This is a genomic window from Ruegeria sp. HKCCD6157, from assembly GCF_013110685.1.
Taxonomy (GTDB): Bacteria; Pseudomonadota; Alphaproteobacteria; order Rhodobacterales; family Rhodobacteraceae; genus Ruegeria.
The window spans coordinates 225767-282596 of sequence record NZ_WVRB01000002.1 but is presented as its reverse complement, the minus strand read 5'-3'; the positions used below and the strand labels follow the sequence as shown (position 1 = coordinate 282596).

General features: G+C 58.3%; 55 protein-coding genes and 1 riboswitch (2 of these 56 cut by a window edge). Of the genes, 39 read left to right on the top strand and 16 right to left on the bottom strand.

Features of this window, described 5'->3' with window-relative positions:
- Nucleotides 1-113, bottom strand: partial view of an argininosuccinate synthase gene (locus GS612_RS11445; RefSeq protein WP_171640426.1) — the start only. The gene continues 1114 nt to the left of window position 1, outside the view; only the first 113 of its 1227 coding nucleotides appear in the window; its start codon is at nucleotides 111-113; the stop codon falls past the left edge of the window.
- A gap of 261 nt (nucleotides 114-374) precedes the next feature.
- Between GS612_RS11445 and GS612_RS11440 the strand changes: the two genes are divergently transcribed.
- Nucleotides 375-1022 (top strand): hypothetical protein, encoded by a 648-nt coding sequence (locus tag GS612_RS11440; RefSeq protein WP_253286153.1) that lies wholly within the window; start codon nucleotides 375-377, stop codon nucleotides 1020-1022.
- Between the two features lie 58 nt (nucleotides 1023-1080).
- Nucleotides 1081-2307, top strand: a complete 1227-nt coding sequence (gene ilvA, locus GS612_RS11435) for a threonine ammonia-lyase IlvA (protein ID WP_170345826.1) — start codon at nucleotides 1081-1083, stop codon at nucleotides 2305-2307.
- Here ilvA and GS612_RS11430 read toward each other — a convergent pair.
- Entirely contained in the window at nucleotides 2304-2633 is a 330-nt protein-coding gene (locus tag GS612_RS11430) for an Hpt domain-containing protein (protein ID WP_171640422.1), read from the bottom strand. The two genes, ilvA and GS612_RS11430, sit on opposite strands and share 4 nt — an antisense overlap.
- A 163-nt stretch (nucleotides 2634-2796) precedes the next feature.
- Between GS612_RS11430 and GS612_RS11425 the strand changes: the two genes are divergently transcribed.
- On the top strand, nucleotides 2797-4071 hold the full coding sequence (locus GS612_RS11425; protein ID WP_171640420.1) for a PP2C family protein-serine/threonine phosphatase: 1275 nt from the start codon (nucleotides 2797-2799) through the stop codon (nucleotides 4069-4071).
- Here the strand turns inward: GS612_RS11425 and GS612_RS11420 are convergent.
- Nucleotides 4068-4511, bottom strand: coding sequence for an NUDIX hydrolase (locus GS612_RS11420; RefSeq protein WP_152459593.1), 444 nt, complete (start codon nucleotides 4509-4511; stop codon nucleotides 4068-4070). The genes GS612_RS11425 and GS612_RS11420 overlap by 4 nt on opposite strands.
- A gap of 76 nt (nucleotides 4512-4587) precedes the next feature.
- On the opposite strand from GS612_RS11420, the gene GS612_RS11415 reads away from it, so the two are divergent.
- From GS612_RS11415 to GS612_RS11380, 8 genes are all read left to right on the top strand, one after another.
- Nucleotides 4588-5574, top strand: a complete 987-nt coding sequence (locus GS612_RS11415; protein WP_152459592.1) for an Hsp33 family molecular chaperone HslO — start codon at nucleotides 4588-4590, stop codon at nucleotides 5572-5574.
- Nucleotides 5549-6163, top strand: a complete 615-nt coding sequence (locus GS612_RS11410; protein WP_152459591.1) for a CoA pyrophosphatase — start codon at nucleotides 5549-5551, stop codon at nucleotides 6161-6163. The genes GS612_RS11415 and GS612_RS11410 overlap by 26 nt, the downstream gene beginning before the upstream one ends.
- Complete coding sequence (locus tag GS612_RS11405) at nucleotides 6160-7314, top strand: CCA tRNA nucleotidyltransferase (protein ID WP_171640419.1); 1155 nt, start codon at nucleotides 6160-6162, stop codon at nucleotides 7312-7314. Before GS612_RS11410 ends, GS612_RS11405 begins: the two co-directional genes overlap by 4 nt.
- Nucleotides 7315-7505: 191 nt before the next feature.
- Nucleotides 7506-9344 carry an ABC transporter ATP-binding protein gene (locus GS612_RS11400; protein ID WP_171640417.1) on the top strand — a complete coding sequence of 613 codons (1839 nt, stop codon included), beginning with the start codon at nucleotides 7506-7508 and terminating at the stop codon, nucleotides 9342-9344.
- Entirely contained in the window at nucleotides 9341-11173 is a 1833-nt protein-coding gene (locus GS612_RS11395; RefSeq protein ID WP_171640414.1) for an ABC transporter ATP-binding protein, read from the top strand. Before GS612_RS11400 ends, GS612_RS11395 begins: the two co-directional genes overlap by 4 nt.
- 39 nt (nucleotides 11174-11212) lie before the next feature.
- The gene (locus GS612_RS11390) at nucleotides 11213-12442 is read left to right on the top strand and encodes a class I SAM-dependent RNA methyltransferase (RefSeq protein WP_171640412.1); all 1230 of its coding nucleotides are present in this window, start codon (nucleotides 11213-11215) and stop codon (nucleotides 12440-12442) included.
- Nucleotides 12443-12463: 21 nt separating this feature from the next.
- Nucleotides 12464-13249: an ion transporter gene (locus GS612_RS11385; protein WP_171230126.1), complete on the top strand. Its 786-nt coding sequence runs from the start codon at nucleotides 12464-12466 to the stop codon at nucleotides 13247-13249.
- Between the two features lie 59 nt (nucleotides 13250-13308).
- Nucleotides 13309-13827, top strand: a complete 519-nt coding sequence (locus GS612_RS11380; protein ID WP_171116742.1) for a murein L,D-transpeptidase family protein — start codon at nucleotides 13309-13311, stop codon at nucleotides 13825-13827.
- Nucleotides 13828-13834: 7 nt separating this feature from the next.
- On the opposite strand, the gene GS612_RS11375 is transcribed toward GS612_RS11380, so the two are convergent.
- The 7 genes from GS612_RS11375 to cysQ form a co-directional block, all read right to left on the bottom strand.
- Nucleotides 13835-15262 carry a nodulation protein NodH gene (locus GS612_RS11375; RefSeq protein WP_171640410.1) on the bottom strand — a complete coding sequence of 476 codons (1428 nt, stop codon included), beginning with the start codon at nucleotides 15260-15262 and terminating at the stop codon, nucleotides 13835-13837.
- 6 nt (nucleotides 15263-15268) lie between these two features.
- Entirely contained in the window at nucleotides 15269-16969 is a 1701-nt protein-coding gene (locus GS612_RS11370; protein WP_171640409.1) for a beta-1,6-N-acetylglucosaminyltransferase, read from the bottom strand.
- Complete coding sequence (locus GS612_RS11365; RefSeq protein WP_171640407.1) at nucleotides 16966-17952, bottom strand: glycosyltransferase family 2 protein; 987 nt, start codon at nucleotides 17950-17952, stop codon at nucleotides 16966-16968. The genes GS612_RS11370 and GS612_RS11365 overlap by 4 nt, the downstream gene beginning before the upstream one ends.
- 184 nt (nucleotides 17953-18136) lie before the next feature.
- Nucleotides 18137-19180 (bottom strand): glycosyltransferase family 2 protein, encoded by a 1044-nt coding sequence (locus GS612_RS11360; RefSeq protein ID WP_371809334.1) that lies wholly within the window; start codon nucleotides 19178-19180, stop codon nucleotides 18137-18139.
- A 7-nt stretch (nucleotides 19181-19187) separates the two neighbouring features.
- A complete protein-coding gene (galE, locus tag GS612_RS11355; protein ID WP_171640403.1) occupies nucleotides 19188-20171 on the bottom strand; it encodes a UDP-glucose 4-epimerase GalE in 984 nt (327 codons plus the stop codon).
- A gap of 70 nt (nucleotides 20172-20241) precedes the next feature.
- Nucleotides 20242-21042, bottom strand: coding sequence for a 3-deoxy-manno-octulosonate cytidylyltransferase (locus GS612_RS11350; protein ID WP_171640401.1), 801 nt, complete (start codon nucleotides 21040-21042; stop codon nucleotides 20242-20244).
- A complete protein-coding gene (gene cysQ / locus GS612_RS11345) occupies nucleotides 21042-21839 on the bottom strand; it encodes a 3'(2'),5'-bisphosphate nucleotidase CysQ (protein ID WP_171233551.1) in 798 nt (265 codons plus the stop codon). Before cysQ ends, GS612_RS11350 begins: the two co-directional genes overlap by 1 nt.
- Before the next feature lie 122 nt (nucleotides 21840-21961).
- Here cysQ and GS612_RS11340 point away from each other — a divergent pair, with 122 nt between their 5' ends.
- Nucleotides 21962-22786 (top strand): ABC transporter permease, encoded by an 825-nt coding sequence (locus tag GS612_RS11340; RefSeq protein WP_152459578.1) that lies wholly within the window; start codon nucleotides 21962-21964, stop codon nucleotides 22784-22786.
- Here GS612_RS11340 and GS612_RS11335 read toward each other — a convergent pair.
- Nucleotides 22783-23385, bottom strand: a complete 603-nt coding sequence (locus tag GS612_RS11335; RefSeq protein WP_171171469.1) for an alpha-ketoglutarate-dependent dioxygenase AlkB — start codon at nucleotides 23383-23385, stop codon at nucleotides 22783-22785. The genes GS612_RS11340 and GS612_RS11335 overlap by 4 nt on opposite strands.
- Nucleotides 23386-23597: 212 nt before the next feature.
- Between GS612_RS11335 and dnaK the strand changes: the two genes are divergently transcribed.
- The 14 genes from dnaK (at nucleotide 23598) to radC (ending at nucleotide 36103) form a co-directional block, all read left to right on the top strand.
- A complete protein-coding gene (dnaK, locus tag GS612_RS11330; RefSeq protein ID WP_152459576.1) occupies nucleotides 23598-25505 on the top strand; it encodes a molecular chaperone DnaK in 1908 nt (635 codons plus the stop codon).
- 180 nt (nucleotides 25506-25685) lie between these two features.
- Complete coding sequence (locus GS612_RS11325) at nucleotides 25686-26411, top strand: FkbM family methyltransferase (RefSeq protein WP_171640399.1); 726 nt, start codon at nucleotides 25686-25688, stop codon at nucleotides 26409-26411.
- A gap of 3 nt (nucleotides 26412-26414) precedes the next feature.
- Entirely contained in the window at nucleotides 26415-27563 is a 1149-nt protein-coding gene (dnaJ, locus tag GS612_RS11320) for a molecular chaperone DnaJ (RefSeq protein ID WP_152459574.1), read from the top strand.
- Between the two features lie 238 nt (nucleotides 27564-27801).
- Nucleotides 27802-27907: riboswitch (TPP riboswitch) on the top strand.
- A 44-nt stretch (nucleotides 27908-27951) separates the two neighbouring features.
- A complete protein-coding gene (thiD, locus tag GS612_RS11315) occupies nucleotides 27952-28755 on the top strand; it encodes a bifunctional hydroxymethylpyrimidine kinase/phosphomethylpyrimidine kinase (protein WP_171640397.1) in 804 nt (267 codons plus the stop codon).
- Nucleotides 28752-29729, top strand: a complete 978-nt coding sequence (locus GS612_RS11310; RefSeq protein WP_171640369.1) for an FAD-dependent oxidoreductase — start codon at nucleotides 28752-28754, stop codon at nucleotides 29727-29729. Before thiD ends, GS612_RS11310 begins: the two co-directional genes overlap by 4 nt.
- Complete coding sequence (gene thiS, locus GS612_RS11305; protein WP_152459571.1) at nucleotides 29713-29907, top strand: sulfur carrier protein ThiS; 195 nt, start codon at nucleotides 29713-29715, stop codon at nucleotides 29905-29907. Before GS612_RS11310 ends, thiS begins: the two co-directional genes overlap by 17 nt.
- Nucleotides 29908-29909: 2 nt before the next feature.
- Nucleotides 29910-30674: a thiazole synthase gene (locus GS612_RS11300; RefSeq protein WP_171640367.1), complete on the top strand. Its 765-nt coding sequence runs from the start codon at nucleotides 29910-29912 to the stop codon at nucleotides 30672-30674.
- Nucleotides 30671-31267 carry a thiamine phosphate synthase gene (locus GS612_RS11295; RefSeq protein ID WP_171640365.1) on the top strand — a complete coding sequence of 199 codons (597 nt, stop codon included), beginning with the start codon at nucleotides 30671-30673 and terminating at the stop codon, nucleotides 31265-31267. Before GS612_RS11300 ends, GS612_RS11295 begins: the two co-directional genes overlap by 4 nt.
- Nucleotides 31264-32229 carry a HesA/MoeB/ThiF family protein gene (locus GS612_RS11290; RefSeq protein WP_171640363.1) on the top strand — a complete coding sequence of 322 codons (966 nt, stop codon included), beginning with the start codon at nucleotides 31264-31266 and terminating at the stop codon, nucleotides 32227-32229. The genes GS612_RS11295 and GS612_RS11290 overlap by 4 nt, the downstream gene beginning before the upstream one ends.
- Before the next feature lie 20 nt (nucleotides 32230-32249).
- Nucleotides 32250-33185 carry an ABC transporter substrate-binding protein gene (locus GS612_RS11285; protein ID WP_171116773.1) on the top strand — a complete coding sequence of 312 codons (936 nt, stop codon included), beginning with the start codon at nucleotides 32250-32252 and terminating at the stop codon, nucleotides 33183-33185.
- Nucleotides 33182-33856 carry a thiaminase II gene (gene tenA / locus GS612_RS11280; protein ID WP_171640361.1) on the top strand — a complete coding sequence of 225 codons (675 nt, stop codon included), beginning with the start codon at nucleotides 33182-33184 and terminating at the stop codon, nucleotides 33854-33856. The genes GS612_RS11285 and tenA overlap by 4 nt, the downstream gene beginning before the upstream one ends.
- Nucleotides 33853-34581, top strand: a complete 729-nt coding sequence (locus tag GS612_RS11275; RefSeq protein ID WP_171640359.1) for an ABC transporter ATP-binding protein — start codon at nucleotides 33853-33855, stop codon at nucleotides 34579-34581. The genes tenA and GS612_RS11275 overlap by 4 nt, the downstream gene beginning before the upstream one ends.
- Nucleotides 34578-35312: an ABC transporter permease gene (locus tag GS612_RS11270; RefSeq protein ID WP_171640357.1), complete on the top strand. Its 735-nt coding sequence runs from the start codon at nucleotides 34578-34580 to the stop codon at nucleotides 35310-35312. The genes GS612_RS11275 and GS612_RS11270 overlap by 4 nt, the downstream gene beginning before the upstream one ends.
- Before the next feature lie 35 nt (nucleotides 35313-35347).
- Nucleotides 35348-36103: a DNA repair protein RadC gene (gene radC / locus GS612_RS11265; protein WP_171640355.1), complete on the top strand. Its 756-nt coding sequence runs from the start codon at nucleotides 35348-35350 to the stop codon at nucleotides 36101-36103.
- A 3-nt stretch (nucleotides 36104-36106) separates the two neighbouring features.
- On the opposite strand, the gene GS612_RS11260 is transcribed toward radC, so the two are convergent.
- The 3 genes from GS612_RS11260 to secA form a co-directional block, all read right to left on the bottom strand.
- Nucleotides 36107-37663, bottom strand: a complete 1557-nt coding sequence (locus tag GS612_RS11260; protein WP_171640353.1) for a phosphate ABC transporter substrate-binding/OmpA family protein — start codon at nucleotides 37661-37663, stop codon at nucleotides 36107-36109.
- A gap of 24 nt (nucleotides 37664-37687) precedes the next feature.
- Complete coding sequence (locus GS612_RS11255; protein ID WP_171640351.1) at nucleotides 37688-38605, bottom strand: hypothetical protein; 918 nt, start codon at nucleotides 38603-38605, stop codon at nucleotides 37688-37690.
- A 99-nt stretch (nucleotides 38606-38704) separates the two neighbouring features.
- Nucleotides 38705-41422 (bottom strand): preprotein translocase subunit SecA, encoded by a 2718-nt coding sequence (gene secA / locus GS612_RS11250; protein WP_171640349.1) that lies wholly within the window; start codon nucleotides 41420-41422, stop codon nucleotides 38705-38707.
- Nucleotides 41423-41598: 176 nt separating this feature from the next.
- On the opposite strand from secA, the gene GS612_RS11245 reads away from it, so the two are divergent.
- From GS612_RS11245 to GS612_RS11185, 13 genes are all read left to right on the top strand, one after another.
- Nucleotides 41599-42447 (top strand): peptidylprolyl isomerase, encoded by an 849-nt coding sequence (locus GS612_RS11245; protein WP_171640347.1) that lies wholly within the window; start codon nucleotides 41599-41601, stop codon nucleotides 42445-42447.
- 6 nt (nucleotides 42448-42453) lie between these two features.
- A complete protein-coding gene (gene argJ / locus GS612_RS11240; protein ID WP_171640345.1) occupies nucleotides 42454-43680 on the top strand; it encodes a bifunctional glutamate N-acetyltransferase/amino-acid acetyltransferase ArgJ in 1227 nt (408 codons plus the stop codon).
- A complete protein-coding gene (mutT, locus tag GS612_RS11235) occupies nucleotides 43677-44075 on the top strand; it encodes an 8-oxo-dGTP diphosphatase MutT (protein WP_171640343.1) in 399 nt (132 codons plus the stop codon). Before argJ ends, mutT begins: the two co-directional genes overlap by 4 nt.
- A 173-nt stretch (nucleotides 44076-44248) precedes the next feature.
- Nucleotides 44249-46192: an AMP-binding protein gene (locus tag GS612_RS11230; RefSeq protein ID WP_171640555.1), complete on the top strand. Its 1944-nt coding sequence runs from the start codon at nucleotides 44249-44251 to the stop codon at nucleotides 46190-46192.
- Between the two features lie 78 nt (nucleotides 46193-46270).
- Nucleotides 46271-47089, top strand: a complete 819-nt coding sequence (locus GS612_RS11225) for an ABC transporter ATP-binding protein (RefSeq protein WP_171116793.1) — start codon at nucleotides 46271-46273, stop codon at nucleotides 47087-47089.
- Between the two features lie 29 nt (nucleotides 47090-47118).
- The gene (locus tag GS612_RS11220) at nucleotides 47119-48105 is read left to right on the top strand and encodes a branched-chain amino acid ABC transporter permease (RefSeq protein WP_152459553.1); all 987 of its coding nucleotides are present in this window, start codon (nucleotides 47119-47121) and stop codon (nucleotides 48103-48105) included.
- A 3-nt stretch (nucleotides 48106-48108) separates the two neighbouring features.
- Nucleotides 48109-48366, top strand: a complete 258-nt coding sequence (locus GS612_RS11215; protein WP_171230095.1) for a hypothetical protein — start codon at nucleotides 48109-48111, stop codon at nucleotides 48364-48366.
- A 3-nt stretch (nucleotides 48367-48369) separates the two neighbouring features.
- On the top strand, nucleotides 48370-49446 hold the full coding sequence (locus GS612_RS11210; RefSeq protein WP_171640341.1) for a branched-chain amino acid ABC transporter permease: 1077 nt from the start codon (nucleotides 48370-48372) through the stop codon (nucleotides 49444-49446).
- A gap of 74 nt (nucleotides 49447-49520) precedes the next feature.
- Entirely contained in the window at nucleotides 49521-50807 is a 1287-nt protein-coding gene (locus tag GS612_RS11205; protein WP_171640339.1) for an ABC transporter substrate-binding protein, read from the top strand.
- Between the two features lie 68 nt (nucleotides 50808-50875).
- Nucleotides 50876-51709, top strand: coding sequence for an ABC transporter ATP-binding protein (locus tag GS612_RS11200; protein ID WP_171640337.1), 834 nt, complete (start codon nucleotides 50876-50878; stop codon nucleotides 51707-51709).
- A gap of 19 nt (nucleotides 51710-51728) precedes the next feature.
- Nucleotides 51729-52946, top strand: a complete 1218-nt coding sequence (locus tag GS612_RS11195) for a phenylacetate--CoA ligase family protein (RefSeq protein ID WP_171640335.1) — start codon at nucleotides 51729-51731, stop codon at nucleotides 52944-52946.
- Between the two features lie 122 nt (nucleotides 52947-53068).
- Nucleotides 53069-54733: an iron ABC transporter permease gene (locus GS612_RS11190; RefSeq protein ID WP_171640333.1), complete on the top strand. Its 1665-nt coding sequence runs from the start codon at nucleotides 53069-53071 to the stop codon at nucleotides 54731-54733.
- A gap of 73 nt (nucleotides 54734-54806) precedes the next feature.
- On the top strand, nucleotides 54807-55157 hold the full coding sequence (locus tag GS612_RS11185; RefSeq protein ID WP_117871396.1) for a DUF2794 domain-containing protein: 351 nt from the start codon (nucleotides 54807-54809) through the stop codon (nucleotides 55155-55157).
- Here the strand turns inward: GS612_RS11185 and GS612_RS11180 are convergent.
- Both GS612_RS11180 and GS612_RS11175 read right to left on the bottom strand, forming a co-directional pair.
- Nucleotides 55154-55891 carry an NlpC/P60 family protein gene (locus tag GS612_RS11180; RefSeq protein ID WP_171640331.1) on the bottom strand — a complete coding sequence of 246 codons (738 nt, stop codon included), beginning with the start codon at nucleotides 55889-55891 and terminating at the stop codon, nucleotides 55154-55156. The two genes, GS612_RS11185 and GS612_RS11180, sit on opposite strands and share 4 nt — an antisense overlap.
- Nucleotides 55888-56830 carry the 3' portion of a M17 family metallopeptidase gene (locus GS612_RS11175; protein WP_171640329.1) on the bottom strand. It continues 440 nt past the right edge of the window, so 943 of the gene's 1383 nt are visible here — the last part of the coding sequence; the start codon falls outside the window, past its right edge; the stop codon is at nucleotides 55888-55890. The genes GS612_RS11180 and GS612_RS11175 overlap by 4 nt, the downstream gene beginning before the upstream one ends.

The following is a 56830-nucleotide window of genomic DNA, read 5'->3' as shown; positions in this document are numbered from 1 at the left end:
TCGGCGGTGAAGGTCACGACCTCACAGCCATATTCGGTCTGCAACCATTTCAGGATGATCGAGGTATCAAGGCCACCGGAATAGGCCAGAACAACTTTCTTGGGCGCGGACATCTGACTTCCCTTTATTCGTAGAACGATTGGCCCCTAGCGGGTTTTGCACGCGGGGGCAAGTTGTGAGGATTGACGCAGTGCCTGAATTGGGGTGAAACGGTTGCAGAGAATAACAAGCATTGGTTGAAGGGGCGGTTTCAAATGTTGGGATGGCAAATATTCGTGCATTCGGTGCGGATGGTATTTGGAAACATCAAGCAGGTGCTACAGATTACGGTTGGCCCTGCCCTGATTGCGACGATCATCATCGTGGGCGTGTTCATGGCGCTTGGTATTCCGCTTGAGGCGCTGGATGAAAGCGCAGTTGATCTGCCACCGGGTGTAACCGCAGGTTCAGCCTTTGTTTTTGTGGTCGTTTTGCTGGCGGTAATGTTCGTCACCATGTTCTGGATTGCGGTGTCATGGCACCGCTTTATCCTGATGGAAGAGTACCCCACGGGAATACTGCCGACCTTCCGTTTCGACAGGATTCTTGCCTATTTCGGTCGTTTTCTGATGTTGGGGATTTTGATGGTTATCGCTTATATCCCCATGGGTCTGGTCGCTGCTGCATTAGGCGAAGGTCTTGCAGGGCTTTCGATCATTCTGATGATTGCATACTCCGTTTTTCTGGTCGTATGCTTCTATCGCCTGTCAATTATTCTGCCCGCGGCGGCGATAGGAAATCCCATATCGCTCGGTGAGGCTTGGAACAACACATCCGGGGTCAGCGGTGCAATCTTGTTGCTGCTCCTCGTTGCATTCCTGTTCCAGGTGTTGGTGCAGCTGGCTTTCGCCGCCTTGGCAATAATACCGGTGCTGGGCGTTTTGCTGACAGTGTTCTTCGGCACGCTCATCCTTCCGATGATCAACGTCAGTATCTTTACTACAATGTACGGCGTCTTCATCGAAAAGCGCGAACTGTCATAAGCGGCGTACACATATGTATTCCTTGCCCTTATCGCGACGATGGGGCAGGGAAACGGGCATGACTGATTTCATGACCCGCGCCCGCGCCGCCGAACAGGCGATGCGCTCTGTGTTTCCGGCGACGCCATTGCAGCGGAATGCCCATCTGTCTGACCGCTACGGCGCCGATATCTGGCTCAAGCGCGAGGACCTCAGCCCGGTGCGGTCCTACAAGATCCGCGGTGCGTTCAACGCGATGCGCAAGCAGCAGGGGCAGGACCTGTTCGTCTGTGCCAGCGCGGGCAACCACGCGCAGGGCGTGGCGTTCATGTGCAAGCATCTGGACGTCAAAGGCGTGATCTTCATGCCGGTGACGACCCCGCAGCAGAAAATTCAAAAGACCAGAATCTTCGGCGGCGACAATATCGAGATTCACCTGACCGGCGACTATTTCGATGACACGCTGGCCGCCGCGCAAGCGTGGTGCACACAGCAGGGCGGGTATTTTCTGTCTCCGTTTGACGACGTGGATGTAATCGAAGGACAGGCATCATTGGCGGTCGAGATCGAAGAGCAAATGGGCGGTGTGCCGGATCACGTCGTTCTGCCGGTTGGCGGCGGCGGCATGTCCTCGGGCGTGGCCACGTGGTTCGGGGATCGCAGCCATTGTCTGTTTGTCGAACCGGCCGGAGGTGCCTGTTTGCGCGCTGCGCTGGCTGCGGGGCACCCTGTGTCGCTGGATCATGTGGATACCTTCGTCGATGGCGCTGCGGTTGGACGGATCGGTGAGAAACCGTTCGAACTGCTGAAATCACGCCATCTGTCGGACGTACTGGTTCTGTCCGAGGACCGAATCTGCACCACCATGATCGAGATGCTGAATGTCGAAGGCATTGTTCTTGAGCCCGCTGGCGCGCTGGCGATCGAAGCGGTGGGTGATATCCAAAGTTTTGTACGGGGCAAAACCGTGGTCTGTGTAACGTCGGGCGGCAATTTCGATTTCGAGCGCCTGCCCGAGGTCAAAGAACGCGCCCAACGCTATTCCGGGGTGAAGAAGTATTTCATCCTGCGCCTGCCGCAACGCCCCGGCGCGCTGAAAGAATTTCTGGGTATTCTGGGCCCCGAGGACGATATCGCCCGTTTTGAATACATGAAAAAATCGGCACGCAATTTCGGCTCGGTCCTGATCGGGATCGAAACCCGCAAGCCTGAAAACTTCATGCGTCTGTTTGCGCATCTGGATGAGGCAGGGTTCACCTACACCGATATAACCGAAGACGAAACGCTGGCGCAGTTCGTGATTTAATCCAGATTCTGGCGCAGCTCAGCCTCGAATATCTGTTTCGAGCTGTCAAATACGGCCAGAATAGCGGGCAGATCGACATCCTCGCCCTGACCCGCGGCCGCCTGCCGTTCGCCGTCCTGACAGAGTTTCGAGAACTGATCGAATCCAAGACTGAGCGCGCTGCCTTTCAGGAAGTGCAGGTTCTGTTCCAGTTCGGACCGGCTTGTATCCTGATGCAGGCGGGCGATGACCTCCTGCACTTCTTCCAGAAAGATGTCGACCACTTCATCAAACTCATCCGGGCCAACCTCGTCCCGCAATTGTCGGACTCTGCCCCAGTGGATCATACTGCGTCACCTGCCGTTGAACATGCGTTTTCAGGAATAGGCAACACCAGTAAAAACCGGGTTAACAGCCCAGCGGGATTGCGGCCTTCGGTCTTCACCGGATGTTAAAACCGTCGCTACTAGGATCGCCCTGTGTGAATGAACGCATCAGGTCAGAGGGTAAATGGTACCAAGGGCGAGTCTTAAGGAAACCAGATCAGATCTGGATTTCGGCGCGATCCGTAAGGTGCTGGTGGTTGATGACAGCCGTCTGCAGCGGCGCATCCTGGTCGCATCGCTCAGAAAATGGGGCTTTGAGGTGGTTGAGGCCGATACGGGCGATGCCGCCCTGGCGCATTGTCTGGACGATCCGCCCGATCTTGTTCTCAGCGATTGGGTCATGCCGGGGATGAGCGGGCTTGAGTTCTGCAATGCGTTTCGCGCCCTGGATACCGATCAATATTGTTATTTCATCCTTCTGACTTCCAAAAGTGAAAAGCAGGAGGTTGCGCGCGGACTGGATGCCGGGGCAGACGATTTTCTGATCAAACCCCTTGAGGCGGATGAATTGCGGGCGCGCATATCCGCAGGCGCGCGCATTCTGGACATGCAGCGCGAGCTATCACAGAAAAACCGCCTGATCGAATCCGCGCTGGAAGAACTCAGGCTGGCGCATGACGCGATCGACAAGGACCTCATTCAGGCCCGAAAAATCCAGGAATCGCTGGTCCCGGAATTTACGCGGAGCTTTGGAAAATCCCGGGTCAGCCTGTTGTTGAAACCCTGTGGCCATATCGGAGGAGACCTTGTTGGCATGTTTTCGCCCGGGGTCAATCGGCTGGGGTTCTACAGCATCGATGTATCCGGACATGGAATCACCTCGGCCATGATGACGGCGCGTCTGGGCGGTTATCTTTCCAGCAAGCATTTCGATCAAAATGTCGCAATGGAGAAGAGGTTCAACAAATTCTATGCACTGCTGCCTCCGGAAGACGTCGCAAGCATGCTCAATTCCCGATTAATGGCGGATGAAGGGATCGAGGAATATTTCACGATGGTCTACGCCATTGTGGATCTTCGAAACGGGCATCTCAAGATGGTGCAGGCCGGGCACCCGTATCCGCTTCTGCTGCGGCAGGATGGCAGCACTGAATTTCTGGGCGATGGCGGGTTGCCGATCGGGCTGATCGAAGATGCGAGTTTTCAGCAAATCGAGATTCACATGAAACCCGGCGACAAACTGTTGGTGTATTCGGACGGATTTACCGAATGTCAGCTTGCCGAAGGCGGTTTGCTGGAGGAAGACGGTTTGCGACAGATGGCCCAGCAGTGCATTTCTGAAAAGGGCGGGTCGGAGTTTCTGGACGACATGTTCTGGCGATTGACCCAGGAGATTTCGCCCAAAGATGGCATTGGGGATGACGTATCCGCCGTTTTCTTTGAATATAACGGGTCTTAAAGCGAACTGAGATGCATTTCCGCAAAGTGCCGGTCACCGTCATTGCCCAGCAATTCAACGGCATCGGCGGCTTCCATCCACAGTGCTTCGTGGAATGCCTCACTCGGCGGGCCTTTGCGGCGTACGGGACGGGCGCGGTAGATCAGGCAGACCTTTTCGGCCCACAGATCGTATTCGGGCATATAGGTGAACCGGCGAAAAGCGCCGATGCGACGCGGGTTGGCAACATGCCACCCGGTTTCTTCATAGACTTCGCGATGCAAGGCCGAAATTGGTGATTCGCCCGGATCGATGCCTCCACCCGGCAATTGCAGATCCGGGCCCGGTTCGGTCTGACAGGTCAACAGCAATTGGCCGCCACGTGGCAAAAGGGCATATACGCCCACCCTTCGGGTGTATTTCCGCCCCGTCTCGGGGGTTTCACCGAACCGCCTGATCATGTATGGCCCCTTTCAACCCGATCTGTACGACCTATATGGTGCCGGTATGCCAACCCGTGGCGTGTAAGGAAACCCCATGTCTCTTGGAACAAAAATCGCGTGGGACGATACCGTCCTGCCCTTTCAACTTGATGCATCCGACATGCGCGGCCGCGTGGCCCGTCTGGATGGCGTGCTGGATGGTATCCTGAAACAGCATGACTATCCCGAGCAGGTCGAGGCGCTTGTGGCCGAGATGGCCTTGCTGACCGCGTTGATCGGCCAAACGGTTGCGTTGCGCTGGAAACTGTCGTTGCAGGTACAGTCCAAAGGGGCGGTGCGCATGATCGCAACCGACTATTATGCGCCGCAGGAAGAGGGCCAGCCCGCCCAGATACGGGCTTATGCCAGCTTTGACCGGGACCGGCTTTCCAATTCTGCGCCTTTCGATCAGGTGGGCGAAGGGTATTTTGCCATCATGATCGATCAGGGAGAGGGCACGCAGCCGTATCAGGGCATCACTCCGCTGGCCGGTGGATCGCTGAGCGCCTGCGCCGAGTCGTATTTTGCGCAATCCGAACAGCTGCCGACGCGGTTTTCGCTGAGCTTCGGCAAATCGACCGAGCCGGGTGTGGGCGAGCATTGGCGTGCAGGCGGCATCATGCTGCAACACATGCCCAAAGCGTCGCCCTTTGCCGCGTCGGGTGAAGGAACCGGTGACATCCTGACCGCTGCCGATCTGGTCGATGGCGAAGAAGGTGAAAACTGGGGTCGCGTCAATATCCTGCTGGATACCGTCGAGGATTTGGAGATGATCGGCCCCTCTGTTGCGCCGACCGACCTTCTGGTTCGCCTGTTTCACGAGGAACAGCCGCGTGTCTATGATGCGCAGTCCGTGCAATTTGGCTGCACCTGTTCCGAGGATCGTGTGCGACAGAGCCTGTCGATCTATTCGGCCAAGGATATCGAAAAGATGACCACGCCCGAGGGCGAAGTCACCGCGGATTGTCAGTTCTGCGGGGCTCATTATGTGTTGGACCCGGCAACTGTCGGATTCGATGCCGAAGACCCCAAAGGTGCATGACCCGGTTGAAAAGATCCGGGCGGCCCTGCGCCGCCCCGGTCACGGGTCCAGCGACTTTGACTTGAACCCGGATACCGTTCTGCCGCCCGGACGACGGTTGCGACCCGCCGGTGTTCTGGTGGCCATTTCCCTGGCTGATGACACACCGCAGGTCATCCTGACCAAACGCTCATCCGCGTTGAAGCATCACCCGGGCCAGATCGCCTTTCCCGGTGGCAAACAGGACGAAACCGATGCTGATGTTACGGCTGCGGCTCTGCGGGAAGCTGAGGAAGAGATCGGCCTGCCCCCTGAAATGCCCGAGATCCTGGGATTTCTGCCGACGCATGAGACCGTGACCTCGTTCACAGTAACACCGGTTGTCGCAGTTTTGCGGGACAGGTTCCAACCCGTGCCTGAACCCGGCGAAGTGGACGAAGTTTTCTCGACCCCCCTTGCCCATCTTTTGAATCCTGAGAATTATCTGGTCGAGTCGCGCCGATGGCGCGGCCAGAGACGCAGATACTACGCAGTTCCGTACGGCCCCTATTACATTTGGGGCGCGACCGCCCGCATATTGCGCGGGCTTGCTGCACGGGTGAATGAATGATGCTGATTGACGAAGCTTGGATCAGTGAACCAGCGACGCAAAAGGTCTGTTCGGCCCTGACCTCATCCGGGGCTCAGGCGCTTTTCGTGGGTGGATGCGTGCGCAACGCGCTGCTTGGTGCTCCAGTGTCGGATATCGACATCGCCACCGATGCAAGGCCCGGGCAGATCGTCGAGCTGGCGCAGGCCGCCGGGCTCAGGGCCATTCCGACCGGCATCGAGCATGGTACGATCACGGTGGTCAGCGCGGGCATCCCGCACGAGGTCACCACCTTCCGCCGTGACGTGGAAACCGATGGCCGTCGCGCGGTGGTGGCATTTGCCGATCATGTCGAAGAAGACGCGGCGCGACGGGATTTCACCATGAACGCGCTCTATGCCCAACCCGATGGCACCGTGCTGGACCCTCTGGGTGGTCTTCCCGACCTCGAGGCCCGGTTGGTGCGGTTCATTGGAACCGCCGAGAACCGCATTCGCGAAGACTATCTCCGCTCGCTTCGCTACTTCCGTTTTCACGCCTGGTACGGGGATCCGGATGGCGGTTTCGACCCCGATGCCCTGGCCGCCATCGGCGCCAATCTTGACGGGCTGGAGTCGTTGTCGCGCGAGCGGATCGGGGCAGAGCTGCTGAAATTTCTGGCATCGCCTGATCCGGCCCCCGCCGTTGCGACCATGCGCAGTACCGGTGTCTTGGCCCGGGTGCTGCCGCGGGCGGACGATCGATCATTGGCCCCTTTGATCGCGCTGGAACAGGCGGCTGGCGCCGATCCCGATCCGGTGCGTCGTCTGGCAGCCATTGCCTCGCCCGATGATGCCGCGACATTGCGGTTGAGCCGTTCGCAGTTGCAACGCCTGATCAGGATGCGTGAAGAAGCACAGTCCACAACCAGTATTGCTGAACTGGGATACCGCTATGGCGATGAAGGGGGATTGCACGAGACGCTTTTGCGCTGCGCTTTTCTGGAACAACCCTGGTCCGAAGATTTGCGGCGCGATCTGCATGCAGGCGCAGCAGCGCGTTTCCCTGTCCAGGCCAGAGATCTGATCCCCAACTTCACCGGCCCGGCGCTGGGCAAGAAGCTGGCCGAGCTGGAAAAACGCTGGATCGCGTCCGGTTTTGCGCTGTCACGCGAAGAGTTGCTGGCACATTAGCGCGAAGTCTCAAAAGGGGATGACATCTCGGATCCTTTGTGCTTAGGTGCGCCTGTTACATGGATGGAGGACTGCGAATGTATTACGGGATCTGGTTCGGCTAAAGCCGGGACACCTGCCCCGTAAAGGGTGGTGTTCCGGCGCCATCTTTCTTCGCACGTCTATATTCCTGCTCAATCGGAGCACTTTCCATGTTTCGCTATTTCGAAAACCTTGTTGACCCTTTTGTTGCCTACCGTGAGGTTGACGCACCGCCGACGCGGTTGTGGCCCTTCATGCTGGATTATTCGCGGCCCTTTTTTCGGGTATTTTTCTGGGCGGCGCTGGTTTCCATAATCGTCGCGGGTGTTGAAATCGGGCTGATCTACTACATGGGTCGCGTAGTGGATCTGTTGGGCGGCACGCCGGCAGAGGTCTGGCAAAATCACGGAACGGAATTGCTGCTGATGGCAGCCTTTGTATTGCTGTTGCGTCCGCTTCTGCATTTGGTCGACGTACTTCTGCTGAACAATACAATATTGCCGAATTTTGGTACGCTGATCCGTTGGCGTGCGCACAAACACGTGTTGCGTCAGTCGGTTGGCTGGTTCGAAAACGACTTTGCCGGGCGGATTGCAAACCGGATCATGCAGACACCTCCTGCGGCGGGTGAAGTGGTCTTTCAGGTTTTTGACGCGATTTCCTTTTCGCTGGCCTATTTGATCGGTGCGGCGATCCTGCTGTATGCGGCGGATCCGCGTTTGTTGATCCCGCTGCTGATCTGGTTCGGATTCTACGCCATGCTGGTGCGCTGGACCGTTCAGCGTGTTGGTCCGGCGTCAAAAGCGGCCTCGGATGCGCGTTCGACGGTCACGGGGCGGGTGGTGGACAGCTATACCAACATCCATTCGGTCAAAATGTTTGCCCATGGCCCGCAAGAGCTGGACTATGCCCGCGAGGCGATCGAGGAAACCCGTCGGACATTTCAGATCGAAATGCGGATTTTCACTATTATGGATGCCGTTCTGGTCACGTTGAACGGTATGCTGATCGTGGGTGTTGTGGGCTGGGCGATTGCCTTGTGGATGCAAGGCAGCGCTTCGGTCGGTGTTGTTGCGGCGGCTACGGCCTTGACCCTGCGCCTGAATGCCATGACCGGATGGATCATGTGGGCCCTGACCAGCTTTTTCCGCCAACTTGGTATCGTGGCCGAGGGGATGGAGACCATTGCCCAGCCCATCGATTTGCTTGATGCGCCTGACGCGAAACCCTTGCGGCTTACCAAAGGTGAGATCCAGATCCGCGACCTCTCGCATCACTATGGTCGCGAGGCCGGCGGTTTGGACCATATCGACCTGACCGTCCGGCCCGGTGAAAAGATTGGTTTGATCGGTCGCTCGGGTGCTGGCAAATCGACACTGGTAAAGCTGCTGTTGCGGTTCTACGACGTCGAACGCGGTGCGATTTATATTGACGGTCAGAACATTGCGCATGTCACCCAGGACAGTCTGCGCAGCCATATCGGTATGGTTCAACAAGACAGCGCCTTGCTGCATCGCTCGGTCCGCGACAACATCCTTTATGGCCGGCCAGATGCGTCCGAGGCGCAGATGATCGCCGCCGCCAAACAGGCCGAAGCACATGAGTTCATCCTCGATTTGCAAGATCCGCAGGGTCGGACCGGGTACGACGCGCATGTCGGTGAACGGGGGGTGAAGCTGTCAGGTGGCCAGCGGCAGCGTGTGACGCTGGCGCGGGTGATCCTGAAGGATGCGCCGATCTTGTTGTTGGATGAGGCGACATCCGCCCTAGATTCCGAGGTCGAAGCGTCAATTCAGGAAACCCTATACGGCATGATGCAAGGAAAAACCGTGATCGCCATTGCCCACAGGCTCAGTACCATCGCGCAGATGGATCGCATTCTGGTGATGGATGCAGGCCGTATCGTCGAGGAAGGCACGCATTCCGATCTTCTGGCGCAAGGTGGCCTTTACGCCCAATTCTGGGCGCGGCAATCTGGTGGTTTCATGAACCCGGAGGCTGCTGAATGAGGATTGCCGACCTCATCTATCCGTTCAGGAACATCGAAACGCCCCCACCGCAGACGTTGGGGGCGTTCATCCGCTGGAGCCTGTCCGGGGCGTGGCCAATGCTGTTTGTTGCGGCGTTCTTCTCGGCCATTGCAGGCGCGATGGAGGCGGTCACGGCTTGGATACTGGGCCGCGTGATTGATGTGGCGACCGCCAGCGGGCCCGAGAATTTTCTGACCGCTGCCAATATGTGGATGATCCTCGGTGCGGTCGCCTTCTTCATGTTGCTTCGCCCGATCCTGTTTGGCCTGTCATCCTTGTCGAACAACTACATTGTCATGCCAAACATCACACCTTTGGTTCTGGCCAAGCTGAACCGTTGGACCCTGGGTCAGTCGGTGACCTATTTCGACGATGATTTTGCCGGTCGGATCGCGCAAAAGCAGATGCAGACATCGAACGCCATGGCTTCGGTCGTGTCGGAAACGATCAGCGCGATTGTGTTTGCCCTGGCGTCTCTGGTGGGGTCATTGCTTTTGTTAGGGTCTATTCACCCTTTGGTGATGCTGCCCTTCGCGGCATGGCTGGCGGTGTATTTCATGCTGGTGCGCTGGTATCTGCCGCGCATCCGCAAACGTTCCGCCGCGCGGGCCGGGGCGCGGGCGATGGTGTCCGGGCAGGTGGTCGATACGATCACCAACATCAAAACCGTGAAGCTGTTCGCCCACTCGGAGTTCGAAGATCAGGCGGCGCGTGAATCGATGGTGGATCTGCGTGAAAAATCGCTGGATTTCGGCAAGTTGTCGGCAAGTTTCCGGTTCATCCTCATGACGCTGGCCGGTGTCCTGCCTGTCTTGCTGCTGGGCGCGACCTTGTGGCTGTGGCAGGGCGGCATGGCGACCGCCGGGGATATCGTGGCTGCCGGGGCCGTTTCGATCCGTATTGCTCAGATGACCGGTTGGGTCAGTTTCACCTTGATGGGGCTGTATGCCAATGTCGGTGAAATCGAAAACGGGATGAAAACGCTTGCCAAGCGCGACCGGGTCGAAGATATGCGCGGGGCGAAGGACCTTGACGTGACCGAAGGGTCGATTTCTTTCGAAGGCGTCAGCTTTGCTTACGGTCGCGATATCGGTGGCGTTACGGATTTGAGCCTAACCGTCAACCCGAGCGAAAAACTGGGCATTGTCGGAGCATCCGGGGCGGGGAAATCCACGCTCGTCTCACTGTTGCTCAGGCTCTATGACAGGGAAAGTGGCGCCATTTGTATCGACGGCCAGGACGTGTCACAGGTAACGCAAGACAGCCTGCGCCGACAGATAGGTATGGTCACGCAGGAAACGGCGATGTTCAACCGGTCTGCTCGTGAGAACATTCTGTATGGCCGGCCGGACGCCTCAGAGGCCGAGATGATCGAGGCCGCAAAAAAGGCCGAAGCGCATGATTTCATCCTGAGTCTTGAAGATGCTCATGGTCGTAAAGGCTATGATGCTCATCTGGGTGAACGGGGCGTGAAACTCAGCGGCGGGCAACGACAAAGGATCGCTCTGGCGCGCGCCATTTTGAAAGATGCGCCGATTCTGGTTCTCGACGAAGCGACATCGGCGCTGGATTCCGAGGTTGAAGCTTCGATTCAGACCGCGCTGCATCGGGTGATGCAGGGCAAAACGGTTCTGGCCATTGCGCACCGGCTGTCTACACTCAGCGAAATGGACCGGATTGTTGTTTTGGACGAGGGCAGGATCGCTGAAACCGGAACGCATGAGGCGCTGCTGGACCTGGGTGGGCTGTATGCGCGGTTCTGGCACCGCCAGTCGGGCGGGTTCATTCAGGCGGAAGCTGCGGAATAAGGGTTTTTTTGCTGCGAAAGCCCGGCTATCAGGCCTCTCATGACGCAGCAATTCACAATCACAAGGCTTGGACATCAGGGCGACGGTATTGCCGATGGCCCTGTTTACGCCCCTCGTACACTTCCCGGCGAAATCGTCAGCGGCACCCTTGTCGGTCAGCAATTGACCGATATCCGGGTCGAGACACCGTCCGAACACCGTGTCAAAGCGCCTTGCCGCCACTACAAAGCGTGCGGTGGCTGCCAGTTGCAGCACGCATCCGATGCATTTGTGACCGACTGGAAATTGCAAGTCGTCCGCAAGGCGCTGATGGCGCAGGATCTCAAAGCTCCACTGCGCCCGATACACACATCGCCCGAACAGTCACGTCGGCGGGCTACGATTGCCGTAAGGCGCACGAAAAAGGGCACGTTGGCGGGGTTTCACGGTCGTGCATCCGACACGATCACCGAGATACCCGATTGCCGGTTGCTTGACCCGGCCTTGATCGCGGCCATTCCGGTGGCCGAGGCGCTGGCCACCCTGGGCGCAAGCCGCAAGGGCGTTCTGGCTGTCACGCTCACACTGTCCGAAGCTGGTCTGGATGTGGCCGTAACAGGTGGCAAACCGCTGGACGGCCCCTTGGAACTGGCGTTGGCGCAGGCGACCGAGAAACATGGGCTGGCCCGGCTCAGCTGGGATGATGAGGTTATTGCCATGCGGCATGCGCCGGTTCAGCGCTTTGGGGCAGCCGGAGTCACTCCACCCCCCGGGGCTTTCTTGCAAGCAACAAAGGACGGAGAAATGGCTCTGTCAAAGGCAGTTTCCGAGGCTACACGGGGTGCGAAACGTATCGTAGACCTGTTTGCAGGCAGCGGAACGTTCTCTCTGCCGTTGGCGGAAAGCGCCGAAGTTCACGCGGTTGAAGGCGAAGCCGCCATGATCGAGGCGCTGGATCAGGGCTGGCGCAAGGCACAGGGGCTGAAACGCGTAACAACCGAGGCCCGCGACCTGTTCCACCGCCCGCTGATGCCGGACGAGCTGAAGTCTTTCGACGCCATTGTCCTGGATCCGCCTCGTGCCGGTGCCGAAGCGCAGGTAGACGAGATTGCACAGGCGCAACGCCCGGTGATCGCCTATGTCTCGTGCAATCCCGTCACCTTTGCGCGCGATGCGAAAACGCTGGTTAACGCGGGTTACACCCTTGAATGGGTACAGGTCGTTGACCAATTTCGATGGTCAACACACACGGAACTTGCTGCGCGGTTTGTTCTGAACGCAGCATCTTGATCTTACCGGGGAAACTGACACATGGGGTCCAAACAGCGTTTGCTGAATATTATCGAAGCGCCCGTTTTCGGGCGGTTCATTACGGCCGTGATCATCTTCAATGCCATTCTTTTAGGGATGGAGACATCGCCGACCCTGATGGAACTGGCCGGCCCCTTGATCGTGGTGCTCGACAGGCTTTGCCTGGCGATCTTTGTGGCTGAAATTTCCATGAAGTTGATTGCCACCGGGCGCAGGTTCTTCACAAATGGCTGGAACATATTCGATTTCCTGATCGTCGGAATTGCCCTGGTTCCCAGCGCCGGAGGTCTGTCGGTGCTGCGCGCCCTGCGAATTCTGCGGGTGCTGCGCGTGATTTCCGTGGCGCCTCGTCTGCGTCGCGTGGTCGAAGGGTTCATCTCGGCCCTTCCGGGCATGGCCAGCGTGTTTCTGCTGATGGCAATTCTGTTCTATATCGGGGCGGTTATCTCGACCAAGCTGTTTTCGGCATCGTTCCCGGATTGGTTCGGCGATCTGGGCCTGTCTGCTTATACGCTGTTCCAGATCATGACGTTGGAAAGCTGGTCGATGGGCATCGTGCGCCCGGTGATGGAGGTCTATCCCTATGCCTGGGTCTTTTTTGTTCCCTTCATCATGGTCACGACCTTTGCGGTGGTGAACCTGTTGGTGGGTCTGATTGTCAATTCGATGCAGGATGCCCATCATGCCGAGGATGAGGTTAAAACCGATGCCTATCGCGATGAGGTTCTGGAACGGCTGGAAAGCATCGAACGTCGACTGGCCGAGCAGTCGAACATCAAAAAGTGATTTCAGTTTTTCCCACTTTTGGCATAATGATCGAAAAAAAGCAGAGCAGGCAGTGAAACATGGATCGTCGAGTATTCGGTTTAGGCGCGTTGGCAACGCTGAGCCTTTCGGCTTGTGCCTCTAGCGGCCCAAGATTTCTGACTTATAACGGACCCGAGGTGACCTCTTTGGTGGTCAACAAGGGCACGCGCAAACTTTACTTGTTGCACAACGAAAAGATCCTCAGGGAATATGACGTCGATTTGGGGTTTGCCCCGAATGGAACAAAGAACCAGCGCGGTGACGGTAGAACGCCCGAGGGCACCTATCTGATTGACCGTCGCAACCCCAGAAGCCGGTATCACCTATCCCTGGGCATTTCTTATCCCAACTCGCAGGATGTCGCCAAAGCCAAGGCTGCGGGCGTTGATCCGGGTGGGGATATCTTCATCCACGGTGAACCCAATCTGCGTTCTGAGCGGAGACGCGCAAAAAAGAAGCGGGATTGGACAGCTGGATGCATCGCGGTCAAGAATGACGAAATCGAAGAGATTTATGCGATGGTTAACAAAGGTACGCTGATAACCCTGCGCCCTTAGGACGTTTTTAGCGCCAGTCACTGAATCCGAATGCTTCATAGTCGCGCTGATAGGCGTCAACCGCCAGCGCTTTGAGGTTTTCGTCGTAGATCTGGTCCAAAGCGTATGGTTCATCCGGTGCGCAGGAGCCAGGCTGAGGCGGGTTTGAATGCCCCATGCTGCGCGCCAGATCCGGCAAGGCCGTCATCAGATCCTCTTCTCTCAGAATCAGATCTGGCATAGTGAAGGATGCGATTCCCTCCAACGTCCTGGACTGGCTGCACCACGTGCCGTCCACACGGACCGGTGTCTGCCCGTTGAGGTTGAGGCGCAGAAAGTCCAGAAAGCCCGAAAAAGCTTCGCGGTGTTGTTCGACAGAATAATTGTTGTCCCGCACTTGCCCCGGGATCGGCAGCTTGAGCCGGTTGCGAAGGTAATTCCGCACCATCTTATAGCTGCCCGGCCCCGTATTCAGAATATGACTGCAAAACGCCGTATGTGCCCGGGCCAGAGGGTGACGCAGAACAGTGAATTGCCGATGTCCGGGATGGCCCTGTTTCCATGAGCGGACCTGTTTGCGGTTTCGATCCGTGATCAGCTTGTCGGTCTGACATCCGTCCAGATCAGCGAGCCATTGCACGATAACAGGCTCTATTCCGCCGCGAATGGGCAAATACATCAAAGGAGACCTTGCAGCGGCAACATAAAGCGGTACAGCCGCGCCGCGCTGCGGCTCAAAGCTTGTTGACCGATGCAATCCGAACCGATCCTGATCGCACAGGGCTTGTTTCATTTCATCAGGATTGGTGACCTTCGACAAAGCCGGCGCCGGGTTTTGCGGTTTCAGGGTATCATCCAGTCGGGTCAGCCGACCCTCAACCCCCAGCCATGCAGCCAGCCCGTTTATGACCTCCAGCTCGGTCAGGTCGTTATAGTGAATGAAGAACCCGGTTTGGCCTGTCTTTTGCAGGTGCCGTTGCACCATAAGCTGATGGTCTTGCAGCTGGTTCAGGTAATCCGAAAATTCGTCGGCGTCGAAGTCAACCTGCGCGTCGACGCGGCGTTTCACATTCTTCAGCAGCCACTGCTGCGTTTTCCGCGCTATTTTCAGCGACAGGTAACTGTCCAATGGGTTGCGGGTCAGAATGATCTTGGCACAGCGCGGATCGTTCAGCATGGGTTTCAGGATACGTGGGTCATGGTCTTCGAAATATCGGAAGCCATTGATGTCACCCGGTGCTGATTTGATCGCCTTGAGCATTCGCATGGGGTCCGCATCCCGGTCTTCCAGCGAAAGGCCAAGCAGATGATCGGATTTCAGGCTGCCCGCAAAATGCGGATTGAACGCCTCTCCGTGACAGGTGACCCCGTCCAGCGCGTTCAGGTTGGCCTCAAGCAGGTTCGAACCTGTGCGCATGGCGGCCAGAATCACGAAGTAGTCAAATTGGGCTGACATGGGCAATCACTGCACCAGATACGGTTTTCGGTATGGCTTTTCCTGGCGACCGAACACATCGTCCGCCGGGAAATCGCCCATCAGATATGGGTGCATTCCCTGATTCTTGAGGTTTTGCAGGAACTTCCCGAATCCGGACAGATCGACCATGGTTGGCACTTCGGTCAGATGGCTGGTCTGCTGCATGCCGATTTCTTCCAGAATACCCTGCAAGGCATCCATCGGAGATTCAATGAAGTCGGCCAGCGTCCAACTGCGCATCCGCGCCTTGGTCCAGACCGATGTCAGCACTTCCAGCTGCTTGGTTTCAATTTGTTGCAGGCGCGCCGCCTCGCTCCGGATTTCCGAGAAGTTCATATTGGACCGGAACAATGGGATCGCCCAAGCGCCGGTGATGACCGAAATCTGAGCGTTTTTGTCCCGCGCCAGAAACCAGTTGATTTCCTGAGTGTCCCGCGGGCTGAACTGAAAACACTGGCGTTCACCGCGCGTATTCCAGATCAGGTTCGACAAAAAGGCGGTCGGGTTGTAATCCCGCAGCGCCGCACTGTCGCTGAGGGCGCCATGTGTTATGGCTTCTCCTTGCGAAAACTCGGCGCGTTCCGGCCCGAATAGATGCCCGTGGACTCTGGCCCCGGTGGTTGCGGCCAACCAAGGTTCGAAATCCTCGAACAGTTCCGAAAAGCCTTGGAATACGGCATATTGTGACGATGTCAGACCGTTTTCACTGCCATGGCGGGGAAACCGGCTTTGCATATACAGCCCGTCGCGCCCGCGAGTTCGCCGTTCCACCGCTTTGGAAAATACGCGATCGATCTTGCCCGGATTGGGTTCTGCCGGTTTCATCGCCCCGGCCTGATCTGTCAGGAATGCCTGGTACAATCGCTCGGCGCGGGGCCAGATTTTTCGGGCGACAAAACAATCCGACCGGCGCAGCAATTGCAGATGATCGTCATAGAAGATGTGCGGGCGGCCCTGGTAATCGAATTTGGACAGGGTCAGGGACCTGCTTTCAATATGCGTGGAATACAACCGCGCCAGCGTCTGGAAATAGCTTTCATCCGGAATCCAGACATGACGGAAATACTTGTCATACAGCTTGCGCCTGGGGTCCTGAAGGATTGCCGACAGCGTTTGGCGGGTCAGGCACCACCACTGGCTTCCCATATGCGGAACCAGTCCGTCGGGGATTTTCCTGCGAAACCCCATCAGACGCTGAAGTTTTACATATGCGTCGAATAGTTTGCGATGCTTGCGCCACGAAAACGGAAACCGCAGGGTGAACCGTTCATGATCCAGCCCGCCGATGGTCCAGCTGACATCGGATGTCGTTGCGCTTTCGATGAAATCGACACGCGGCCGGTCTGACAGGTAATCGATCAGTTCCTGAACCGGTCGCAAAGGCAGGCAGGCCCCCGATGCAAGAAACACATGCCGAACTTCGGGGAAACGCTCCAGCATCAACTCAGACGCGCTTTGCGAGGCGGCAACGATACCCCAGCCACCCCAATCGCACCGATGTCGGTCAGAAAACACGATCGATGGATCGTTCGAACAGGACGCAACAAACCGGGAATAAACAGTGTCTGGCACCTTGCGGTCCACATGGATGACCACCGGGCACCCCGCTGCCGTCCAGTGGCGCGCGACCTGCTCGGCGCGGTCCAGCGAGGTATGAACCAATATGACAATACCCAGACCGCTCATGCCCAGTTTCCTTTCGACATGAGGCCCAGGATCTCAAGCTGTCGCCAGTTTATATAGGCCTCGGACCATTCGCACCAGAAAACAGGCTTGTCCTCAAGCTGAGTGGCATAGGCCTTGTATTCGCCCGAGCCCCGGTAATGCTGGCCACGCTGCAATTCTTCGCGGGCCTTTTCCCCCAGAGTATTGATCAACTTGGCATGAAGCAGTGACCCGCTGGCCTTTTCGCCGCCCCATTCGTCGTAAACCTGGTTGAGCCCGCGCGGCAAAAGCGAATGGGTCGAGCTGACATAGACATAGCGCCGGTTCCATTTTACCAGCGGAATCTTGTTCAGCGCCGGTGCTTTGGAGGGGTTGTCCTGAAAGAACACGCGCGCCCGTGGACCCCCTTGAATCCAGAGGTTCTTGTACTCGGGGTTCTTGGTGATCATGTAATTTCCGGGATCGAACCAGCATGCGATCTCGAACGGGTCCTGACCTTCGGCATAGGGTTCGGCGTCCACCGGACCTTCAGGGTACATGTCGATCAGCATCGTGCCAAAACTGCGCACGGCACTGCCATCCAGCCAGTCCGTCAAGGCTCGGATTGGACGGGTGTCGCAGAACGGATAGATGAAGAATTCGTCCGGATCGACGCTCAGCACCCAGTGACCGTGCGCGTATTTGCGCAGCAGGTAGTTCGACCAGTCCAGACCATAGCTTGCCCGTTTGTAACTGGTCGTCGTCCGCCAGACCGAAACGTCAGCCTGTTCTTTCAAAAATTCAAAACTGCCATCATCGCTGTTGTTGTCGACAAACAGAAAATGGTTGATGCCCAGTTTGCGATAATATTCAAGAAAGAAGGGCAGGCGAATTTTCTCGTTCCGCACAACGCTCATCAGCAGGATATCATCACGCCGTATGGCCTGTGTGTTGTTGCTGACCGGCTTGAGCTCGCGGCGTCGTTTGAGGCAGCGCAGAATACGGCGCTTGCGCCGCAATCTCATTTTGTAGGACTCAAACAGGCTCACGTGACTGCCCAACCTTTTTATAACGCGAGCTTTCCCCGAACCAGTCGTGACCGATGGCACGATATGGCATTACCGGTTTATGCCATCTTTGCATCTTCTGACGCAACGTCTTTAAAACCCGCAAACTGTAAACGTGCGGTTGATGCCCTTGTTTTCATTTTCAATCCCAGCCTCCGCCGTTCATCAGACCCAACCGTTCCAGCTGGCTCCACCCGGTGTAGCGCACCGACTGTGGGGTCCACATGTCCGGCTGGTTGATTATCCCATCGTAGTATGGCCCGAATTGGTCCGGATCATGAAAATGTTGGCGTCGCTGCTTTTCGGTGTTGGATTTCTCGATAACGTCCGGCAGGAACTTCGTGTGCAGCAACACGCCCGACGGGGTATCGCCGCCCGGTCCATCATAGGTTTCGTTCAGACGGCGCGGCAGTGCGGAATGGCATGAGTTCACGTAGGCATAGCGCCGCGACCAGCGCATCAGCGGGATCTTGTTCAGCGTGGGTGATCTTTGCCGCGTTTGCGTAAAGAACATCCGTTCCCGCGCGCCACCCTGCACCCAAAGATTGCCCATCGGGCTTTGCCGCTGCGCGCGATACGGTCCTGCATCAAACCAGCACAGCAGATTTGTGGGGTCGGTGTCCGGGTCATACGCCGCATCACCCAAGGGGCCCTTGGGATAGAGGTCCAGCATCAGCGTCCCGAACCCAATCTTCCCTTGCCGGTCCAGCCAGGTTGTCAGGTCATGCAGGGACCGGGTGTCGCAATGAGCATAGACCAGCAGTTCATCCGCATCCACCATCAGGCACCAGTGGCGGTGGCCATAGCGCATCTGCAACCAGGTCAGCCAGTCCAGGCCAAACCGCGATCCACGATAGCTGGAATGGGTTCTCCACACCGAGATATCCGGTTGATCTTGCAGATACTCGGATGATCCATCGTCGCTGCCGTTGTCGACGATCAGAAAATGATCGACACCCAAAGCGCGATAGTGACGAAAGAACCACGGCAGGCGGATGATTTCATTGCGCAAGGTGACAAAGGCCAAAATGTCACTCCGCTGGATTTGGAATGTCTGATCCTTCTGGCAGGTCAACTGATGTCGGCTGCGCAGCGACCTCCAGAGCAGCCGCCGGCGTTTCCAGCGCAACCTGTACTTCCGATCCCATCCGATCCGGGGAAGTGTCAAAGCAGTACTGGATGTCACCGGGTCCTCATTTTTCGTAGTGACCGTTCTGGTGCCAGCGCCAGGCATCTGCGATCATCGTCTCTAATGTGGATCTTTTTGGCTTCCATCCCAGCTCGTTTTCAGCCCGTACAGAGCCGGAGACCAGCTTGGTGCAATCTCCTGCCCGACGAGGGCCCACAGTATACGGCACGGGACGGTTGGTGACGGACCTGGATTGCTCGATCACCTCAAGAACGGAAAACCCGGACCCGGTGCCAAGATTGAAGACACGGCTGCCTTTGCCCTGTTCCAGCCAGCCCAGCCCCAGAATATGCGCGTCTACCAGATCGCAAACATGTACATAATCGCGGATACAGGTGCCGTCGGGCGTATCATAATCCGTGCCAAAGACGGTCAGACCGTCCCGCTTGCCGTCAATCGCGTCCAACATCAGTGGGATCAGATGGGTTTCGGGGCGGTGAAACTCGCCCACCTCGCCTTCGGGGTCTGCACCTGCAACGTTGAAATACCGGAAGATGACATGGCGCAGCCCATGAGCCGCCTCGAAATCCTTGAGGATATCTTCGATCGCGCGTTTTGATGCCCCGTAGGCGTTCAGGGGATACTGTGCCGTGTATTCATCAAGAACCACATTGTCGTGCTCGCCATATGTGGCACATGTGGACGAAAAGACGAAATCCAGACAGCCGGCCGCAACGGCTGCTTCAATCAGAGTCAGCGAGCCCGTGACATTGTTCGACCAATACACGCCGGGTTGACGCATGGCATCGCCAACCTGGCTGAGCGCCGCGAAATGCATAACCGCATCTGGTTTGTGTTTCGCGAACACCTCATCCAGGCGGTCCCGATCCAAAAGGTCGCCCTGTTCAAAAGGGCCAAATTGCACCGCATCCTGCCAACCCGTGATCAGGTTGTCGTAGGTCACGGGAAGGTAACCTGCCTGCGCAAGCGCCTTGCAGGCATGTGAGCCGATATACCCGGCACCACCGGTGACAAGAATTGTCTTCATGGCATATCCATCGGGGCTGGTTGAGGCACAGTTTCTACAGGGGCGCCGTCAGTGTCATGGGGAAAAGACGTCACTCCAGCCCCATGGCTGCCATCATCTCTTCGATCTTGGGCACGTCCTGCGGGTTGTTCAGCTCCCAGAACTGACGGCCCCTTGCCTCGACCTCGACGCACAGAACCTTGCGCCCGTTTTCCATGAACCTGAGCTGTTCCAGGCCTTCCAGCTGTTCCAGAGGCCCGGCTGGCCATCCCGGATACGCCGCAAGGGCGTCGGGCCGATAGGCGTAAACGCCGACATGGTGAAACACGGGTGTCGCTTCATCGCCAGCGTATGTCCGGGACGTGAAGGGGACGACCTCTTTCGAGAAGTACATCGCACTGTGATCGCGTCCGAACACTGCCGTCGTGCCACCGACACGGCCATGCTTGCGGTCGTTCAGCAGACTGTTCAACGCACTGCCGTCGCAGCGCAGGACAGGGGTCGCAACACCGGCATCCGGCGCGGCGCGCAGGCCGGAAACCAGATCTTCGACAAACCAATGCGGGGTCAGCGGAGCATCGCCTTGCAGGTTGACGATGATGTCATACCCGCCTCCCAGAACCTCATGCGCTTCGGCGCATCGTTCGGTGCCGTTCTGACAGGTTTCCGAGGTCATCACGACCTCGGCCCCAAAGCCCTCGGACACGTCGCGAATGCGCTCATCATCCGTCGCAACAACAACACGGTCGACACCCGAGACTGACCTGGCTGCGCGCCAGGACCGTTCGATCAGTGTCATGGACGCGCCTTTTGCGCCGGTCAGGGGAACCAGCGGCTTGCCGGGATAGCGGGTCGAAGCGTAACGGGCGGGAATGGCAATCAGTACAGACATCAGGCTTCCTTCAACTCAACACCCGGAGCGTAGGCAATAAAGAACGGATTAGCATAGCCATCCTTGCCATAAAGCAACGGAGTATGGTCGTCAAAACGCACAACCCGGCCACCGGCTCCGGCCAGTACCGCATGGCCTGCCGCCGTATCCCATTCCATCGTGCGCCCGACGCGCGGATAGATGTCCGCCTCGCCCGTGGCAACCAGACAGAACTTGAGTGACGACCCCGCGCTTTTGCTGTCCTTCACGTGATATTTGTTGATGTAGTCCTCGGTGGCCTGATCCCTGTGGGACTTCGACGCCACGACCAAAAGCCCGGAATTATCCGGTTCAGAGACTGATACGGGTGTCAAAGGACCGGTCTCGTTTTTGTCGAAAGCGCCTGTTTCCTCGACCGCGCGGCCATCAGCCAGCGTGAAGAACATACGACCCCGCGCCGGGGCATAGACCACTCCCCGGGTTGGCACTCCGTTTTCGACAAGTGCGATGTTGACGGTAAAGTCGCCGCGACGGTTGATGAACTCCTTGGTGCCGTCCAGCGGATCAACAATGAGGAAAGTGTCGCCTTTTTCAGAATGGGAAGCGGCCTGTTCTTCGGTGACCAGAAGAATATCCGGGAATGCCGCACGCAAGCCTGCCGAAATCAATGCATCAGCGGCTTCGTCTGCCTCGGTCACAGGGCTGGAGTCGGATTTGACTTTGACATCGAAATCATCCGCCTCGTAGATTTCCATGATCTTGTCGCCTGCCTCCAGAGCCAGTCGCCGGATGACGGGAATAAGCGCGTCGTAGGTCACAAAAAAGCTCCGTTCCTGTGGTTTGTTGATCCAAAATCGCGATCGACTTATGATGCGGCGGTTACGGAACGGCAAGATATTCATGCCAATTTAGAGGCGACGAAGCAGAAAAGACCCTTTGAATGTTCTATTTCAAGCGCAACCAAACGCTGCTGGGCGGCGCTTTCACGACGGCTGAGCTGGTATTCCATGCCACCGTGCGAAAGGTGCGCTCGCAACATCCGAATGCAATAGTCGCCATCCTGATCAATGTTTTGCAGCTTGTGGTGATGGGAACCACTTTCTACCTGCTCATGTCACTGATGGGCCGGGGTGGAATACCGAAGATCAGGGGCGAATTTCTGCTGTATGTTCTGTCCGGCGTGTTCCCCTTCATGCTGCACATCCAGTCGATAGGCGCGATTTCAGGGGTTGGGTCCGCGAACAATCCGATGATGCTCCATTCGCCGATGAATGTGATGGTGACGATCCTGTCTGCGGCGCTCGGTATTCTTTACAAGCAACTGCTGGCCATGTTCGTGATCCTGTTCATCTACAGTGTCGCGGTCGCCCCGATCGAGGTGCAGGATCCCGGCGGTGCTTTCGCGATGCTGATAATGGCCTGGTTTACCGGATGCGCGGTGGGTTTGGTGTTCATGGCGATGAAACCCTGGTTTCCGACGACCGTGGGAATGCTTACCAATATCTATCGTCGCCTGAACATGGTGTTTTCGGGAAAGATGTTCGTCGCAAACACACTGGGCGGCGGATTGCTGATGATGTTCGCCTGGAACCCGCTGTTTCATATTATCGACCAGTGCCGGGGCTTCATCTTCCGAAACTACTTTCCGCGAAACACAAGTTGGGAATACGCGCTATGGGTCGGGATAGCTTTGTTGATGATCGGTTTGATGGCTGAGTTTTTCACGCGCCAGCATGTTTCGCAAAGCTGGAACGCGCGCCGCTAACATGCGACCCGCAGCGTCAAGTTGATCCGTCCACCTTTTGGCAACAGCCGGGATGATCCGTATCTGATCCGGTCGATTCCGTGATAGGCCAATCGTGCCGGACCGCCCATGATCACCACGTCGCCCGAGCCGAGCCAGATCGACTCGGTCTTGCCGCCACGGGTCGTGTTGCCAATTCGGAACAGGGCGTCATCGCCCAGGGAAACCGACAGAACGGGCCAGGAAAAATCTGCCTCGTCCTTGTCCTGATGCAGGCCCATCTTGGCGCCTTCCCCGTAGTAGTTGATCAAACAGCAATCCGGCGCGCGCTCGGTGCTGACCAGATCGTGCCAGATATCAAGAATGACCGGGGGGATTTCAGGCCAGACCCCGCCTTTCGGGTGCTTATCCTGATAGCGATAGCCTGCCTTGTCGGTCACCCATCCCAGATCCCCGGCCGAGGTCATTCTTACCGACATCTCTTTGCCCGAAGGCGTGACGGGTCGAAACAAGGGTGCCGCTTTCAGAATCGGTCGAAGGGCCGCGATCAGCCGTGCCTGGGCAGCAGGGTCAATATAGCCTTTTCTGATTTCGAACCCTCGCAAGACCACCCGCGTCATTCCGGAAACCCCAAACCTTTCCAATTTCTTGCCAAAAAAGACCTCAAATTCCCGAAAACCTGCACTCTACGGTGCTTGCAGGCCTCTTGCCTCGCCCTTATATACGCCGGGACGCGCGATGGTAGTGCTGTCGCGCACATCAGATCGGGAGTGGGATGCCATAAAGGGTCCGACCCTCGGGACATCGCCTTGAAGAGAAAGGGATTGCAAAAATGGGAAAAGTAATCGGGATTGACCTCGGAACCACGAACTCCTGCGTAGCCATCATGGAAGGCTCGCAGCCGAAGGTCATCGAAAACGCTGAAGGGGCGCGGACCACGCCTTCGATCGTCGCCTTCACCGAAGATGAGCGACTGGTCGGTCAGCCTGCAAAACGTCAGGCGGTCACCAACCCCGACAACACGATCTTTGGCGTCAAACGTCTGATCGGTCGTCGCGTGGATGATGCCGAAGTAGAAAAAGACAAGAAAATGGTGCCGTATTCCATCGTGAATGGCGGCAATGGTGACGCGTGGGTTGAAGCCCGCGGTGAAAAATACTCCCCCAGCCAGATTTCCGCTTTCATTCTGGGCAAGATGAAGGAAACCGCCGAGAGCTATCTGGGAGAAGATGTCACCCAGGCGGTCATCACCGTTCCGGCATATTTCAACGACGCCCAGCGTCAGGCCACCAAAGATGCCGGTAAAATCGCCGGTCTGGAAGTTCTGCGGATCATCAACGAACCGACAGCTGCTGCGCTGGCCTATGGTCTGGACAAGGAAGAAACCCAAACCATCGCGGTCTATGACCTTGGTGGTGGTACTTTCGACGTGACAATCCTGGAAATCGACGATGGCCTGTTCGAGGTCAAGTCGACCAATGGTGACACCTTCCTGGGTGGTGAAGACTTTGACATGCGCATCGTCAACTACCTGGCGGACGAGTTCAAAAAAGAACACGGTGTCGATCTGTCTCAGGACAAGATGGCCCTGCAGCGTCTGAAAGAAGCCGCTGAAAAAGCCAAGATCGAACTGTCTTCGACCTCGCAGACCGAGATCAACCAACCCTTCATCTCGATGGGCGCCAACGGTCAGCCGCTGCACATGGTCATGAAACTGACCCGTGCCAAGCTGGAATCGCTGGTGTCGGACCTGATCAAGAAGTCGTTGAAGCCCTGCCAGGCCGCTCTGAAAGACGCGGGTCTGTCGGCTGCTGACGTGGACGAGGTTGTTCTGGTCGGTGGTATGACCCGGATGCCGAAAGTGATCGAAGAGGTCACCAAATTCTTCGGCAAAGAGCCGCACAAGGGCGTGAACCCGGACGAAGTGGTTGCCATGGGCGCCGCCATCCAGGCCGGTGTTCTTCAGGGCGACGTCAAAGACGTTGTTCTGCTGGACGTGACCCCGCTTTCGCTGGGTATCGAAACGCTGGGTGGCGTGTTCACCCGCCTGATCGACCGCAACACCACGATCCCGACCAAGAAGTCTCAGGTCTTCTCGACCGCCGAGGACAACCAGAACGCCGTGACCATCCGCGTGTTCCAGGGTGAGCGTGAAATGGCTGCGGACAACAAGATCCTGGGTCAGTTCAACCTTGAAGACATCCCGCCGGCACCGCGCGGCATGCCTCAGATCGAGGTGACTTTTGACATCGACGCCAACGGCATCGTCTCGGTTTCGGCCAAAGACAAAGGCACTGGCAAAGAACAGAAGATCACCATCCAGGCATCGGGCGGACTGTCCGACGAGGATATCGAAAAGATGGTCAAGGACGCCGAAGAGAACGCGGAAGCCGACAAGGAACGCCGCGAGCTGATCGAGGCGAAGAACCAGGCGGAAAGCCTCATCCATTCGACCGAAAAGTCGATGGAAGAGCATTCCGACAAGGTCGACCCGACCACGATCGAAGCCATCGAGTTGGCGATCGCCGCGCTGAAGGACGAGCTGGAAACCGAAAATGCCGACAAGATCAAGTCGGGCATCCAGAACGTCACCGAAGCCGCGATGAAGTTGGGCGAAGCCATCTATAAGGCGCAAGCCGAAGAAGGCGAAGAGGAACCTGCTGCCGCAGACGCTGCACCAGGCGACGATGACATCGTCGACGCCGAGTTCGAAGACCTCGACGACGACAAGCGCGCCTAACGCGTTAATCGGTTCCGGCAGGCCTGGTTCGGGCCTGCCGGAACGGTCTTCACCATGCAGCACGCGTCTCCGAAACCTTCTTTTGGCACCTACGCTCTCTCACATCGGATGGAAATATTGCGCCGGTGGTCTGAGGGCATGCCGCGTCAATGGATGTCGTCCGGAATTCGCAGGATAGTAATGGCCTCTCAGCGAGAGCCTTACGATGTTGAGGTGTTTGGCGGACAGAAATGCCGATTGCACCCATCTGACAACTGGGCCGAACGTCGCGTCATAACCGGCTCGCAGTTCTTTGATCTGGATGAGCGTCAATCGCTGGCCAACCATATTTCGCAGGGCTCTGGCGATTATGTCTTTGTCGACGCCGGTGCAAATGTCGGGCTGTACACCCTGTGGGTCAGATCAGTTGCGCAGAAGTTGGGGCGCAACCTGAAAGCCCTGACTGTTGAACCGGATCCGGTCAACAAGGCTCGCCTTGGTACCAATCTGGCTGCCAATCAAGCCAGTGAAGTCATCCATTGCGACAAGGCCTTGTCTGACAAACCGGGTGAGGTGTGGTTCGAATCCGCGAACCTTGGCGATCGGGGTCATGCCAAAGTTGCCGAGTCGGGCGATCTGTGCGTTCAGGCGATTCCGTTGTTGGACGCTATACGCGATGCCGGGCTGACCAAGGTTGATGCAATGAAAATGGATATCGAAGGTCAGGAAACCCGCGTATTGCGCGCTTTTTTCGAAGACGCACCGCGGGAGATTTGGCCCGAAGTGCTGCTGATAGAAATCAAGCATTCGGATGACGGGCTTGACGAGGTCTTGAATAAGGCAGGTTACGTGGCCAGTTTTGCAAACAACACCAACGGCGTGTACAGGCTCAATGAAAGCACCGCGTCCGGCGGCACGAAGGAATAACAAATGTCAAAGCGCGACTATTACGAAGTGCTCGGCGTGTCCAAGGGCGCTTCGGCGGATGAGATCAAGAAGGGTTTTCGCAGGAAAGCCAAAGAGCTGCACCCTGACCGCAACAAGGACAACCCGGATGCCGAGGCGCAGTTCAAGGAAGCCAACGAGGCTTACGACGTTCTGCGTGATGCCGAAAAGAAGGCAGCTTATGATCGCTTTGGCCATGCCGCATTTGAAAACGGTATGGGGGGCGGTGGCCGCCCCGGCGGCGGTTTTGGCGGTCAAGGCGACTTCTCCAGCGCATTTTCGGATGTATTCGACGACCTGTTCGGTGATTTCATGGGTGGTCAAAGGGGCGGCGGCGGGCGTCGCGCCGCGCGCGGCTCGGACCTGCGCTACAACCTGCGTGTGACGCTGGAAGAAGCCTACTCGGGCCTACAAAAAACCATCAATGTGCCAACGGCCGTGGCGTGTTCGTCCTGCGAAGGTACCGGGGCTGAAGGTGGCGTTGAACCCACATCCTGCCCCACCTGTTCGGGCATGGGGAAAGTGCGGGCACAACAGGGCTTTTTTACGGTGGAACGGACTTGCCCCACCTGTTCGGGATTGGGGCAGATCATCAAGAACCCCTGTAAATCCTGTCAGGGGGCCGGCAGGGTCGAAAAGGACCGCGCTTTGTCGGTGAACATTCCTGCCGGTGTCGAAACCGGTACGCGAATTCGTCTGGCAGGCGAAGGTGAGGCGGGAATGCGCGGCGGACCTCCGGGCGATCTGTATATTTTCGTCGAAGTGGCCGAGCACAAACTGTTCGAACGCGACAGCGTGAACCTCTACTGCCGCGTGCCGGTCAGCATGGCCAAGGCGGCGCTGGGCGGATCGATCGAGGTTCCGACCATTGATGGCGGTCGCGGCCGCGTTCAGATTCCGGCCGGAAGTCAGTCGGGTCGGCAAATGCGCCTGCGCGGAAAAGGCATGCCTGCGTTGCGCGGCGGTGGTGTGGGTGACATGTTCATTGAACTGGCCGTGGAAACCCCGGTCAACCTGACCAGCCGCCAGAAAGAACTGCTGCGCGAGTTTGATGATCTGGGTGAAGACAACCACCCGGAATCAAAAAGCTTTTTCTCGTCCGTCAAGTCTTTCTGGGACGGTATGAAAGGCTGAATGACCAGGAACGGGGGCTCTTCCCCCGCCGCCCTTCGGGCGACTCCCCCGGGATATTTGCAGCCAGATGAATCATGGGACCCGTTCTTCATCTGGCCCAAAATATCCCGGAGCGCGAGGCAGAGCCTCGCATGCCTCTGTCATTTACATGCTGTTTTGGCCTTAGCAGAAAGCTGAAAGTGGCAATATATCTGGAAAATTGAGTCTTGATTCCGGCCCTCGACCCTGAGATTGTCCGCCTCAACCGTTGGGGTGCCCTTTGACAGGGCTGAGAGACGCAACCGCGTTAACCCATCGAACCTGATCCGGGCAATTCCGGCGTAGGGAACGGTCTCTTGAATACAGACGTTTTCTCTACTCCGTTGCCCATAGAAGATGGAGCAACGACATGGCGGCAATTGCCCTGACCATAGCAGGATCCGACAGTGGCGGCGGCGCGGGCATTCAGGCTGACCTGAAGGCAATGTCGGCGTTGGGTGTTTTTGGCGCAAGCGTCGTCACCGCCGTTACCGCGCAGAACACGCAAGCTGTTACTGCGGTGCATGGGATTCCCCTGGATGTGATTTCCGCCCAAATTGACGCGGTTCTGAGCGATCTGGACGTCAAGGCCGTCAAAATCGGCATGCTTGGCACACCTGAGATCATTCATACGGTTGCCAGGGGGCTGGCGGCGTTCGAGGGTCCCGTGGTTCTTGATCCGGTCATGATCGCCAAATCCGGCGACGCTCTGTTGGCGCAAGAGGCGGTCCGGACGCTGCACGATGTGTTGTTGCCAACGGCGACGGTTCTTACGCCGAATCTGCCTGAGGCGGCGTGCCTGCTGAACATGCCAGCGGCAGAAACGCGTGAGCAGATGGCTGAACAGGGCCGGGCATTGTGCGCTTTGGGTGCGGGAGCAGTCGTGATGAAGGGCGGACACGGGTCAGGTGACATCTGCCACGATTTGCTGATCGATCCGTCGGGTGTCATGGCCGAGTTTCAGGCCCCGCGTCAGGATACGAAAAACACCCATGGAACAGGATGCACCCTGTCGTCATCCATCACCGCCGGTTTGGCCAATGGGCTGACCCTGATTGACGCGGTTGCGCAGGCGCATGACTATCTGCAAGGGGCCATCGCGCGCGCGGATGAGCTGAATGTCGGCGCTGGGCACGGCCCGGTGCATCATTTCCACCGGGTTTGGCCCTCGTGACGCTTTGGTCTGTCATAGGGGCAGGGGTTGCCGGTCTTGCCGTTGCCAGCGAACTGGTGTCGCGCGGTGCGAAGGTGCAGATATACGACCCCGGCGGGCCACCGGGCCCGCATGGGTGTTCATGGTGGGCCGGGGGAATGCTGGCGCCGTGGTGCGAATATGAAAACGCAGAAGAACCGGTGCTGCGCCTGGGTCAGGCGGCGATCGAATGGTGGGCTCAACGCACCAACGTGACCCGTCGGGGAACGCTTGTTGTCGCAAGTGCCCGTGATGTGCCGGACCTGCGCCGATTTGCGCGTCGAACAAAAGAGTTCACCAAAGTCGAACGGGCAGAAATATCCGAATTAGAGCCTGATCTGGCGGGGTTTGGTCAAGGCCTGTTCTTCGAACGCGAAGCCCATGTCGATCCACGCCAGGCGCTGCAAGATCTGTATCGTCAATTGCAAAGCCAGGGTGTCGCGTTCCACCGGAAGCTGGCGCCCGCCCAGTTGGAGAATGCAATTGACTGCCGTGGCCTTCTCGCCCGCGAATACCTGCATGATCTGCGCGGCGTGAAGGGTGAGATGCTTGTCATACGATGCCCTGACGTGGAACTGACGCGCCCGGTTCGTTTGCTGCACCCGCGGATGCCGCTTTATATCGTTCCGCGCGGAGGCGGCGTCTACATGTTGGGTGCGACCATGATCGAATCCGAGGACAGCAGCCGCATTACCGCCCGTTCGATGCTGGAATTGCTCAGCGCGGCCTATGCCGTGAACCCGGCTTTTGGCGAAGCCGAAGTGTTGGAGATAGGCGTCGATCTGCGCCCCGCCTTTCCCGACAACTTACCGCGCATCCGGCGTTTGGGCCGGACGATCTATGCCAACGGGCTTTATCGCCACGGATATCTGCTGGCACCGGCGCTGGCGCGGGGTGTTGCAGATTTGGCGCTGAACAACACACATTCGGAGATGGTCGATGAAGATCGTGCTTAACGGCGAGACGCGCGAGGTGCGCGCCGAAACCCTGTCGGAATTGTTGGATGAATGCGGTTTCTCGGGCCGTGTGGCCACCGCCGTGAACGAAGATTTCGTGCCCTCAAGCCTGCGCGTCGCTCACAAGCTGGCCGAAGGCGACCGGGTTGAGGTCGTCGCACCGATGCAGGGGGGCTGAAGATGAAGACGTTTTACGGCACTGAACTGCCCAACCCGCTGATGCTGGGCACGGCGCAATATCCAAGCCCGGCCATTCTGGAACAGGCGTTTCGCGAAAGCGGTGCAGGCGTCGCCACTGTATCCTTGCGGCGCGAAGCGGGTGCAGGCCAGACCTTTTGGAACATGATCCGCGAATTGGGAGTTCTGATCCTGCCCAATACGGCCGGTTGCCATACGGTGAAAGAGGCCGTGACGACCGCCCATATGGCCCGTGAAGTGTTCGAGACCCGATGGATCAAGCTGGAACTCATCGGACATACGGACAGTCTGCAACCGGACGTTTTCCAACTGGTCGAAGCCGCCCGCATTCTGACCGAGGATGGGTTCGAGGTGTTTCCCTACACCACCGATGATCTGATCGTGGGCGAACGCCTGTTGGAAGCGGGATGCGAGGTGCTCATGCCCTGGGGCGCACCGATCGGGTCAGGACGCGGGCTGAACAACGAATACGCTCTGCGTGCGATGCGGGCCGAATTTTCTGACATTCCCCTGGTGGTGGATGCCGGTATCGGCTTGCCCAGCCACGCGGCCCGCGGGATGGAGCTGGGCTATGACGCGGTTCTGCTCAACACCGCTGTGGCCCGTGCCGGAGATCCGGTTTTGATGGCCAAGGCGATGGCGCAGGCAACCCTTGCCGGGCAATTGGCCCATCAGGCCGACCCGATCGAGCCGCGCGATATGGCGGAACCTTCTACTCCTGTTGTTGGAAAGGCCTTCCTGTCATGACGCTGGACCGTTTCTATCCGATCTTTGATCACTCGGACTGGCTGCGGCGGATGTTGCCGCTGGGTGTCAAACTGGTGCAGCTGCGCATCAAGGATCAGCCAGACGATGCGGTGCGCGACCAGATTGCCGTTTCACGCGAATTGTGCCGCGACCATGGCGCGGTTCTGGTGATCAATGACTATTGGCAACACGCGATCGATCTGGGCTGCGACTGGATCCATCTGGGGCAGGAAGATCTGGACGACGCCGACCTGAAAGCCATCGGAAAAGCGGGTCTGAAACTGGGCGTTTCCACCCATGACGATGATGAGCTTGAGCGTGTGCTGGCCATGGATCCCGATTACGTGGCATTGGGCCCGGTCTACCCCACCATTCTGAAAAAGATGAAATGGCATCAGCAGGGCCTGCACTGCGTAACGGAATGGAAGACGCGGGTTGGTGATATTCCCTTGGTCGGTATTGGCGGGATGAGTGTCGAGCGCGCGACCGGTGTGCTGAAGGCCGGGGCGGACATCGTCTCGGCGGTAACGGATATCACACTGAACCCCGACCCCGAAGCACGGGTACGCGCGTGGATCGAGGTCACACGATGAGCCGATATGCCCGACAGACGCTTCTGCCCGAAGTCGGGGCGCAGGGGCAGGCACGCCTGTCGGCGGCCCGTGTTCTGGTCGTCGGTGCGGGCGGTCTGGCTGCACCGGTTCTGCCACTTTTGACAGGGGCCGGGGTGGGGCGGATTACGGTCATGGACGGTGATACCGTCGATCTGTCCAACCTGCACCGTCAAACGTTTTTCTCCGAGGCCGATTGCGGGCACTCCAAGGCGGAAACCGCCGAGGCGCGCTGCCGCGCGCTGAATGGTGAAACTGATGTCATCGGTCTGAATCAGGCTCTGACCAGTGAAAATGCGCCTGGCTCGGTGTCGCAAGCCGATATCATTCTGGATTGTGCCGACAGCTACGCAGCCAGCTACATCCTGTCGGACACGTGTCTGGCGCAGGGCAAGCCTTTGATCAGCGCCTCGGTGCTGGGGCTTTCGGGTTATGTGGGCGGGTTCTGCGGCGGGGGCCCGTCGCTGCGCGCTGTGTTTCCCGATGCACCGGACAGTGGCGCCAGCTGCGCCACTGCGGGGGTTCTGGGCCCCGTGGTTGGCGTGATGGGGGCGATGCAGGCGCAGATGGCGCTCAGCTTGATCCTTGGACTTGATCCCTCGCCCCTTGGGCAGTTGGTTCAATATGACGCAAGAACCCTGCGCAGCACCGGGTTTCGCTTTGATGACGCACCCGAGCCCGGCAACTGCTTTCGCTTTCTATCCGCAAGCCAGCTGAAGGACACGGATCAGATCATCGAGCTGCGCAGTTCGCAGGAAGCCCCTGTTCCCATCCATTCGAACGCGACGCGCATTTCGCCGGATAATTTGCAGGAAATAGACCCTAACAGGGGAAAAAGGCTGGCTCTTTGCTGTGCCACCGGTTTGCGGGCATGGCGTGCCGCCGAACAGATTCAACCAGATTGGCCGGGCGAGATTGTCCTCGTCGCGGCCTCAACCTCGTGAAGAAAAGGGAAACGCGAGACATGAAAAAGCTGATGACAGCCATCGCCCTTCTGGCCGCCGGGCCGGCATGGGCCGAAGACAAAATGACCGTCCTGCTGGACTGGTTCATCAACCCTGACCATGGTCCCATCATCGTGGCGCAGGAAAACGGCTATTTTGCCGAACAAGGGCTTGAGGTCGAGATCGTTCCGCCCGCCGACCCGTCCGCCCCGCCCCGTTTGGTGGCTGCCGGCCAAGCCGACCTGGCGGTGTCTTACCAGCCGCAATTGCACTTGCAAATTCACGAGGGCCTGCCGCTGAAGCGTGTCGGCACATTGGTTGCGACGCCGCTGAACTGCCTTCTGGTGCTGGAAGACGGACCGATCAAGTCGCCTGCTGACCTCAAGGGTAAAAAAATCGGCTTCTCGGTCGCTGGGGTCGAAGAAGCCATCCTTGGCACCGTTCTGGGCAAATACGATGTTGCGCTGGGCGATGTCGAGCTGATCAATGTCAACTTTTCCCTCTCGCCGTCGCTGATGACCGGTCAGGTGGATGCGGTGATTGGCGCATATCGCAACTTCGAACTGAACCAGATGGATATCGAAGGTCGTCCCGGCACTTGCTTCTATATCGAGGAAGAGGGCGTTCCGTCTTATGATGAACTGATCTATGTCGCCAATCCTGAAACGATGGACAAGGACAAGATCGCCCGGTTCCTCGCCGCGACTGAAAAAGCGACCCAATATATCGTCAACAACCCGGAAAAAAGCTGGGAAATCTTCGCGGCCACCTCGCCCGAACTTCAGGACGAGCTGAATGCCCGCGCCTGGGTCGATACACTGCCGCGCTTTGCGCTGCGTCCGGCAGGTTTTGATGCCGGTCGTTATGCCCGGTTCGAAACCTTCCTGAACGAAAGCGGGATGATCGACAGCGTCCTTCCAGTTAGTGACATCACCATCGACGTGACCGCGCAATGAGCAACTATGGCAAAGCCTTTGCGCTGATGCGCGATGCTGCGGCGGGGCCGTGGCGGGATTATACCCGCCACGCCTTCGTAGAGGGCATGAAAGACGGAACGCTGCCACGCGAGGCGTTTCTGCACTATCTGCGGCAGGATTATGTGTTTCTGATCCACTTCTCACGTGCCTGGGCGCTGGCCGTGGTGAAATCAGAAACGCATGAAGAAATGCTTGCTGCATCGCGAACTGTGAACGGTTTGATCAGCGAAGAGATGAAACTGCATATCGGTATCTGCGCGGCAGAAGGTATCTCGCAGGCAGAGTTGTTTGCCACGCCAGAGAGGCACGAGAATCTGGCCTATACCCGGTTTGTCCTGGAAGCAGGCTACAGCGGAGATCTTCTGGACCTGCTGGCGGCCCTTGTTCCTTGCGTCATGGGGTATGGTGAGATCGGTACGCGCCTGTCCGCCGAGGCAACGTCCGAGACCTATCGCGGCTGGATCGACACTTATGCCGGCGAGGATTACCAAGGCGCATGTGTGGCGGTTGGCGAGTTGCTGGATCAGGCTCTAACAAGACGTATCGGGGCTGATTTTCAAGGGTCGCCACGCTGGGATAGACTGTGCAAGACCTTCCGCAAGGCGACAGAGCTTGAAGTCGACTTCTGGCAGATGGGTTTGACGCCATGACACCTGCGCCCGAACTGACCATCAACGGCACTGCCACGATCGACGGCGCGACCCTGTTTGCGCCGTTGTCCCTGACCCTAGGGGCCGGGGCGTGGACATGCCTGCTGGGCGGTTCGGGCGTGGGAAAAACCACGGTTCTGAGGTTGATTGCGGGGCTCGAGACCGGGGCTGTCTTCGCTGGGCGGATCACGGCCAGTGATGGCTTGCCTGTGGCTGAGCGTGTCGCGTACATGGCCCAGGATGATCTTCTTTTGCCTTGGGCAACCGTCGCGCAGAATGTCTCGCTGGGTGCGCGTCTGCGCGGTGAAACCGTTGATCTTGATCGACGTGACCGCCTGATCAAGCGTATGCGGTTGCAGGATCACATGAACAAGAAGCCCAGCGCGTTGTCCGGCGGGCAACGTCAGCGTGTCGCCTTGGCCCGGACACTGATGGAAGATCGCCCCGTTGTTTTGCTGGACGAGCCCTTTTCGGCCCTTGATGCCCGCACACGCGCTGACATGCAGGATCTGGCCGCCGAAGCATTGCACGGTCGAACCGTCCTTCTTGTGACCCATGATCCCGCAGAGGCCGCGCGTCTGGGGCAATCCATCGTGGTGATGACGGAACACGGATTGACGCAGTGCGAACCGCCCCGGGCCCCGGCCCCGCGCCGCGTGGATGATCTGGAGACTTTGGAAACCCAGGGTGCCTTGCTGCGTCTTCTCCGCGAGGGCGTGGCATGAAGTATTTTTCTGCATTGGCCGCAACTTTGTTTGCCTTGCTGATCTGGCAGGGCATCGTGACCCTGACCGGGTTGCCGAAGTTCATCCTGCCCGGACCCGCCGTCGTGGCCGAGACCTGGTGGCAGAACCGCTGGGTGATCGCAGAGCATACCTGGATCACCGCGATCGAAGTGGTGATCGGTCTGGCATGCGGAACGCTGCTAGGTGTCGTTACTGCGTTGCAACTGGCGAATTCGCGGGCGGCGCGGGTGCTGGTGCAGCCGATGCTCGTGTTTACGCAGGCTCTGCCGGTTTTCGCATTGGCGCCGTTGCTGACGCTGTGGCTGGGCTATGGGCTATGGTCCAAGGTCGCCATGGCGGTGTTGATCATCTATTTCCCGATCACCTCATCCTTTTTTGACGGGCTTATGCGCACCCCTTCGGGGTATCTGGATCTGTCCCGAACGATGCAGGCCAGCAGGCGCGCCGTATTGTGGCATATCCGTATTCCGGCCGCTCTTCCGTCGCTGGCGTCGGGGATGCGGCTGGCGGCGGTCTATGCCCCGATTGGAGCGGTGATCGGCGAATGGGTCGGCTCGTCGCAGGGGTTGGGATACCTGATGCTGCTGGCCAATGGACGTGCCAAGACCGATCTCATGTTTGCCGCGATGCTGACCCTGGGCGTATTCTCGATTCTTCTGCACATGATTGTCCGCCGGGCCACGGCACGCATGGCGGGTGAGGTGCGTTAACCAATCAGAAACCGATTCTGGGTCAGGGTGCGCTCATGACACAGGACGCCTTTGCCGAAGCCCCGATGCTGTTTGATACGGACGAAGCCCCGGCGCAGCCGCTGACCTCTGGTCGGCTACCCTCCTATATAAAAGACCACCGCAAGCGGCTGCGCGAACGGTTCATGACCGGCGGATCGGCGGCGATGCCGGATTATGAACTGCTTGAACTGGTCCTGTTTCGGTCCATTCCCCGGCAGGATGTGAAGCCACTGGCGCGGGCGTTGATGGACACTTTTGGTGATTTCAATCGTGTCCTGACCGCGCCCGAGGAACGGCTGCGCAAGATCAAGGGCGTTGGCGATACCGTGGTTACCGACCTGAAAATTCTTGAGGCCTGCGCCCACAGGATGGCCCGCGCCCGGGTGATGCAGCGGCATGTGATCTCGGGCTGGGATGCGCTGCTGGATTATTGCCACACCACCATGGCGCATCGTGAAATCGAACAGTTTCGCGTGTTCTATCTGGATCGCAAGAACGTAATGATCGCGGATGAGGAACAGGCCAAAGGCACCGTGGATCACGTGCCGGTTTACCCGCGCGAGGTTGCCAAACGAGCGCTGGAACTGAATGCCTCGGCCCTGATTCTGGTGCACAACCACCCGTCGGGTGATCCGACGCCCTCGCAGTCGGATATCGACATGACCAACCGTATTCAGGATGCCTGTTCGGCCTTGGGCCTGACCCTGCACGACCACCTGATCATTGGAAAATCGACCGAGTTGAGCTTTCGGTCCGAAGGGTATCTGTGAGATTCACTGCACCCAGATTTCAACCCGGCGGTTGACCTTGCGGCCCCACTCGGTGTCGTCACAGGCCATCGGCATTGCTTCGCCAAACCCTTCCGCGACCACCTCGATACTGTCTGATATCGATGTCTCGGCCGCGGCCAGAACCGCGTTTCGTACCGTCTGTGCACGTCGCAGGGCAATGCGGGCGTTGGCGGCGGCCCCGCCATCCCCGTCGCTGAAACCGGCAAACACCAGCTTGCGCGCCTTCAATATGCCGGCGTCAAGCATATGTGCCAGTTGCTGAATATTGGAACGTGACTGCGCATCCGGGCGGGATGATCCGGGTTCGAACCGAACCGACAGGGACAGGCGCGACAGCGGGCGCAGGGTTTCGATCATGCGCTGAAGCTCGTCCAGCCCAACTTCGGGCCCTCCGGTGGCGATGGCATTGGCAAGCCGGTCGCCCTGCACGCCAACCGGCAAGGTTTCGGGCGATTGATCCACGTAACCTGCGTCACGAATGGCCATCTGGGCCCCGGGGCTTAGGCTAAAGGCCAGAAACTGCCGTGCGATCCGTGGCAGGCGGCGTTCGGGCAGATACAGGAACATCGGCAGGTTCAGCGGATAATCTTCGGTCTTGATCGATTGACGGGAGGCGGCCAGCGGATGCCCACACCCTCCGGTCAACGGCAGGGCCCGGGTATCGCCGGCTGTCGCCTTGCTGGCGATTCCGATGGAAAACGGGTCCTTGGCCACGGCCTTGGTCAGATCGCTCGTTCGAATGTGGCGGTTTGCGGTATCGGTCAGTTCCACACCAGCGGTCTTCAATACCTGATCCTCGACAGCCTGCGCCAGCCCCGATCCCGGATCCGGCACATGCAATGCGATCGGAGCATCCGGCCCGCCCAGGTCCACCCAGTTCTTTACTTCGCCTGACAGAATGCGCGCCAAATCGGCCAGCGAAATCTGACGCATCACACTATCGGGTGCCACCACCGGAACCATGGCGTCCAATGCAACAACCCTGGATCGCCGGGCCCGTTTCAGATCACCCAGCCCCGCGGCTTCGGCTGCATCCCGCTCTGCCCCGCGTACTTCGCGCAGGGCCATCACGATATCTGTCTGATCCTCGATCAGCTTGGTGAAACCACGATCCGTGGTCCCGACGTCAAAATAGAACCGCGCCAACGGGGCGTCACGGCCTGACTGAAAAAGCTCATAGACGAAGGTGTCCGCATCCACGCGGGCAGGCGTTGCGGTCAGGCCTTCCTGCCGCGCAAACCCGATGATCAGGGCGGGCAGGACCGTCTCGGCCATGACAGACGATCCGGAAAACCGCAACTCGGCCACGAAATCCGTCAGGCTGGGGCACGCAGGTCCGTCGCAGGTGACGCCCGAGCCATCAACGGTCAACTCACCGAACTGCGTATCGACGCGGTAGAATTCGCCGTCAAAGCCCAGCAGGTTGCCTGTTACTTCGACCTTGCCGTCATGAGACGTCAGCGTGATGTCCTGCGCCATTGCACAGGTCGCACCTGCAACGGTAAACAGCGCGGTCACAGCCGCACGAAAGAAAGTCATAAGAGAGTCGAGCCTGCCTGCGGATTACTTTGCCGCAATTGTCAGGTCTGAGAGCAGATTATTCAACACCAGAAACTCACCGGCCTGTGAACAATCCGGCAGGGTCAGGGACATGTCGCGCGACCGCAGGCGGCTATCTGACAGAAGTTCCAGCGCCTGCACATTCAGCGTTTGCCCGCAGTTGGATTCGGTCACTTCGGCTTCGACCGTCAGGTCGATGCTGCCGGACCGATCCGACGCGCCTGTCGGAAAGGAATATACTTCGATATTCTTGGCACGACCCAGACCCGTCTGGCCCAGGCGCAGAACCTCTCCTGCACCATTTGCCGAGGAATCATCCCACACGTGGCCGCTGCTGCCATAGCTTGCCCCGAATTCCAGCGCGTGAATCTGCAACTCGGTATCACCCTGCCATTGCAGGACGACGCGGTCATATTCGGCAATGTCGGTCACGTGAGTGGTGGCGACCGTACCCGTTTCATCTTCGAACGAAATCAGGAAAATCGCGTATTCCGACAGTGCCGGGATGGTCATGTCCAAGGCGCCGGAATCGTCGGTGTTCTGGCTGACCGTCAGGCCGCTGTGATGAATTTCAACGCGTTCGTTTCGGTGGCAGGGTGCCCGAAGCGACAGCTGTGCCATGGCGCCGGGGACGGCGACGGCGCGCGCGCTGATGTTGCAATCCGTCGTTTTCGGTGCTGACGGAACTGCGCGGGGTTCGTGCGCTGCCGCCCCGGAATCTGCGTCAGACGCCGGAGCCGAAGTCAGTACGATAGCATCCAACCCCGACAAAACCGAAGATTGCTGAGATGCCGAGGCAACATCAACACTATCCCCCGCGTTCGCCGGCTGCGCGGTTGGTCCGTTCTGCATCAGGTAGCCTATGCCCAAAGCACAAGCGACCGTGCCGCACATGGTCACGTAGTTTCGAACTACAAACAAGACACCCTCCCCAGTTGAAGGAGCAAATCGCACATTCGCCACGAATCGCGGCCAATTTGTGGCCGCGAGACGAACACATTGTGGATTCGGCGGGTGACGTTAGGTCAGTCGGCCATGGCAGTGTTTGAACTTCTTGCCCGAACCACACGGGCACGGATCATTTCGCGACGGGTTGCCCCAGGTCGATGGGTCGCTTTCGTCGAACCCCGGAAGCGCATCACCCGAAGCCGCAGCCTCGGCCTTGGCTTCGGCCTGTTTCGCGGCCTTGTCCACGGCCTCCTGCGCCTGAGCCTGCTGCCCTGCCATCTGCGCCAGCATTTCTTTCTGTTCTTCTTCGGTCAGCGGGCGTACGCGCGACAATTGCTGTGTCACGGTCTCGCGCAGGGAATCCAGCATGCTTTCGAACAGCTGAAAGCTTTCGGTCTTGTATTCGTTCAGAGGATCGCGCTGGGCATAACCGCGGAACCCAACGACCGAGCGCAGATGTTCCAGGGTCAGCAGATGCTCGCGCCATTTGCTGTCGATGGTCTGAAGCAGAACCTGTTTTTCGATGTTGCGCATGTTTTCAGGGCCAAAGGCGACGGCCTTCTGGGCCATCATCTCATCCGCGGCCTTGATCAGACGTTCGCGCACCTGCTCGTCATCCACGCCTTCTTCGGCGGCCCAGTCCTGAACCGAGACGTCCATGTTCAGCTTGTCCTTTATCGCCTCGTGCAGACCCTCAGTATCCCACTGATCAGCATAGGATTTCGGCGGCATGTATTCGTCAATCAGGTCGTCAATCACCTGTTCGCGCATATCCGAGACGATCTCGGACAGGTCGTTCGCAGACATGATTTCGCGGCGCTGGCTGAAGATCACCTTCCGCTGGTCGTTCATCACGTCGTCGAACTTCAGAACGTTCTTGCGCATGTCAAAGTTACGTCCTTCGACCTTGGACTGCGCGCGTTCCAGCGACTTGTTCACCCAGGGGTGAATGATCGCCTCGCCTTCTTTCATGCCCAGCGTGGTCAATACCTTGTCCAGCCGTTCCGAGCCGAAGATGCGCATCAGGTCATCCTCGAGGCTCAGGTAAAATACCGTTCGGCCCGGGTCGCCCTGACGGCCGGAACGACCGCGCAGCTGGTTGTCGATCCGGCGGCTTTCGTGGCGTTCCGAGGCCATGACGTAAAGGCCGCCAGCAGCCAGAACCTTTTCTTTTTCTTCGGCGTGGCGTGCTTCTTCGGCGGCCCGCAGCTCGGACGGATCCGCGTCTGGATTCTCGGCAATCGCTTTCAGCACCTTCATCTCGACATTGCCGCCAAGCTGAATGTCGGTGCCGCGACCGGCCATGTTGGTGGCGATGGTTACCGCACCCAGACGACCGGCATCGGCAACGATCTGAGCCTCTTGTTCGTGCTGGCGAGCGTTCAGAACGTTGTGCTTGATACCTTCCTTCGTCAGCATCTGGCTGAGCAGTTCGGATTTTTCGATCGACGTGGTCCCCAGCAGAACCGGCTGGCCCTTTTCCTGCGCCTTTTTCGTCTCGGCGATCATCGCATTGTATTTTTCGGCGGCCGTACGATAGACCTGATCATCTTCGTCGATACGGGCAATCGGCAGGTTGGTCGGAACTTCGACCACGCCCAGACCGTAGATCTCGGCAAATTCTTCGGCTTCGGTCAACGCGGTGCCGGTCATGCCGCTCAGTTTGTCGTACAGGCGGAAATAGTTCTGGAATGTCACGCTTGCCAATGTGACGTTTTCCGGCTGGATCTGAACCTTTTCCTTGGCTTCGATCGCCTGATGCAGACCTTCGGACAGGCGACGCCCCGGCATCATGCGGCCGGTGAATTCATCGATCAGAACGACGTTGCCGTCGCGCACGATGTAATCCTTGTCGCGCTGGAACAGCTTGTGTGCACGCAGCGCCTGGTTGACGTGATGCACGACGGTGGTGCTTTCCGGATCATACAGGGAATGGCCTTCGGGAATCAGGCCGGCCTGAAGCAGCTGTGCCTCAAGAAATTCGTTGCCTTCATCGGTAAAGGTCACATTGCGCGATTTTTCGTCCAGGGTGTAATGATCATCGCTCAGCGTCGGGATCAGGGCATCAATGGCGGTGTACAGATCCGACCGGTCCTGCGCAGGACCCGAGATGATCAGCGGCGTCCGCGCTTCATCGATCAGGATCGAGTCGACCTCGTCCACAATCGCAAAGTTGTGATGCTTCTGGTAAACCTGCTCCAGATCCGCCTTCATGTTGTCGCGCAGATAGTCAAAGCCCAGCTCATTGTTGGTGGCATACGTGATGTCACAGGAATACGCTGCCAGTTTTTCCGCGTCGGGCTGGCCGGACCAGATCACACCAGTGGTCATGCCTACGGCCGCAAACACCTTGCCCATCCATTCCGCGTCACGTTTGGCCAGGTATTCGTTCACCGTGACGACATGCACGCCCTTGCCGGTCAGCGCGTTCAAATAGGCCGGGAAGGTGGCGACCAGAGTCTTGCCTTCGCCCGTCTTCATTTCCGAGATGTTGCCCTGATGCAGGAAAATGCCGCCCATCAGCTGCACGTCAAAGGCCCGCAGGCCAAGTGCGCGCTTGGCGCCTTCGCGTACGTTGGCAAAGGCCTCGGGTAGCAGGTCGTCCAGGCTTTCGCCATCCAGTGCGCGCTTGCGCAGGTCTTCGGTCTTGTCGATCAGACCTTGATCTGAAAGCTTTTCAAACTCTGGCTCCAGCGCATTGATCTTTTCGACCAGAGGGCGGGTCGCCTTGATCTTGCGGTCGTTCGGTGTTCCGAACACCTTTTTGGCGAGCGTTCCGAGTCCCAGCATGTTCACTCCAGAGGATCTGTTCTTTTCGTGGTTGCGACAGGCTTGCCCACCTTGCGCGCAACCCATAGATACGGGGGGTGAAAGGCGGCCCTGTCCAAGGCTTCAAAGCGATGTAAGCGGCAGGTTCCAGAGTGTCAACGCCGCGCCCTGTCGCGGCAAGAAAATAGGATGATTCAATGCCCAAAGGTCTCACTTTTCTGCCATCGCTGGCCCTGGCCGCCGTGATGGCCCTGCCGCTGGCCGCCGAAACCCAGCCGGATGCGTCGACCGTGGTCGCTCGGGTAAACGGGGATGAGATCACATTGGGTCACGTGATCGCCACCGTCGCTTCTCTGCCACCGCAATATCAGCAGGCGGAAGACGACGTGCTGTTCGATTTCGTTCTGGAACAGCTGATCCAGCAGCAATTGCTGGGACAGCAACAGGATGGCCTGAACAAGCAAAACGCGCTGACACTCGACAATGAAAAGCGGTCGCTTCAGGCGGTTCAGACGGTCGCGGCCCTGACCAACGATGTCGTCACGGAGGAAGCCATTCAGGCCGCTTACGATGCGCGTTTCAATGATTTTGCGGGTGAAGACGAATTCGACGCCAGCCATATTCTGGTGGAATCGGAAGAAGAAGCCAAAGCGCTCAAGGCACAGCTTGATGATGGCGCCGACTTTGCGGAACTTGCCCGAGAGAACTCGACCGGTCCGTCCGGCCCGAATGGTGGCGCGCTGGGATGGTTCGGAAAAGGCCAGATGGTACCTGAATTCGAGGCAGCAGTGATCGCGCTGGAAAAAGGGCAGGTGTCGGATCCGGTGCAAACTCAGTTTGGCTGGCATCTGGTCAAGCTGAACGACAAGCGCAAAACCGAAGCCCCCGAACTGGACGCGGTGCGCGATGAGCTGGCCCAAACGATCCAGCAAGAGGCCATCCAGGCGCGGATCGACGAATTGACGCAGCAGGCACAGATCGAACGCCCCGCGCTGGAAGGCGCAGGCCCCGAGATCATGCGCCAGCTGGACCTGATTCAGGAGTAAAGACCAGTGGCCACGATCACGAAGGTATCGCCGCTGGCGCCGGCGTCTTTCCCTGAACTGCCTGCGATTGACGGTGTGCGTTTTGCCACCGTCGAAGCGGGTGTGCGCTATCAGGGTCGCACGGATGTCATGCTGGCTGTTCTTGATCCGGGCACGTCGGTGGCGGGTGTCTTCACCCGCTCGGCCACCCGTGCGGCACCGGTTCTGGATTGTCAGGAGAAAATCGGTGGCCCCAGCGAGGGACCTGCGGCGATCCTTGTGAACTCGGGCAACGCCAACGCGTTCACCGGCCATTACGGCCAGACATCGGTTGCCGAGGTGACGCAGGCCGTTTCCAAATCGACCGGTGTCCCGGTCGAACGGGTCTTTACCTCGTCCACCGGTGTCATCGGTGAACCGCTGCCGCATGATCGCATCATCTCGCAGCTTGACGCGTTGAAATCCGGCCTCAGTCGCCATGCCATCGAAGACGCCGCGCGGGCGATCATGACGACGGACACGTTTCCCAAAGGGGCGAGCGCACAGGTCGAAATCGGCGGCAAAACAGTCTCTATTGCAGGGATTGCGAAGGGTTCCGGGATGATCGCGCCAGACATGGCGACGATGCTGGTCTATATCTTCACCGACGCACGGGTTGAGCAATCGGCGTTGCAGGAAATGCTGAGCGCGCAGACAGATCGCACCTTCAACTGCATCACTGTGGACAGCGATACCTCGACCTCGGACAGTCTGCTGCTGTGTGCGACGGGGTCTTCGGGCGTTGATGCCACCGGCGATGCCGCTTTTGCACGGGCTTTGGAAACGGTGATGCTGGACCTTGCGCAACAAGTGGTGCGTGACGGGGAAGGCGCCACGAAATTCGTGGAAATCCGCGTGACCGGAGCCGCCTCGGACGCTGATGCCAAGACCCACGGTCTGGCCATCGCCAACTCTCCTCTGGTGAAAACTGCCATTGCCGGTGAGGATCCGAACTGGGGCCGCATCGTCATGGCCATCGGCAAGTCGGGCGCGGCGGCCGATCGCGACAAGCTCAGCATTTCCTTCGGTGATATTCTTGTGGCCGAGAACGGCTGGGTCAGCCCGGATTATCGCGAGGAAGACGCCGCCGCCTATATGAAAGGTCAGGACCTCGTGATTGCGGTCGATCTGGGGCTGGGCGAGGGGAAATCCACCGTCTGGACCTGTGATCTGACCCACGGCTATATCGAGATCAACGCGGATTATCGCTCGTGAGAACCGTGTTAGTCTCTGCTGTCGCCCTGATCGACATAGAGGGCCGTGTGCTGCTGGCCCAACGCCCCGAAGGTAAATCCATGGCGGGTCTCTGGGAATTCCCCGGTGGCAAGATCGAGCCCGGCGAAACCCCCGAGGCCGCCCTGATCCGCGAGTTGCACGAGGAACTGGGCATCGACACCTGGGCCTCGTGCCTTGCACCGCTGACCTTTGCCAGTCACAGCTATGACGATTTCCACCTGCTGATGCCGCTGTTTGCCTGCCGCAAATGGCAGGGCATTCCGCAGTCCAAAGAAGGTCAGGCGTTGAAATGGGTGCGGGCGAATGACTTGCGGAACTATCCGATGCCGGCGGCGGATGTGCCGCTGATTCCGATTTTGCGGGATTGGTTGTAACAATTCGTAAGAATTGAGAAAACATCACGAAAAAGTTGACGCTGATCGTTCTCCTTGTCCTTAATCGGGGCAGCAGCGTTCCGGTCTGACCCGGCGACGCCGTTCCGGCCCGACCCGGGGCCGGATGGGGAGGAGAGATAGAATTGGCTCAGACGCAGTCGGGCGCCGAGGGGATGCACTCCCTTCCGGCGCTGCTACATCGCAATGCGACGCAGTTCGGGGATGCCCCGGCTTACCGCGAAAAGGAATTCGGGATCTGGCAATGCTGGACCTGGGCGGAAACGGCCGCCGAGATCCGCGCGCTGGCGCTGGGGTTCCTGGAGCTTGGCGTTGAAAAGGGTGACCACATCGCCGTAATCGGGCGCAACCGTCCGGCACATTACTGGTCAATGGTCGCGGCGCAGATGGTCGGTGCCATTCCGGTCCCTCTCTATCAAGACGCGGTTGCCGAAGAGATGGCCTATGTGCTGGAACATTGCGGGGCGAAATATGTCGTCTGCGGCGATCAGGAGCAGGTCGACAAGGTCATCGAGATTCAGGAAAACCTGCATCAGGTCAAACACATCCTCTATACCGACAAGCGCGGTATGCGGAAATACGACCACAGCCAGATGAATGCCCTTGACGACATCAAGGCCGAGGGCAGTGCCGGTCATGCGCGTTTCGACGCCGAACTGGACAGGCGCATCGGCGAGATCACCTATGACGACACCTGCGTGATGCTTTATACCTCGGGTACCACGGGCAAGCCCAAGGGCGTGGTGCTGTCGAACCGCAACGTGATCGAAAGCGCCAGGAATTCGGCCGAATTCGACCACCTGACCCGCAACGAAGATATCCTGTCCTATCTGCCGATGGCCTGGGTGGGGGATTTCATCTTTTCCATCGGTCAGGCTTATTGGTGCGGGTTCTGCGTGAACTGCCCCGAAAGCGCCGACACGATGATGACCGACCTGCGCGAGATCGGGCCGACCTATTTCTTCGCCCCGCCGCGCGTGTTCGAAACCCAGCTGACCAATGTGATGATCCGAATGGAGGATGCCAGCAAGCTCAAGCAGCGCATGTTCCACTACTTCATGGCGCATGCCAAGAAGGTCGGCGGTCGGTTGCTGGATGGCAAGCCGGTGAGCTTGGGTGACAAGGTGAAATATGCGCTGGGCAATCTGTTGGTTTACGGGCCGCTCAAAGACACGCTGGGATATGGGCGCTTTCGGGTGGGCTATACGGCGGGTGAGGCGATCGGGCCGGAGATCTTTGATTTCTATCGCTCTTTAGGCATCAACCTGAAACAGTTGTACGGCCAAACCGAGGCGACCGTGTTCATCACCGTCCAGCCCGACGGCGAGGTGCGCGCCGACACCGTTGGCGTCCCGGCCCCCGATGTCGAGATCAGGATCGACGACAAGGGCGAAATCCACTACCGCTCGCCCGGCGTTTTCGTCGAATATTTCAAGAATCCGGACTCGACCGCATCGACCAAGGACCCTGAAGGCTGGGTGGCCACGGGCGACGCAGGGTTCATCGAGGAAAGCTCGGGTCATCTGCGGATCATCGACCGCGCCAAGGACGTGGGCAAGATGTCCGACGGGTCGATGTTCGCGCCGAAATATGTCGAGAACAAGCTGAAGTTCTATCCCGATATTCTGGAGGCGGTGCTGTTCGGCAATGGCAAGGATCGCTGCGTGGCCTTCATCAATATCGATCTGACCGCGGTCGGCAACTGGGCCGAACGCAACAACGTGGCCTATGCCTCGTATCAGGAACTGGCGGGGCATCCGCGTGTGTTAGAGACGATCAAGGCCCATGTGGAAGAGGTGAACAAGTCGGTCGCCGCTGACGAGATGCTGTCGGGCTGTCAGGTGCACCGATTTGTGGTGCTGCACAAGGAACTGGATGCCGATGATGGCGAGATGACCCGGACCCGCAAGGTGCGGCGCGGGTTTGTCGAGGACAAGTTCAGCGACATCATTGCCGCGCTTTATGACGGGTCCAAGACGGTTTCGACCACGACCGAAGTGACCTATGAGGATGGTCGCAAGGGATCGATTTCGGCGACGCTGGAAATTGTCGATGCGCCGGTTGTTCCCGTCGCCCAACACAAGGTTGCCGCAGAATGAGGGCCGTACGAGCGCCGCTCGACCTGCGGTCATCGCCCCGCCCGCCGTCCCGTTTTCGCGCAAGTCAGGGAGTGACCGATGCTGGATAATTCCGAAGGATATGTCACCGAAGACGGTCGCAAGATCGGCGGTGTGGTGATGGAAATGAAGAACATCACTCTGCGCTTTGGCGGTGTGGTGGCGATCAAGGATATCTCGTTCGATATCCGCGAGGGCGAGATCCGCGCCATCATCGGGCCGAACGGCGCCGGGAAATCCTCGATGCTGAACGTGATCTCGGGCTTCTATGTTCCGCAGGAAGGCGAGGTCTGGTTCCATGGGTCCAGGCGCCCGCCGATGCGGCCTTTTGAAGTCGCCCAGCAGGGAATCGCGCGGACGTTTCAGAACATCGCCCTGTTCGAGGGTATGAGCGTTCTGGACAACGTGATGACGGGTCGTCTGAACTTTATGAAGACCAACATCCTCCAGCAGGCGATCTGGCGCGGCAAGGCCGAAGCGGAAGAGGTGCAAAACCGCGAGGCGGTCGAGAAGATCATCGACTTTCTTGAAATCCAGCACATTCGCAAGACGCCTGTGTCGCGCTTGCCGTATGGCCTGAAAAAGCGGGTCGAACTGGCGCGGGCGCTGGCGGCGGAGCCCAAGCTGCTGCTGTTGGATGAACCGATGGCGGGCATGAACGTCGAAGAGAAAGAGGACATGAGCCGCTTTATCCTGGACGTGAATGATGAGTTCGGGACCACGATTGCCCTGATCGAGCACGATATGGGCGTTGTGATGGATCTCAGCGACCGGGTGGTCGTGATGGATTACGGCAAGAAGATCGGCGACGGCACACCCGATGAGGTGCGCAACAACCAGGAAGTCATCGACGCCTATCTGGGGGTCAGCCATGATTAAGCTCTGGGCAGAATTGGGGAGGGGCTGGGATGCCTGAACAACTTATCTTCGCGATGGAGGTCATCCTCAATGGTCTGATGGCCGGGGTGCTCTATGCGCTGGTCGCGCTGGGCTTTGTGCTGATCTACAAGGCGTCCGGTATTTTCAATTATGCGCAAGGGGTTATGGCCCTGTTTGCGGCGATGACGCTGGTCGGGATCATGAATGGGCAAGTGCCGTTTGCCCATCTGATCAACGCGACTTTCGGCACCCATATCCATTATTTCGGGTGGAATGTGCCCGCGCTGTTCGCGATCATTCTGACGATGGGTGTGATGGTGTTGCTGGCCTGGGCCGTGCAGCGGTTCGTCATGCGCCATCTGGTGGGGCAGGAACCGATCATTCTGTTTATGGCGACCATTGGTCTGGCGTACTTCCTTGAAGGCGTGGCCGACCTGATGTGGGGGTCTGAAATCAAGACGCTGGATGTGGGTCTGCCGCAGGGCATCAATCTGTGGATTGACGAGACCACCTATAACATCTTCGACTACGGCTTCTTCATCGACAATCTGGACATCGTGGCAACGATCATTGCGGCGCTGTTGGTGGCCGCTCTGGTGGCGTTTAGCCAGTACACCAAGCAGGGCCGGGCCATGCGCGCGGTGGCGGATGACCATCAGGCGGCGCTGTCGGTGGGCATATCGCTGAACTTCATCTGGGTCATGGTCTGGTCGGTGGCCGGGTTCGTCGCTCTGGTAGCGGGCATCATGTGGGGCACCAAATCAGGCGTCCAGTTTTCACTGTCGCTGATCGCACTCAAGGCGCTGCCGGTGCTGATGCTGGGCGGGTTCACCTCGATCCCCGGTGCAATCGTGGGCGGTCTGATCATCGGCGTGGGTGAAAAGCTGTTCGAATTCGCAATCGGACCGATGGTCGGTGGCGCAACCGAGAACTGGTTTGCCTATGTGCTGGCGCTGATCTTCCTTGTGTTCAGGCCGCAGGGCCTGTTCGGAGAAAAGATCATCGAGAGGGTGTAGGGCATGACCAAGCTGATCGCCATCATCAACGTGATCGCATGGGCGGGTTTCTGGGCCTTTGGCTACATCGCTCTCACATCAGACGATCTGACCGAAGGCCAACTGACGATTGCAGCGATCCTGGCCTTTGCAGGGCTGATCATGGGGGTTCTGGCCTACTTGAAGCTGGTGCGCGCCTCAGAGGCGAGCGGATATGCCAAAGGGTCCAATCAATTGGACGCCGCAGCCCGGAATCGGGCGCAGGAACAATGGGGAAAGTAAGACATGTTCTATCGTGAGGCCGGAGATTTCAAAACCTCCTACGTGGATGACAGCCAGACTTTCCCGATCAAGTTCGATCGGTATCGGTACTATGTGGTGCTGGCGGTGGCCTTCGGGATCATTCCGTTCATCATCAACGACTATTGGGCCAATGCACTTCTGCTGCCCTTCCTGATCTATGCGATCGCGGCCATTGGGCTGAACATTCTTGTGGGGTATTGCGGGCAGGTCAGCCTGGGTACCGGGGGGTTCATGGCCGTTGGGGCCTATGCCTGCTACAAGCTGATGACCGCCTTTCCAGACGTGTCGATGTTCATCCACGTGATCATGGCCGGTGGCATCACTGCCATCGTGGGCGTGCTGTTCGGCTTGCCATCCTTGCGGATCAAGGGGTTTTATCTTGCGGTGGCGACGCTGGCGGCGCAGTTCTTTCTGGTCTGGCTGTTCAACCGGGTGCCGTGGTTCTACAACTACTCGGCTTCGGGGCAGATCAACGCGCCGGAACGGGATGTGTTCGGCATCATCATCACCGGTCCGAATGCATCGGCCTGGGCGACGTATATGTTCTGTCTGATTTTCCTGACCGTCTGCGCCATCGTTGCGCGCAACCTGACACGCGGTACGACAGGGCGGACATGGATGGCGATCCGCGACATGGACATCGCCGCCGAGATCATCGGGGTGAACCCTCTCAAGGCGAAACTGACCGCCTTTGCCGTAAGCTCGTTCTTCGTGGGTATTTCGGGTGCATTGCTTTTTGCAGTTTACCTCGGTGCAGTTGAAGCGGGCGAAGCTTTCGGGATTACAAAGTCGTTCTTAGTACTGTTCATGGTCATTATCGGCGGATTAGGGTCTATTTTCGGATCCTTTGCCGGGGCCGCTTTCCTGGTTTTGCTGCCGGTTGTCCTTAAAGTTGTTGGCGTCGACGTTCTGGGCTGGCCAACCGATATTGTTGCCCACCTCCAACTGGTGATTGTTGGTGCGCTGATCATTCTGTTCCTAATCCTCGAACCACACGGGCTGGCGCAGCTTTGGCGCGTGGCGAAGGAGAAACTCAGACTCTGGCCGTTCCCTCACTAAGGGGCAGGCCCAAGGAAAAGACGGGTGCGAAGCCCGAAACCCAACATCGGATCAATCAAGGGAGGACACACCCGATGAACAAGAAACTGGCAACCCTAGCGCTGGGCGCTGTGATGGCCGCAGGTCCGGCTGTGGCTGAGCTTGTATTTCCCTCAATGTCGTATCGAACTGGTCCATTCGCGGCTGGAGGCATCCCTTTTGCTGATGGCTATGAAGACTACTTCACCTTGCTCAATGAAAGGGATGGAGGAATTGGCGGGGAGAGAATATCCGTTCCAGAATGCGAAACTGCTTATAACACCGAAAAAGGTGTAGAGTGTTATGAGAGTTTGAAAGGTCAGGCACCTCTTGTGCTTCAACCGCTTTCGACTGGCATAACTTACCAGATCATTCCGAAGGCAACTGCAGACGGCATTCCCATCCATACTATGGGATACGGTAGAACATCAGCTAAGAACGGGAATGTATTTAGCCACGTTTTCAACTACCCGGTGAACTACTGGGATGGGGCATCGGTAGGGGTAAATCACTTCAAAGAAGTATCAGGCGGTTCTCTCGAAGGTAAGAAAATCATGCTGCTCTACTTCAATGGAGCATATGGAAAAGAACCGATACCGACTCTGGAAAAACTAGCTGAAATAGAAGGATTTGAGTTTTCTGCACTGGGAATCGACTATCCTGGTCAGGAGCAAAAATCACAGTGGTTGCAGGTACGAAGAGAGCGTCCTGATTTCGTTCTGTTCTGGGGATGGGGCGTAATGAACCAAGTTGCCGTGCAAGAGGCAGCCAATATTCGCTTCCCTATGGAAAACTTCATGGGGATTTGGTGGTCCGGCGCTGAAAATGATGTTCTCCCAGCTGGTGATGGCGCAAACGGCTACAAAGCCCTCCAATTCCATAATGTGGGGAGCGACTTCCCGGTTTTTGATGACCTCCAGAAATACGTAGTCGACTCTGGTAAAGCCGCAGGAGCCGGTGATCAAATTGGGACAGTACTATACAATCGCGGTGTTTATGCCGCATTCCTTGCTGCTGAGGCCGCCAAAGCCGCTCAGGAAGCCAACGGAACTTCAAGTATCACGCCTGCGATGATGCGAGATGCAATGGAAAATCTTGAGATCACAGCGGAAAAAATGGAAGCGGCAGGACTGCCGAACTTTGGGCCAGTATTTAAGGTGTCTTGTTCTAATCATGGAGGGGACGGGATGGCGGCCGTTAGTCAATGGGATTCCAGTACGAAGCAATGGAACTTGATCACGGACTTCGCACCATCTGACGCTGAAGTTGTGAACCCGTTGATTAAAGCGGACTCCGAAGCATTTGCCGCTGAAAACAATCTCCCAATAGATCGCTGCAACTAAAACAATTGAAAACCGGGGCGGCGGTTGCCGCCGTCCCGACCCCAACACTCGCAAGAGGACACGCGCTGATGCTTGATGCGGCACAAACCACTGACGTGCAGGCGGAAACCCTGCTTGAGGTCAACAATATCGAGGTGATCTACAACCACGTGATCCTCGTGCTGAAGGGCGTAAGCCTGAATGTGCCCAAAGGCGGTATCACGGCCTTGCTGGGGGGCAATGGCGCGGGCAAGACGACCACGCTCAAGGCGGTGTCGAACCTGCTGCATTCAGAACGCGGCGAGGTCACGAAAGGCACGATCAAATATCGTGGCCAGAACGTACACGAAAGCGATCCCGCCGTATTGGTTGAAAAAGGCGTGATTCAGGTGATGGAAGGCCGTCACTGTTTCGAACACCTGACGGTTGAAGAAAACCTGCTGACGGGCGCGTACACCCGCAAGGACGGCAGCGCAGCGATCCAGCAGGATCTGGAGCTGGTCTACAATTACTTTCCCCGCCTGAAAGAGCGCCGCCGCTCGCAGGCAGGTTATACGTCGGGTGGTGAACAGCAGATGGTCGCCATGGGCCGGGCACTGATGTCGCGCCCCGAGACAATCCTGCTGGACGAACCTTCGATGGGACTGGCGCCGCAGTTGGTCGAAGAAATTTTCGGTATCGTGAAGGATCTCAACGAGAAAGAGGGCGTTTCCTTCCTGTTGGCCGAGCAGAACACAAATGTTGCCCTTCGGTTCGCGCATTACGGATACATTTTGGAATCCGGGCGCGTTGTGATGGATGGCCCGGCCGCAGAACTGCGCGAGAATCCGGATGTCAAAGAATTCTACCTCGGCATGTCTGACGAAGGCCGCAAGAGTTTTCGCGATGTGCGGTCCTATCGTCGCCGCAAGAGGTGGCTGTGAGCGGATGGAGGATATCGCGATGACCTATTTCGACGCACTCGAAACACGCTCGGCGGACGAACGCGCTTCGGATCAGGCCGCAGCTCTGGTAGAGCAGATCAAGCGTGCTGCATCTGCACCCGGGTTTGCTGCACATTTTTCTGATTCAGACACTAACAAGGTGATTTCGGCAGATGATTTGCAGATGCTGCCGGTGCTGCGCAAGTCGGACCTGATCCGCGCGCAGGCGGAACGTCCCCCATTTGGCGGGTTCACCGTGAAGCCCGCGCGCCACTTTCATCACGTGTTCCAGTCCCCCGGGCCGATCTATGAACCGGGCAGTACCGATCACGACTGGTGGCGTATGGGCCGGTTCCTGCATGCCGCTGGTGTTGCAGCTGGCGATATTGTTCAGAACTGCTTTGGCTATCACCTGACGCCGGCCGGCATGATCTTTGAAAACGGTGCCCGCGCGGTTGGTGCTGCCGTTCTGCCGGCGGGAACCGGGCAGACCGAATTGCAGGTGACAGCCGCGCGTGACGTTGGTTGCACCGCCTATGCGGGCACTCCTGATTATCTGAAAGTCATCCTGGACAAGGCCGACGAGATGGGCGTTTCGCTGAATTTCTCCAAGGCCGCCGTGGGGGGTGGCGCGCTGTTCCCGTCCCTGCGGCAGGAATATGCGGATCGCGGTATTTCGTGCCTGCAATGCTATGCGACGGCGGATCTGGGTAACATTGCCTATGAAAGCGCCGCGATGGAAGGGATGATCATCGACGAACACGTGATCGTCGAAATCGTGACGCCCGGAACCGGAACGCCGGTCGAGCCGGGCGAGGTGGGCGAGGTTGTCGTGACTTCTCTCAACCCCGATTACCCGCTGATCCGCTTTGCGACAGGGGATCTTTCTGCCGTCATGCCGGGTGTCTCGCCCTGTGGCCGGACCAACACCCGGGTCAAAGGCTGGATGGGCCGCGCCGATCAGACCACCAAGATCAAGGGAATGTTCGTACGCCCGGAGCAGGTTGCGGCCCTGGTCGACAAGCATGAGGAAATCGTCAAGGCCCGCGTCATCGCAGCCCGCCAGGGTGAGATGGACACGATGACGGTCCGGATCGAAAGCCCACGCGGTGACGACCCGGCATACGCCAAGTCAGTGGCCGAAGTGTTGAAACTGAAAGGTGCGATCGAGGTCGTGGCACCCGGATCCCTTCCCAAGGACGGGGTGGTGATCGAGGATCAGCGCGTCTACGAATAGCGGTGTTTTTCAGATCTGCGGCAGTTTGTGCCGCAGATTTGTTGACCGATGCACTGGTGTTTCCGAGCTTTTTGGTCGATTAAAGGCGAACCCTTCGCCTTTGCCAATCACAAGCCGGGATCATGGCCGAAATCGAGTTTTCACAGAACGGATCGCGCAATCGCGGTGTACGCGGTACCCGACTGCTGGCGGGGATCGCCTATGTCGTGGCTGCCGCATGCCTTTTGCCGATGATCGCCGTGGTCCTGGCGGCTGTAACCGGGGGAACGGACACGATCTCGCACCTGATGGAGACGGTGCTGCCTCGCTATATCGCGACGACCCTGATTCTTGTGGTCCTGGTCGCGGCCGGCACGTTCAGCATCGGCACCGGGGCGGCCTGGCTGGTAACGATGACCCGTTTTCCCGGCGTGCGGTTTCTAGAGATCGCACTGGTCCTTCCGCTGGCCTTTCCGGCTTATGTTCTGGCCTATGCCTACACTTTCATTCTGGATCACCCGGGCATCGTTCAAAGCACGCTGCGTGATGTAACGGGGTGGGGCCCGCGCGACTATTGGTTCCCGGAAATCCGCTCGACCGAGGGTGCGGCGGTCATGTTGATCCTGGTGCTTTACCCTTATGTCTATCTGCTTGCGCGGGCTGCGTTCCTGCAACAAAGCGCGACCGCGTTTCTGGCGGCGCGGGCGCTGGGCAACAATCCATGGCTGGCTTTTCGGCGCGTGTCACTGCCGATGGCGCGACCCGCCATTGCAGGCGGCGTTCTGCTGGCCGTCATGGAGACCATCGCAGATTTCGGAACCGTCTCGTATTTCGGCGTACAGACCTTTGCCACCGGGATCTACACAAGCTGGTTTTCCATGGCCGATCGTGCGGCAGCGGCACAACTGGCCCTGTGCCTGCTGGTCTTTGCCCTGATCATGGCCGTGGCCGAGCGCACCCAACGTGGCAAGGCAAAATACTATCAGGCCGGGAAACAGCATGTGGCGCAACCGGCGGCAAATCTGACGGGTCTGCGCGCCTGCGGGGCATTTCTGCTGTGTGCAATACCCGTTCTTTTCGGGTTTTTGCTGCCTGTCATCATTCTGGTCGAGATGGGCCTGGACTCCGAACAGAACCTGCTGTCGCAGCGTTACATCGGTTTCATCCAGAATTCGTTGATACTTGCTGGTACGGCGGCGGTCATCACCGTCTTTGCGGCGATCAGTGTCGGGTTCTTTCAACGACTGAGGCCCGGGCGCGCCTCGTCTGCGACCGCATATATGGCGCGTTTGGGATATGCCGTTCCCGGTGGCGTCATTGCGGTTGGTTTGATCGTCCCCTTTGCGAGTTTTGACAACGCGCTGGACGTCTGGATGCGACAGACCTTCGACGTATCCACGGGGCTGTTGGTGACAGGTTCGATCTGGCTGCTGGTCGCTGCCTACATGGTGCGCTTCCTGGCTGCCGCGCTCAGCGCCTATGAGGGGGGCCAAAGCACTGTACATGCGAATATGGACGCCGCAGCCCGTTCGCTGGGTCAGACGCCGTTGGGAACATTGCGACGGGTTCACCTGCCGATTCTGACCCCCTCGCTGCTGACGGCCCTGCTGATCGTGTTCGTAGACGTGATGAAAGAGCTTCCCGCCACGCTGATCATGCGACCGTTCAATTTCGACACATTGGCGGTGCAGGCGTATCGGCTGGCCTCGGACGAGAGGCTGGAGGGCGCCGCCGTGCCTTCGCTGGTCATTCTGGCGGTAGGTATGTTGCCTGTAATCCTGATCTGCCGTCAGGTCGGCCGACGGTAACACTTGTGTCGCAATTGTAGGACAACTGCGCATCAGGCTTGATTCAAACACGATTTCCGGCAAGGCTGGAGGTATGAATATGCAGCCTCCCAGCCGGTTCTCGGCAAGCGCAGCGCAGATGCCCGTGGCTTTCGACCGGCATGAGATGTCTCAAATCCTATCCGTTTATGGTCGGATGGTCGCCGCCGGAGAATGGCGCGACTACGGTATTTCCAACCTGCGCGACATGGCGGTGTTCTCGATCTTTCGGCGCACCGCAGAACATCCGATCTACCGCGTCGAAAAACACCCGCGCCTGAGGTCCCGGCAGGGAATGTATTCCGTCATAGGTATGGATGGCCGCATCCTGAAACGCGGCCACGATCTGCGGGCAGTCCTGCGGGTGCTGGAACGCAAGCTGATCCGGGCCGTAAACCCGGATTAGAGCCTTTTGTGGGCCGTGACGGGCCCGTCACCCTGATCCATTATGCGGTGGATCGCCTGATCCATTGGTTCAAAAACCACCGCCATATGGCTGGCGTTCGCATGCAAAAGCATGTTTTGGCCCGAAACCCAGGCCACGTGCCCTTTCCAGAACAACAGATCACCCCGTTGCGCAGGGGTCCCTTCGATCACGGTTTTGCCCAAAGCGCGTTCCTGATCGCCGCTGTCGCCGGGGCACGGCAGGCCACAAGCCAAAAGCGCCACCTGCACCAACCCGGAACAATCGATGCCGAACCGGCTGTTGCCACCCCACAAATAGGGTGTGCCCAGAAACAGCTGGGCCACTTCGACCGGGTCGTCAGGCTTTTCGGTTATCGGCGCCGTGTGTACTTTTGGGATATAACCCAGTTCGGTTTCAACAAACCGGTCCGTCTCGGTGCTGGCTTGGATTTTGCTTGCGAAACTCAGCGACACCAGATCGCGGCTTTTGAAATCCGCTTCCTGGTAGGCGTGCGTTGCAGGCGCCGTGATCCAATGCGTCGCAGGCGCATCCGCCGTCAGCTGATCTGTTCGCAACCAGCCGGTATACCCATCTTTGTCTGCGATGACCCTGTTCCACCCGCTTTTTGTTTCCTCGATCCGAACCGTATCACCGAACAACAATTGCCGGTCACGTGGCCCGTCTGGGCTGCGCAGCAAATCGACAACGGGTGCGGAAACTCGATGGCGTGTCACAGTCCCAATATCTCCGGCAACGCCGTCAGCACGGCACGTGGCCCCTGACCCAGACCGCCCTTGGTGCGCCCCGGTTCTTTGCTGGGCTGCCAGGAATAGATGTCGAAATGGATGTAGCGGCATGCGCCCACGAATCTGCGCAGAAACAGGGCGGCTGTGATCGACCCTGCAAACCCGCCCGACGGCGCGTTGTCCAGATCGGCGATGCCGGGTTCAATCATCGTTTCATAGGGCGTGTGGAACGGCATGCGCCAGACCGGATCAGCCGAAGCCTCTGCGGCATGCAGCAGGGCAGACGCGCAGCGCTGATCATCGGTGTAGAACGGTGCCAGATCTGGGCCCACAGCCACACGGGCGGCCCCGGTCAGCGTCGCCATCGAGATCACCAGATCGGGCTCACCTTCTTCAGCAAGCGCCAACGCATCAGCAAGCACCAGACGTCCTTCGGCATCCGTATTGTTGATCTCGACCGTCAGCCCCTTGCGAGAGGTCAGGATGTCGCCTGGGCGAAAGGCATTTCCCGCAAGCGCGTTTTCGACCGCCGGTATCAGGACCCTCAATTGCAGGGGAAAACCCAGCTGCATGATCATCCGCGCCAACCCCAACACATTGGCCGCGCCACCCATGTCTTTCTTCATCAGACCCATGGATGCGCCCGGTTTCAGGTTCAATCCACCCGTATCGAAACACACCCCCTTGCCAACCAGAGTCAGCTTGGGGCCGCTGCTGCCCCAATTCAGCTCGATCAGCCGGGGGGCCTGTTCGGCGGCGCGCCCTACGGTGTGGATCATGGGAAAATTATGTTCCAGCAAGGCCGCGCCGCTGATCACGCTGCACGCGGCACCGAATTCGCCGGCCAGAGCCTCGGCCGCTTGCTGCAACTGCTCAGGACCCATATCCGAGGCTGGCGTATTCACCAGATCGCGGGTCAGAGCTTCG

What these genes read in the sequence shown, in the direction of transcription:
- GS612_RS11395 (WP_171640414.1), top strand. Translation starts at nt 9,341, where the DNA reads ATGAGGATTGCCGACCTCATCTATCCGTTCAGGAACATCGAAACGCCC.
- GS612_RS11405 (WP_171640419.1), top strand. Translation starts at nt 6,160, where the DNA reads ATGATGCTGATTGACGAAGCTTGGATCAGTGAACCAGCGACGCAAAAG.
- ilvA (WP_170345826.1), top strand. Translation starts at nt 1,081, where the DNA reads ATGACTGATTTCATGACCCGCGCCCGCGCCGCCGAACAGGCGATGCGC.
- GS612_RS11245 (WP_171640347.1), top strand. Translation starts at nt 41,599, where the DNA reads ATGCCCAAAGGTCTCACTTTTCTGCCATCGCTGGCCCTGGCCGCCGTG.
- GS612_RS11260 (WP_171640353.1), bottom strand. Translation starts at nt 37,663, where the DNA reads ATGACTTTCTTTCGTGCGGCTGTGACCGCGCTGTTTACCGTTGCAGGT.
- GS612_RS11210 (WP_171640341.1), top strand. Translation starts at nt 48,370, where the DNA reads ATGTTCTATCGTGAGGCCGGAGATTTCAAAACCTCCTACGTGGATGAC.
- GS612_RS11220 (WP_152459553.1), top strand. Translation starts at nt 47,119, where the DNA reads ATGCCTGAACAACTTATCTTCGCGATGGAGGTCATCCTCAATGGTCTG.
- GS612_RS11350 (WP_171640401.1), bottom strand. Translation starts at nt 21,042, where the DNA reads ATGTCTGTACTGATTGCCATTCCCGCCCGTTACGCTTCGACCCGCTAT.
- GS612_RS11410 (WP_152459591.1), top strand. Translation starts at nt 5,549, where the DNA reads ATGCCGAAGACCCCAAAGGTGCATGACCCGGTTGAAAAGATCCGGGCG.
- GS612_RS11290 (WP_171640363.1), top strand. Translation starts at nt 31,264, where the DNA reads ATGAGCCGATATGCCCGACAGACGCTTCTGCCCGAAGTCGGGGCGCAG.
- secA (WP_171640349.1), bottom strand. Translation starts at nt 41,422, where the DNA reads ATGCTGGGACTCGGAACGCTCGCCAAAAAGGTGTTCGGAACACCGAAC.
- GS612_RS11365 (WP_171640407.1), bottom strand. Translation starts at nt 17,952, where the DNA reads ATGAGATTGCGGCGCAAGCGCCGTATTCTGCGCTGCCTCAAACGACGC.
- thiS (WP_152459571.1), top strand. Translation starts at nt 29,713, where the DNA reads ATGAAGATCGTGCTTAACGGCGAGACGCGCGAGGTGCGCGCCGAAACC.
- GS612_RS11190 (WP_171640333.1), top strand. Translation starts at nt 53,069, where the DNA reads ATGGCCGAAATCGAGTTTTCACAGAACGGATCGCGCAATCGCGGTGTA.
- GS612_RS11400 (WP_171640417.1), top strand. Translation starts at nt 7,506, where the DNA reads ATGTTTCGCTATTTCGAAAACCTTGTTGACCCTTTTGTTGCCTACCGT.
- GS612_RS11185 (WP_117871396.1), top strand. Translation starts at nt 54,807, where the DNA reads ATGAATATGCAGCCTCCCAGCCGGTTCTCGGCAAGCGCAGCGCAGATG.
- GS612_RS11285 (WP_171116773.1), top strand. Translation starts at nt 32,250, where the DNA reads ATGAAAAAGCTGATGACAGCCATCGCCCTTCTGGCCGCCGGGCCGGCA.
- radC (WP_171640355.1), top strand. Translation starts at nt 35,348, where the DNA reads ATGACACAGGACGCCTTTGCCGAAGCCCCGATGCTGTTTGATACGGAC.
- GS612_RS11430 (WP_171640422.1), bottom strand. Translation starts at nt 2,633, where the DNA reads ATGATCCACTGGGGCAGAGTCCGACAATTGCGGGACGAGGTTGGCCCG.
- GS612_RS11425 (WP_171640420.1), top strand. Translation starts at nt 2,797, where the DNA reads ATGGTACCAAGGGCGAGTCTTAAGGAAACCAGATCAGATCTGGATTTC.
- GS612_RS11420 (WP_152459593.1), bottom strand. Translation starts at nt 4,511, where the DNA reads ATGATCAGGCGGTTCGGTGAAACCCCCGAGACGGGGCGGAAATACACC.
- GS612_RS11300 (WP_171640367.1), top strand. Translation starts at nt 29,910, where the DNA reads ATGAAGACGTTTTACGGCACTGAACTGCCCAACCCGCTGATGCTGGGC.
- GS612_RS11335 (WP_171171469.1), bottom strand. Translation starts at nt 23,385, where the DNA reads ATGACGCGGGTGGTCTTGCGAGGGTTCGAAATCAGAAAAGGCTATATT.
- dnaJ (WP_152459574.1), top strand. Translation starts at nt 26,415, where the DNA reads ATGTCAAAGCGCGACTATTACGAAGTGCTCGGCGTGTCCAAGGGCGCT.
- tenA (WP_171640361.1), top strand. Translation starts at nt 33,182, where the DNA reads ATGAGCAACTATGGCAAAGCCTTTGCGCTGATGCGCGATGCTGCGGCG.
- GS612_RS11195 (WP_171640335.1), top strand. Translation starts at nt 51,729, where the DNA reads ATGACCTATTTCGACGCACTCGAAACACGCTCGGCGGACGAACGCGCT.
- GS612_RS11270 (WP_171640357.1), top strand. Translation starts at nt 34,578, where the DNA reads ATGAAGTATTTTTCTGCATTGGCCGCAACTTTGTTTGCCTTGCTGATC.
- GS612_RS11225 (WP_171116793.1), top strand. Translation starts at nt 46,271, where the DNA reads ATGCTGGATAATTCCGAAGGATATGTCACCGAAGACGGTCGCAAGATC.
- GS612_RS11385 (WP_171230126.1), top strand. Translation starts at nt 12,464, where the DNA reads ATGGGGTCCAAACAGCGTTTGCTGAATATTATCGAAGCGCCCGTTTTC.
- GS612_RS11295 (WP_171640365.1), top strand. Translation starts at nt 30,671, where the DNA reads ATGACGCTGGACCGTTTCTATCCGATCTTTGATCACTCGGACTGGCTG.
- GS612_RS11380 (WP_171116742.1), top strand. Translation starts at nt 13,309, where the DNA reads ATGGATCGTCGAGTATTCGGTTTAGGCGCGTTGGCAACGCTGAGCCTT.
- GS612_RS11390 (WP_171640412.1), top strand. Translation starts at nt 11,213, where the DNA reads ATGACGCAGCAATTCACAATCACAAGGCTTGGACATCAGGGCGACGGT.
- GS612_RS11230 (WP_171640555.1), top strand. Translation starts at nt 44,249, where the DNA reads ATGCACTCCCTTCCGGCGCTGCTACATCGCAATGCGACGCAGTTCGGG.
- galE (WP_171640403.1), bottom strand. Translation starts at nt 20,171, where the DNA reads ATGAAGACAATTCTTGTCACCGGTGGTGCCGGGTATATCGGCTCACAT.
- thiD (WP_171640397.1), top strand. Translation starts at nt 27,952, where the DNA reads ATGGCGGCAATTGCCCTGACCATAGCAGGATCCGACAGTGGCGGCGGC.
- GS612_RS11200 (WP_171640337.1), top strand. Translation starts at nt 50,876, where the DNA reads ATGCTTGATGCGGCACAAACCACTGACGTGCAGGCGGAAACCCTGCTT.
- GS612_RS11415 (WP_152459592.1), top strand. Translation starts at nt 4,588, where the DNA reads ATGTCTCTTGGAACAAAAATCGCGTGGGACGATACCGTCCTGCCCTTT.
- GS612_RS11370 (WP_171640409.1), bottom strand. Translation starts at nt 16,969, where the DNA reads ATGAGCGGTCTGGGTATTGTCATATTGGTTCATACCTCGCTGGACCGC.
- GS612_RS11275 (WP_171640359.1), top strand. Translation starts at nt 33,853, where the DNA reads ATGACACCTGCGCCCGAACTGACCATCAACGGCACTGCCACGATCGAC.
- GS612_RS11325 (WP_171640399.1), top strand. Translation starts at nt 25,686, where the DNA reads ATGGCCTCTCAGCGAGAGCCTTACGATGTTGAGGTGTTTGGCGGACAG.
- dnaK (WP_152459576.1), top strand. Translation starts at nt 23,598, where the DNA reads ATGGGAAAAGTAATCGGGATTGACCTCGGAACCACGAACTCCTGCGTA.
- GS612_RS11340 (WP_152459578.1), top strand. Translation starts at nt 21,962, where the DNA reads ATGTTCTATTTCAAGCGCAACCAAACGCTGCTGGGCGGCGCTTTCACG.
- GS612_RS11205 (WP_171640339.1), top strand. Translation starts at nt 49,521, where the DNA reads ATGAACAAGAAACTGGCAACCCTAGCGCTGGGCGCTGTGATGGCCGCA.
- GS612_RS11440 (WP_253286153.1), top strand. Translation starts at nt 375, where the DNA reads ATGGCGCTTGGTATTCCGCTTGAGGCGCTGGATGAAAGCGCAGTTGAT.
- GS612_RS11215 (WP_171230095.1), top strand. Translation starts at nt 48,109, where the DNA reads ATGACCAAGCTGATCGCCATCATCAACGTGATCGCATGGGCGGGTTTC.
- GS612_RS11375 (WP_171640410.1), bottom strand. Translation starts at nt 15,262, where the DNA reads ATGTCAGCCCAATTTGACTACTTCGTGATTCTGGCCGCCATGCGCACA.